Source organism: Streptomyces sp. SID13726 (assembly GCF_010548375.1).
Taxonomy (GTDB): Bacteria; Actinomycetota; Actinomycetes; order Streptomycetales; family Streptomycetaceae; genus Streptomyces.
Genome location: NZ_JAAGLY010000005.1, coordinates 450,294 through 507,964 on the forward strand (window position 1 = coordinate 450,294; position 57,671 = coordinate 507,964).

Here is a 57,671-nt window from a genome sequence, read left to right on the forward strand (position 1 = left end):
CCGTGGCCACCGCGGCGACCGCGGTCGGCTCGGCCGTCGCCACCGCCGCGGCCTGGGTGGGTGCCTGGGTCTCCATGGCCGCCACGGCGGTGGTGGACGCCGCCATCATGGCCGGCGCATGGCTGCTCTCGATCTGGCCGATCGCGCTGATCATCGCGGCTGTCGTCGGTCTGGCCGTGCTCATCATCAAGAACTGGGACTCGATCCGGACCTGGACCGTCAAGATCTTCGAGGCGGTCTGGAGCTGGCTCCAGGGCCTGTGGGACGACGTCGTCGCGCTGTTCAACTGGGCGGTCGCCACGGTGAAGATGATCTTCTTCAACTTCACCCCGCTGGGCATCATCATCAAGAACTGGGGCGCGATCACCGGCTGGGTCTCCCGTCAGTGGAGCGGTATCGCGGCAACGGTCAGCGGCTGGGTCGACAGGATCGGCGGGTTCTTCGATGGCATGTGGGACGGCGTCGTCGGCGGTCTGAAGTGGTCGCTCAACGGGATCATCAGCCTGCTCAACGACGGCATCTACGGCGTGAACAGGCTGATCAGCGGCGCCAACCGCATCCCCGGCGTCGACATCCCGTTCCTGCCCTACGTCCCCTACCTCGCCGAGGGAGGCGTCACCACCGGCCCCACCCTGGCCATGATCGGTGAGGGACGCGAGCAGGAGACCGTGCTTCCCCTGAGCAAGCTCCAGGGGCTGCTGGACATGAAGGGCGGCGGCCAGCCGCCCGTCGTGTTCGACGTGCGCGGCAACGACCCGGCGTTCCAGGAGTGGTTCCAGGGCATGGTCCGCAGCCGGGCCGGCGGCGACGTCGTTGTGTTCGCGGGAGGATGACATGGCACTGCCCCCGAGCCTGTGGGCCGAGCTGTTCTTCGACGGCTCCTGGAACGACATCACCCCGGACGTACGGCAGACCGCTGCCGTCACCGTGACCCGGGGGCAGACGTCCGAGTCCAGCAGCTCGGTGCCCCCTACGTCGTCCTCGCTCGTGCTGGACGACCGGAGCCGCCGGTACGCCCCGCGCAACCCCCGCAGCGAGCTGTACGACAAGATCGGCCGCAACACGCCCCTGCGCTGGGGGTACCGCGAGGGATCTCCGTGGGTGCAGTCGGACGGCACCGGCACCAGCGTGCTCACGACCCCCACCCAGACGGCCTTCAACGTGACCGACCTGGACGTCCGCCTCGACATCGCCCTGGAGTCCTGGGAGGAGCATCAGGGGCTGGCATCCCGGTTCACGGCCTCCGGCGACAACCGGAGCTGGGGCATCTACCTGGGAGGCTCAGGACAGCTCGCGCTCGCCTGGTCCGCCACGGGCTCCTCGACCATCATCACCCGGTTCTCCACCGACCCGGTGAATGCGTACAACGGCCAGCGCATCGCCATCCGGGTCACCCTCGACGTCGACAACGGGGCCTCCGGCTACACGCTGAAGTTCTTCACGGGGCGCACCGTGGACGACCAGGAGCACGAATGGACACAGCTCGGTGACGCGATCACGGGCGGAGCCACCACCGCGGTCTTCGCCGCCAGCTCGCAGATCGAGTTCGGCGACGTCTCCGGCCTGGTCCTGCCCTGCCTCACCGGCAAGGGCTACGCCATGAAGCTGATGACGTCCATCGGCGGCAGCACAGCCATGCGGATGACGACGCAGGACGCCTCCCCGGGCGTCACGTCGTTCACGTCCAACGGCCTGGTGTGGACCGTGACGGGTACGGGCGTCTCGCTGTCGAACCAGCACGTCCGCATGTCCGGCGAGGTGCCTGAATGGCCGTCCACCCGGGACCGCTCGGGCAACGACACCAGCGTCACCGTGGCTCCGACCGACGTCACGCGCCGGATGGACTCCGGCAACAAGCCCAGCGAGTCCTCTCTGCTGAGTTTCATCCGGAACAACAACCCGATCGAGTGCTGGCCTCTGACAGACGGAGTCCGAACGGACTACGCGGGGGGTGCTTCTCTTCTTTCCGGTGCTCGCATGACCTACCGGATGGACATCGGAACAGCGGTTCCTGAATGGCAGGGCACGACCCTTGCCCCCTGGATCGAGCCGGTCGCCGCGTTTCAGGCGGAGACTGCCGGCCGGTTGCAGGGGGTTGTCCCCGTAAGCACCGCTGCCGACAGTGCCTGGTCAGTCGACTTCTTCCTGTCCGGCGGCGGCGAGGGTGCCAACGGCGTCCTCGAAATAAACGACCGAGGCGCGGGCACCGACGCGGACAACAAGATCCGAATCCAGATCCTCATGGACGGATCCATCGACGAAATCACGGTCTTCCGTGCGCTTCTCGGAGAAACCTCGTCGTCTTCCACCTCACTGGGCAGCGTGAGCCCGACTGGAATCTTCAACGACAACCAGCCGCACCACATCCGCGTCAGCCTGGATCCCGGAACCACCAACACGACATATGCCATCTACCTGGATGGCGTCTCTGTGCTGTCCGGAACCATGTCCGCAATAGTGGCCAAGGCCGTGCGCGACGTCTCGGTGAACTGGGCCCTCGTCTCCGGCGGCGGAATCAACACTGCCGACATGGGGTGGGGATTCATCACCTACTGGGACGGGACAGGTCCGTCTGCGGCCGCAACGTACAACGCCTACCTGGGGTTCCAGGGCGAGCGCGCAGGAAGCCGTGTCGAACGGCTTGGGTCAGGAAAGGGCATCACGGCCACAGTCAGCGGCCAAATAGCGTCTCAGGAAAGGATGGGAATTCAAACAAGGGGCAAAACCCTTGCACTGATGAGTGACGCAGCCAAGACGGATTTCGGATACGTACTTGGTTGTCGTGACCGCCTGGAGATCATGTACCGGAGCCACAGCACCCTGTGGAATCAGCACCCGGCACTGACGCTGGACTTCTCGGCCGGTCTGCTGTCGGACTACAAATACCGTGACGATGATCTGCTGACCGAGAACGACGTCACCGTCACAAGGGATGGCGGTTCATTCTCACGTCAGGTCCTGGAAGACGGCCGGCTCTCGGTACAGGACTTTCCCGACGGCGTCGGCTTGTACGACGTCGCCTACACCTACAGCCTGTACGCGGACGAGCAGACCGCCCACACGGCGTACATGCTGCTGCACCTGGGAACCTTCGACGGCATCCGCTACACCCGGATCACCCTCGACCTGGCCAACGAGCGCGTGGCCCAGCTGCTCGACGACATCCTGCGCACCGACGTCGGCGACCTGATCCGGCTGACGAACCTCCCCCAGGAGCAGGGAGCGGACGCCGTCGACTCGCTGGTCGTGGGCTACCAGGAGGAGGCCGGCCCCACCTCGTGGAAGATCAATTTCATCTGCGTGCCCGCAGAACCCTGGAACGGCCTCCTCATCGAGGTCGCCCGGCGGGACCGCCTCGACACGGGCGGATGCCAGCTGAACGAGGCCCTCGACGAGACCGAGACCGGCGTGGACGTGCTGACCACGGGGCTGGCCCGGTGGATCGACTCGGCCACCTACGCCGGCGACTTCCCCTTCGACGTCATCACCGGTGGCGAGGTCATGCGGGTGACCGCCTGCACGGGCACCACGGCCACCCAGACCTTCACGGTGACCCGGGCCGTCAACGGCGTGCGGAAGACCCACGCCAGCGGGCAGCCCATCGCCCTGTTCGCCCCCGTCTACTTCCAGCTGTAGGAGGCCGCATTGACCACGCCGATCCTGGCCGGCATGCGGGCAACCGCGGACCGCATCAACGACGCGCACCCGCGGACCATCGCCTACCAGGCGATCACCGCCAACACGTCCAGCGCGACCGCCGAGACGGTGTGGGTGACCACGGGCGCCGTCACCTTCCGCGCCGGCCGCGCCTACCGGATGACCCTGAAGGCACTGATCCAGGGAAACAGCGCCGACAAGGCGACCCTGCGGGTGCGCAAGACGAACGCCTCCGGCTCCGTCTACCTGGACACGTTCCACCAGGGCATCCAGGTCACGAGCAGCAACACCCTCATCTACGTCTCGAACATCTGCGTCAACACCACGGGCGCCGACGTGACCGCGACGGCCCTGGTCGGCACCTTCCAGCGCAGCAGCGGCAGCGCCGCCAGCGTCCTCGTCGCCGCATCAGCCACTCACGTGGCGTACGTCCAGGTCGAGGACATCGGCATCGCGGCCGACTTCCCCAGCGCGACCGCCATCACCTGAGGAGCACCACATGGCAGACGTCCCCTACCCGTACACCCAGGTCAACGCCAGCTACGGCGATATGCAGACGGTCGCATTCGTGATCTACGGAGGCGGCGACGACAACGGACCGGCGGGGACCGACCTGAACTCAGTGGTGGCCGTCGTGCGGACCTATCTGGAGAGCCTGGAGGGCATCGGCGGAACCGTCGCCTCCCGCACGGACCTGCGGAACACGGAGATCACCTGACCGCAGAACCCAGCCGCTGTCACCACACGCCCCGCGCCACCCAGGCCGGGGCTTTACTCATGCCCTGGAGGCACCCATGTTCGACATCACTGTGGAGGCCTCCTGATGGCCGACCCGATGACCGCGACCACCTTCCTGGCCGCGCTGAAAGCCGAGGGCGTCACCGTCGTCGAGGTCGGCGCCTGGCGCACCCACAACCGCAACGCCAAGGGGCCGTGGGGCCCGGTGCACGGGGTGATGCTCCATCACACCGTCACCAAGGGCACCACGGCCACCGTGCGGATCTGCCGCGACGGGTACACGGATCTGCCCGGGCCGCTGTGCCACGGCGTGATCGCCAAGGACGGCCAGGTGCACCTGGTCGGGTACGGCCGCGCCAACCACGCCGGCCTGGGCGACGACGACGTGCTGCGGGCGGTCATCGCCGAGCAGGCCCTGCCCGTCGACGACGAGGCCAACACCGACGGCAACCGGGTCTTCTACGGCTTCGAGTGCGAGAACCTCGGCGACGGCGAGGACCCCTGGCCCGCCGAGCAGCTGCTCGCCATGGAGCGCGTCGCCGCGGCGATCTGCCGGCACCACGGGTGGACGTCCGCCTCGGTGATCCGCCATCTCGACTGGCAGCCCGGGAAGATCGACCCCAAGGGCGTCGACTGGAAGGCGATGCGGGCCAGGATCGCGAAGCGGCTCGGGAGCTCGGCGCCTCCGTCGACGTCGCCGGCGCCGTCGACCCCGACCGTCAGCCTGTCGCGGCTGATCGCCGCCGCCGAGAGCGACCCCGCGAAGTCGGGCACGCCGGTGTCGTACGCCGGCGTGCGGATCGTCGAGGCCGCGCTGGTCGACCTCGGCCTGCTCGCCAAGACGTACCTGGACGGCCACTACGGCAGCGTCACCGTGAAGGCGTACCGGAAGTGGCAGGAGTCCGCAGTCGGTGGCGGCTATCGCGGCGACGACGCCGACGGCATCCCCGGCCTCGACTCCCTCAAGCGGCTCGGCCTGAAGGCCGGATTCAAGGTGGTGGCCTGACATGACGAACTTGTTCGCGAGCTACATGCGCACCCTCGTGCCGTACGGCGTCGCCCTGGTCCTCACCGGTACCGGCTGGCTCGGCATCCCCGTCGACAGCACGACCGCGGCCGGGGCCGTGTCCCTCGGCCTGGGCGCCGCCTACTACGGCGTGTTCCGCGGCCTGGAGTGGGTGGGCGAGCGCCTGCGGTGGCGGCCCCTTCAGCTCGCTGCGGGGGCGCTCCTGGGCTGGGCGCGGCCGCCGGAGTACAAGCCGGCGGCCGCCGGGACGGCCGAGGGCCTGGCCGCCATGCAACGCGTCCTCGGCTCCGACCGGGACCGCAGATGACCGCGCCGGCGCGCCTGCTGGCCGAGAGCACCGGCGTCCCCATCGTCGACGCCGCGGTCATCTGGAGCGTCGCGGCCGTCGCTCTCGCCGGACTGATCGCCCTGGTCTGGCGCCTGGCCCGAGGAGTGCGCCGGATCGTCACCCGGATCGACGACTTCGCCGACGACTGGGCCGGCGTGCCCGCGCGCCCGGGCGTCCCCGAGCGACCCGGCGTCATGGTCCGCCTCGACCGGATCGAGGAGCGCATCAATCAGGTGGGGCACGAGCTCCAGCCCAACAGCGGCTCGACGCTCCGGGACGCTGTCGACCGCGTCGACGCCCGCACCGCCAGCCTCACCACCGACCCCGACACCGAGACATGAGAGCGCCCCCTGTACGGCCCCACACCGGGCCGTACAGGGGGCCTTTCGTCATGCCTCGACCAGGCGCCGGACGCCAGCCAGAGCCCTGTCCCACGGGTACGCCTTCGGGTTCCCCTGCTTCGGCGGATGCGACTGGTACCCGTCGGGCCCGTCGAGTACGAGGACACCCTGCTGCCGCAGCGCGGCGACGGACCGGGCGACAGCGGGCTGTGCGCCCTGGGCCTGATTGAAGTACGGCATCGCCACGACCGGCACACCCATGTTGGCGGCCTCGGAAGGGATGCCGATCGCCACAGTGTCCGAGATTCCTGCGCCCCACTTGTTCAGGGTCGTGCACGACATTGGCGCGACCAGCATCGCGGCCGCCTTCGGCAACTGGTCAGATTCCCAGGGGAGTTTGTACCGCGAACGCACCGGGTGCCCGGTGAGCTCCACCAGCTCCTGCATGCGCGGCTCCCACCAGGTGGCCGCGGCCGGGGTGAGGATGAGGCACACGTCCCAGCCGTCGGCCTGGGCGGTACGCACGCCGTCGTCGATGTGCTGGGTGGGTCCTGCGGCACAGGCGATGAGGTAGAGCACAGGAGTCATGTGCGCAGTCCACAGCGCTTGGCCAGAGCACGCAACTCGCCCCCTGGGTTGGGGACTGCGCCGACGATGTCCTGGACCAGGCGCACCGTGTCCGGGCGTCCTCTGACCTCCTCGGGCGCCAACTCCTCTGCCTTGAGGAGGGACTTCGTGGCCTCGTCCTTGTGCCGTGTCAAGAGCGAAGCGCGTGCCATGGTGACTCGATGGCCGGCCTGCCGCTCTCGGGTCATTTTGGAGAGCGCCTCTGTGTCGAGATCGTTGGCGGCATCGAGGGCCGACCAACCGTCCTCGAACCGGACGAGCATGTCGACCCGGTGCAACCCGACATTGGTGGGCCCGAACATCGTCCAGTCCTCGTTGAGATCCGCCCCCTGGCGGTCGGCGACGTCGGATGCCTCATCGACGTACCCACGGGCCGCCTGCACTCGCGCGGCCGTTCGCTCCTCGGACGACGCGGCGATCGTCGCGGACAGGTAGAGCATGCCCAGGGTGGACAGCCCGAGCGGCCCGCGCTCGGCAAGGTCGGCGGACAAACGGCGCGCGGCCGCCGTCGCGAACTCGACGGCCGCCGCTGGCCGGTTCTGGTAGACGAGGCTCTTCGCCACCCGTCGTGCAGCGGCCCCGATCTGGACTGGATCGCCGGATCGCTCCGCGGCCGCGAGTGCCCGGTCCGCGGCGAGGGCGGCCTGGATAGCCGTTGCCTCCCCGTACTTATGCAGGTACGACGTGACGAGCTGGTACACCCGCGACAGCAGCGCCTGCGCATCGGACTGGTGGCCCACAGACGCCGCGTGCGCAGCCTGGCCTGCCCCGGTGACCAACGCGGGCAACTCGCGGGCGAGGGTGGCGTAGTGGCAGGCCTGGAATGCCTCGCAGCAGTAGTTGAGCTGTCGAGCCAGGGCCGCTGGCGGGAGCGGCTCAGCGTCGGAGGCAGGCGAGTACAGGGCGTCGATAACGCCGAGGGCATAGGCGGGCGGGGCACTGCCCGCGGGTGGTGCGGGCGGGTCGTCGGTCAACAGTTGCTCCAGGGGGACGCGCAGGACGTCGGCCGCGCGCATCAAGACGGAGAGGCGCGGATCCTGCTGGCGCTTCCCGCCCTCGACGTCCTGTACCCAGCGTTTCGTCTGGCCCATGAGCCGGCCGAACTCGGTCTGGGTGAAGGCGCGCCGGTCGCGCCAGTACGCGATGCGGCGGCCGATGCCTGAAGTGTCCACACATGCCCCCGGAACAAGGCACGCACTTTGCGTGCCTACCTCAGTTGTACCGCGCCCTACGGTCCCGGTGTGAGACAGATCACCAAATGTGGAGGGCTGATGGACAGCGACCAGACACCGCGCCTCAGCCTCGTCGAGACCGGACCCGAAGTGCCCGTAGTGACCAGCGCTGAACGGCGTTTGGCCGTCGAGCACTGGCTGTTGTCGACCCTTCCAGGTCCGGGCCGGGACCGGGCGCGTATGGAGTGGCAGGAGCAGGAGTGGGCGTTGCTGCCGCTCGGGACCCTCTTTGCTGCCGTCCGGCTGCCTGAGCGTGTAGTGCATGCGGTCGCCCGCACCGATAATCCGCTGATGGTCGACGAGTTCCTCGCGGCCGCCCTCGACGACAATCCAGTCATCCATGATCCGCTCGGGCACCGCTTCTACGCCCTTGTGCCGGCGAGCATGCCCAGAAGGTACGGTCCGGCCGCGCAGGAGTGGCGGGACTACGGCGTGGAAATCCTCGGGAGCGACGCCTTTCTGGGCGTGCCGAGGGTGGACGCCGAGGTGCTGGACACCCGGACACAGGCGTCGTACTGGGCCGTGCCGATGCCCTCTGCTGCGATGCTGTGCGAGCCGCTCGCCGTCGCCAGGCTGCTCGCCGCGGCTGCACGTCGGCTCGGCGCGGAGCCGGACGCGTGACCTGCTGTCACTGCGAGAACAGCATCGAACCCGGCGAGTGCTTCCAGCGGGTGGCGTCGTACATCAGTCCGTCGGGTGGCCGCGTTGATCCAATCCGCCACATCCACAGCGCTTGCATCGCGCCCGCCCTCATGAAGGCGACCCGTCGCCGTCTGGGGGCAGGCCGTCGCGGCTGACGCTGGTGAGTCCGTGCACGAGCTCGCCGAGGTCGATGCCGAGCACGTGCGCCAGTTTCAGCAGCGTGCCCAGAGTTGGGTTGCCGTTACCCGATTCGACGGTCTGTAAGGTGCGCCGATCGAGGCCCGCCGCGAGGAAGACGTCTTCCTGGGTGAGGTTCTGCCGCAGGCGCTCGACCTGGAAGCGCCGCCCCACTTCTTGATGGCGAGCGGTGATCCAGTCGTCGTCTCCGGGCAGGTCACGAGGCACTCGACAAACGCTCTGGCCTGATTGACCATGAGTCAGCGGAATATAGTCCGCTTTTTGTGATCTTGAAATTTGGCCACGCGGCCGCACACCGCCAAACGGACTGCGAGGTTTGTTTCAGGCCAACCTCGTAGACGCTCACACGTGCCAATGGCACAATCGGTGACTGTGTGAAATCGCCTAGTAAGCGATTCAGGGGGAGAGGTACATGGAGAGCCTGAGACGGCTTGGCGACCGCCTCGACGTCATAGAAACCGCATTGTCGGTCGCTTTGGGGGAGCCTGAGCCAGAGCATCGAGGACGGCTACTCACCGCGATCAGTGCCGCGACAGAGGCGGTCAGAGCCGAGCATGACGAGGCTGAAACTGTCGAGGAGAAACGTTCCTCTTTGCGACTGGTCCCTGGCTCAATCCCGCGCCCTGCACGGCAGCCGGACCACCCGCCTACAGGGGGCGCCGCTCCAAGCGCACACTCGACGTATCGAAGCCAGGCCCGCGCAGCTCGGTAGGCAAGATGACCACGCGGAACAAGTCCTTCACGACCGCTGACCGCACGTCGATAGGCCTCGCCAGCCAGTCCTCGCGCCCGATGCCCACCAGCTTCGTCAGCCGATTCAACTTCGCCGGCACCGCCAGGCGGGCACGCAGCGCCACGATCTTCCGGTCGAACGACGCGATCGCCAGTACCACCAGTGAGCCGTCGACGTCTGGATGATCGGCCAGAGATTCGAGCCGGGCTTTTTCCTGCTCTCGCCGCTTCTCGAGAGCGGTGATCTCCGTCAGCAGCGAAGACGCATCTCCGCCCTCCGGAGCCATCGCCTTCCGCAACTCGCGTAGGAAGTCCTCGCTCGACAACAGCCGCAGGACACGGCCGTCGATGTACGCGTCCAGGAGTGCCATGTTGCGGCCCACGCCCCGGCACGACGGGCAGTAGTAGATTCGCGAAGTCTTCCGGTTGCGCCCGCCCGAGGGCTTCGACCGGACAGCCTGGTGCGGGCCCTTGCACTTCGGGGAGCCGCACTTACCTCCCCGCGGCGCGGGGTGGCACTGGAAGCACTCCGCAACTCCGGTGAGGAGGTGGACGCGCTCACGGCCGCAGTAGGGAGACTCAGCGGCACTGGCGGCGTACAACGCCTTAATGGCCGCCCAGACCTCGACGGACACCGCTCCGTCCCAGGCCGCCTTGTGCAGCTTCCCTCCGTGCTCGATGAGGCCAGCCACACGAGGCCTCAGGACCACGTTCCGCCACGACTTCGTCGTCCACGGATTTCCTTCAGTCGTACGCGACCCCGATTCGTTCAGCCACCGCACGACGGCGCCATGGTTCATCCCAGCCAGCTGCCGCTCGATAGCTCGCTGAGTGAAGCGAATCTCCTCGGCCACAGGCAGCGTCATGTCGAAGACGGGAACCCGCTTTTCCTTGCCCGTCTCGGGGTCGACCTTCACCTTCGAGCCGATCTGCACGCCCCACCCGTACGGACGCTTCCCTCCGGCGGTCGGTGGCAGCCCCTTCTCCACCCGCCCTTTGACTCCGCGGCTGACACGACGTGACGTGTCATCGGACGCCCTGCACGCCTGCGCTGCCTCGATCCGCAGGATGAACCGGTCATCCGCGCTGTCGAGGTCGCGAGTTCCCGACGGTGACGAGATCCTCAGGCCCTTGCCCTCGGCCAAGCTGATCATGCGTTCGAGGTCGAAAGGCTGCCGGATCATCCGGTCGCCGTGATACACGACGATCCCGTCGATGTCGTCCGCCTCGACCGCCTTCAGGAGGCTGTCCCAACCCGGACGCTTCCGCTTGCGCTGCCACGCCGAGCGCGAGTTGTCCACGAAGACGTGGGATTCGGAGATCTCCCAGCCGAGCCGTGCCGCCAGTTCCCGACAGTCCGCCTCCTGGCGCTCCACCTTCTCGACGGACCCGTCGGGTGCGTACGACAGACGGCAGTACACGGCGGCTCGCTTCGGCGTCTGACTCATGGTCGTGAGTATAGGTGCGTATTAGACATTGATTCATCTGCTCGCCGCGTTGAACACCGGCCACGAGGGCGGCTGCGGGACCGTGCACGCGAACGCCGCCGCCGACGTACCGGCCCGGCTGGAGGCGCTGGGGACGGCCGCGGGGCTGGACCGGGCCGCGCTGCACAGCCAGTTGGCGGCCGCGCTGTCGGTCGTACTGCATCTCGTGCGCGACCGGACCGGGCGGCGCCGGATCGCCGAGGTGCGGGTGCTGGAGCGGGACTCCTCGGGGCTGGTGCGGACGGTGCCGGCGTTGCGGTGGGGCGCGGAGGCGTTCGTGTACGAGCGGGGGTGGGAGCGGTTGCGGGGGTTGCTCGGGGGTGAGGGGGCGTGGTGATCGGGATGGAGGAGATGGCGGTGGGACCAGTGGGATCGATGGGATCTGTGGGATCGATGGGATCGATGGGTGCGGCTGTGGTGTGTGTCGGGGTGGCTGTGTGGCTGTTGGCCGGGCGGCGGGTCGGGGCGCGGCGGACGCGGTTGGTGTGTGCGGGCGGTGCGGTGGTGGGGGATGCCGGGTCTCCGCCGTGGCGGCGGCTGGGGGAGGAAGTGCGGCGGGTGCGCGGGCGGTTGGGGTTCGAGTGGTGGGCCGCCGTAGCCGGGCTGGTGCTCGCCGTACTGGGGGCCTCGGTGCTGCCGGTCGTCGCGGGGGCGGTCGGGGTGCCGTTACTGAGGAGGGTGCGGCTGGCGCGGGAGGCGCGTCGGGTGCGGGAGCGGCGGGGCGATGCGGTGATCGCGTTGTGCTCGACGGTCGCGGGGGAGGTGCGGGCGGGGCGGCAGCCGGGGGAGGCGTTGGTCCTGGCGGTGCGGGAGTTCGAGGTGGCGGAGGCCGGAGGGGTGGACTCGGGTGGGCCGGGTTCTGGAGGGGCGAAGGCCGGTGGCGGCGGAGTCGCCGGAGATGGTGGGCCCGGTTTCCGGGGGCCGGAGTTCGGAGGGCTCGGGGACGCTCAGGCCGCTGTGCTGGCGGCGGCTCGGTTCGGTGGGGATGTTCCGGGGGCGCTCGCCGTGGCGGCCCGGCGGCCGGGGGCCGAGGGGTTGTCGGGGCTTGCCGCGTGTTGGCGGGTGGCCGTGGACCAGGGGGCGGGGCTCGCGGCCGGGCTGGGGCGGCTCGAAGGGGCGTTGCGGGCCGAGCGGGATCAACGGGCCGATCTGAGGGCTCAGTTGGCGGGGGCGCGGTCCACGGCTTGGATGCTCGCCGCGTTGCCCGTACTGGGGTTGGGACTTGGGGCGGCCCTCGGTGCCGATCCTCTGCACGTTCTGCTGCACACCGGGGCCGGGCTGGGTTGTCTGCTGGTCGGCGGTCTGCTGGAGGGCGTCGGGATGTGGTGGGCGATGCGGATCGTACGGGGAGCTGAGGCGGCGTGAGCGCGGAAGTTGTCCACAGGCTGGGGGTGGTCGTGGGGACGGCGCTGGTCGTCGCCTGGTTCGCCCGATGGGCCGTGGCGGTGCGGCGGGAGCGAAGACTGCGGCGACGGCTCGGGGAGTTGCTGGCCGTGGTGGAGGCGACCGACGACCGTCCGCGGGCCGAGGTACGGGATGTCGTGCGGCGGTGGCTGCCGTTGGCCGGCGTCGGGTGTGCCGGGTGGGTGCTGGTCGGCGGGGTCGTCGGTGTGCTGGTCGGGCTGGTCGTCGCGGCGGGGCTGTGGAAGTGGCGGCTTCGGCAGACGGCCGGTGCGGGGGTGCGGGAGGCCGACGCACGTGAGGCGGCCCGGCAACTTCCGCTCGCCGCCGATCTGCTGGCCGCCTGTATCGCGGCCGGTGCCGGTCCGGTGATCGCGGCTCAGGCCGTCGGGGAGGCGTTGGGCGGGCCGGTGGGAGAGGGGCTGGCGCGTGGGGCGGCGGAGGTGCGGCTCGGCGGTGAACCGGGGGAGGCCTGGCGACGGCTCGCCTCGACACCGGGCGCCGGAGCGTTGGCGAGGCTGCTGGAACGGGCCGGTGTGTCCGGACTGCCCGCGGCCGGGCCCGTCGCCGGACTCGCGGCGGACGCCCGCGCCGACTGGGGACGCGCCGCGACGGAACGGGCCCGGCGGGCCGCCGTGCTGGTCACCGCGCCGGTCGGGCTGTGTTTCCTGCCCGCCTTCATCGCCGTCGGTGTGCTGCCGATCGTGATCGGGCTCGCGGGCGGAGTGCTGGGAGGAGGTGGGCGATGACGGACGGGGACCGGTGATCCACCGGACGAGCCAGCAGACGTTTGACCAACAGGACCGAACCTCACGGGGGTTGAGATGTACAAGACGGTACGGGCGCGGGTGCGTGCCCTGGTGTGCGGAGCGATGGACAGGGCGCGGTCGGCGCGCGAGGACGCCGGAATGGTGACGTCCGAATATGCGATGGGGATTGTCGCGGCAGTGGCGTTCGCGGTGGTGCTCTACAACGTGGTGACGAGCGGGGCCGTCAGTGCGGAACTCCAGGCCATCGTGAAGCGGGCGCTCGATGCGAAGGCGTGAACGGGCGGCGGCGGACGAGGGGTTCGTGACGGCGGAGTCGGCCATGGTGCTGCCCGTGCTGGTGTTGTTCGCGATGGCGCTGGTCTGGGGGCTGCTCGTGGTGGCCGCGCAGATCCAGTGCGTGGACGCGGCCAGGACGGGCGCCCGGGCGGCGGCCCGCCAGGACCCGGCCGACGCGGTCGTCCGGGTGGCCCGGGACACGGCACCGCGCGACGCGGAGGTGACGGTCGCGCGCGAGGGCGATCGGGTGCGGGTGGTGGTCGTGGCGAAGCCGCCGGCGTTGGGCGCCCTGCCGTTCGAGGTGCGGGAGGAGGCCGTGGCGCTGGTGGAGGAGACGGTGGAGGGAGGAGGGTGAGGTGGGTTGGGGGCGTCCGCTTCCGTAATGCCCGCCCCTGCCCCTGCCTCCGCCCCCGTCTCCGCCTTCGCCTTTGCCTTCGCTCCAGTCTCCGCAGCGCTCGCCTCTCCGTCGCCCGCTTCACCGACGCGCGTGTCGCCGAGGCCCGTTCCGATCGAGGTTCCGCCACCGTCTGGAGCGTGGGTGCCATCGCGGTGCTGTGCGTGGTCTTCGGGGTCGTACTCGCGCTCGGGCAGGCCGTGGTCGTACGGCATCGTGCGGCCGGGGGTGCGGATCTCGCGGCGCTCGCGGCGGCGGACCACTGGGCCGACGGTCCGGCGGTGGCCTGTGCCCGGGCGGAGGGGATCGCGCGGGCGCAGGGCACGCGGTTGGTGCGGTGCGCGATGGTCGGCGAGATCTCGGACGTGACGGCGGCGTCGGGACGGGGGCCGTTCTCGGCGGAGATCAGGGCACGGGCGGGACCTGCGGAGCCGGTTCCGCCGCAGGCTCCGCTGCCGCCGGCCTCCGGCGGGTCTGCGACGGCGGCTCCGGGAGACCGGTTTCCGGGAGACTAGCTTTCGGGAAACCGGCTTCCGGGGGCCTGGGGTCCGGGGTCCCGGGATCCGGCCGCCGCTGGGTTCCCGGCTCTGCCGCCTCCTGGGGACCCAACCGCTCCTTGAGCCCCGGCACCTCCGCCTCCGGCAGCCGTTCCTCCGTGTCCCCGTCCAGCCGTCTCTCCGCGTCCCCGTCCAGCCGTTCCTCCGCGTTCCCGCCGAGCCGTCCCTCCGCCGCTCCCCGCAGCAACACCGTGAGCAACCGCACCGCCCCCCGCTTGTGCAACGGGTCGTTCCCGTTGCCGCACTTGGGGGACTGGATGCAGGACGGGCAGCCGGCGTCGCACTCGCAGGCGGCGATGGCTTCGCGGGTGGCCGTGAGCCAGGCGCGGGCCGTGTGGAAGGCGCGCTCCGCGAAGCCGGCGCCGCCCGGGTGGCCGTCGTAGACGAAGACCGTGGGCAGGAGGGTGTCGGGGTGGAGGGGGACGGAGACCCCGCCGATGTCCCAGCGGTCGCAGGTCGCGAAGAGGGGGAGGAGGCCGATCGAGGCGTGCTCGGCGGCGTGCAGGGCGCCGCCGAGGATCTCGGGGTTGATGCGGGCCTCGTCCAGCTGGTCCTCGGTGACCGTCCACCACACCGCGCGGGTGCGCAACGTACGCGGAGGGAGGTCGAGTTTCGTCTCGCCCAGCACTTCACCGGTGATCAGGCGTCTGCGGAGGAAGGAGACCACCTGGTTGGTGACCTCGACGGAGCCGTAGCACAACCTGCCCTCGCCCCAGGGGACTTCGACGTCCGTCTCCAGGACGGCGATGGACGTCGTGTCGCGGGCGACCGTCGAGTACGACGGGTTCGCCTCCTGGACCAGGGCCACCGAGTCCTCCAGGTCCAGGGAGCGGACCAGATAGGTGCGGCCCTGGTGGAGATGGACCGCGCCCTCGTGGACCGTGGTGTGGGCGGCGCCCGCGTCGACCGTGCCGAGGAGGCGGCCCGTGCCGTCCTCGACGATCTGGACCGGGTTGCCGCCCCCGCCGCGGATGTCGGTGAGGTCGGCGGCCCGTTCCCGGCGGGTCCAGTGCCAGGCCTTGGTGCGGCGGCGCAGGAGCTTCGCGGCCTCCAGCTGCGGCAGCAGGTCCGTGCACGCCGGGCCGAACAGGTCCATGTCCTCGTCCGTCAACGGCAGTTCCGCCGCCGCCGCGCACAGGTGCGGGGCGAGGACGTACGGGTTGTCGGGGTCGAGGACCGTGGACTCCACCGGCTGGTCGAAGAGGGCCTCGGGGTGGTGGACGAGGAAGGTGTCCAGGGGGTCGTCGCGGGCCACCAGGACGGCCAGTGCCCCTTGTCCGGAGCGGCCTGCGCGGCCCGCCTGCTGCCACAGGGACGCGCGGGTGCCGGGGTAGCCGGAGATCAGGACGGCGTCGAGCCCGGAGACGTCGATGCCGAGTTCCAGGGCGGTCGTGGCGGCGAGGCCCAGCAGCTCGCCGGAGTGGAGGGCCTGTTCCAGGGCCCGGCGTTCCTCGGGGAGGTAGCCGCCGCGATAGGCGGCCACGCGGCGGGACAGGGAGCGGTCGACCTCGGCGAGGCGCTCCTGGGCGATCACGGAGATGAGTTCGGCGCCGCGCCGGGAGCGGACGAAGGCGACCGAGCGCACGCCCTGCACGGCGAGGTCGGTGAGGAGGTCGGCGGTCTCGGCGGTGGCCGTGCGGCGGACCGGGGCGCCCTTCTCGCCCTGCATCTCCGTCAGGGGCGGCTCCCAGAGGGCGAAGACCAGTTCGCCGCGCGGGGAGGCGTCGTCGGCGACCTCGACCACCGGGAGGCCGGTGAGGCGGCGGGCGGCCACCGAGGGCTCGGCGGCGGTCGCGGAGGCCAGCAGGAAGACGGGGGAGGCGCCGTAGCGGGCGCAGAGGCGGCGCAGGCGGCGCAGGACCTGGGCGACGTGGGAGCCGAAGACACCCCGGTAGGTGTGGCACTCGTCGATGACGACGTACTTGAGGGCCTTGAGGAAGGAGGACCAGCGGGCGTGGGACGGGAGTATCCCGCGGTGCAGCATGTCCGGGTTGGTCAGCACGTAGTTGGCGTACTGGCGGACCCACTCGCGTTCCTCGAACGGCGTGTCGCCGTCGTAGACCGCGGGGCGCACGGAATTGGCCAGCGGTTGTGAAAATTCCTTCACCGAGCGGCACTGGTCGGCCGCGAGCGCCTTCGTGGGCGAGAGGTAGAGGGCGGTGGCGCCACGGCCGTTGGGGGCCTCGGAGCCGTCCAGGAGCGTCGAGAGGACCGGCACGAGGTAGGCCAGGGACTTGCCGGAGGCGGTGCCGGTGGCGACGACGACCGACTCGCCGTCCAGCGCGTGCTCGGCGGCCTGTGCCTGGTGGGCCCAGGGATGTTCGATGCCGTACGCCTGGACGGCCGCCACGACCTCCGGGCGAATCCGGTCAGGCCAGACGGCATGGCGGCCCTCGCGCGGGGGCAAGTGCTCCGTATGAGTGATGCGCGCAGCCCGGCTCGGCCCGGCGGCGAGCCGGTCCAGGACCGTGCTCGGCGTGGGGCGGGACCCCGGGTCCGCCGAGGGTCGATCGGATCGGAGATTCTTGGCCATCGGCACCGAGTGTGTCACTGGCGTGACGGACAATGGGACCAAGGCGTCGTGCACGCCTGCCGGTAAGTGATTGAATGCCATCGCGGCTGGCGAACCGTCCCGGGGGCTCTGCCGAGGTGTCCCGAGGGGCGACCGCTCGATAGCAAGGTGCTGGAGGATCCGTGGACCTGTCCCTGTCGACCGAGACCGTCGGCGATCGCACGATCGTCAGGGTCGGTGGCGAAATCGACGTATATACCGCGCCCAAGCTGCGCGAGCAGCTGGTCGAGCTGGTGAACGACGGCAGTTTCCACCTTGTCGTCGACATGGAGGGCGTGGACTTCCTCGACTCCACCGGTCTCGGCGTGCTGGTCGGCGGCCTGAAGCGGGTGCGTGCCCATGAGGGCTCGCTGCGCCTGGTCTGCAACCAGGAGCGCATTCTCAAGATCTTCCGTATCACCGGCCTCACCAAGGTGTTCCCGATCCACACCTCGGTCGAGGAAGCGGTGGCGGCGACCGACTGACCCGTTTCCCGGGCCCGTCCCGGGGCGGCAGAAGGACGTCGACAAGAAGTACAAGGAGGGGGTCCGGGCTTTCGGCGGCCCGGTCCCTCGACAGCACGCCCGTAGTTCCGAGGGGGACGCATGGCCACCGTTGAACTCCGTTTCAGCGCGCTGCCCGAGCACGTCAGGACCGCCCGACTGGTGGCGGCAGCGGTGGCGCGCAGGGCCGGGGTGGACGAGGCCGTCCTGGACGAGGTCAGACTCGCTGTCGGCGAGGCCTGCACCCGTGCCGTCGGACTGCACCAGAGCGGCGGCATCACCGCGCCGGTCAAGGTGCTGCTGATCGAGGAGGAGAAGCAGTTCTCCATCGAGGTCGGCGACGAGGCGCCGCGTTCGGCCCCGGGCGACCGGGCTCCGGGCGCGCTGGGTGCGGACCCCGACGTGGAGACCGAGGAGGACGAGATGGGCCTCGCGGTCATCAGCGGCCTCGTCGACGACGTCGAGGTCACCGCAGGGGAGCACGGCGGACAGATCCGTATGACCTGGCCGACCACGCCGCCGGCCGCAGTGCTTCCCTGATTGCTCAATCTGTTCGACATGCGGAAGGGCCCTACCGATCGGTAGGGCCCTTCCGCATGTCGGCGTGGGCTTTCTGTGCCTACAGTGGTCTGGTGCGATGTATTTCGTGAATTGGTTCACGATCTAGATTTCGGTCATGAATGCCCCGGGGGCATTACTGCTTTCAGGTTCTGTAAAGGCCAATTCCGTTTACCGCGCCCTGTTTTGATCAGGACGGGGTACCTACAATCCGTCCACATCTTGAGCTCAGCCCAAGCGTCAAGGAGGACGAATGGCGGGGCTTTCTACCCCTGATCAGTTTGACCACCCCACAACCCTCGCGGCCGCGGTGCTCACCGACGGCAACCGGGTGCTGATCGCGATCATCGCGGTCGTCGCCCTGGCGGCGCTCGTGGTGGCCGGAGTCCTGGTGCGCCAGGTGCTCGCGGCCGGCGAGGGCACCGACAGCATGAAAAAGATCGCGGCCGCGGTCCAGGAAGGCGCGAACGCCTATCTGGCACGCCAGTTGCGCACCCTCGGCGTATTCGCCGTCGTCGTGTTCTTCCTGCTCATGCTGCTGCCCGCGGACGACTGGAATCAACGCGCAGGCCGATCGGTGTTCTTCTTGATCGGCGCGGCGTTCTCGGCTGCCACCGGCTATATCGGCATGTGGCTCGCCGTGCGCAGCAATGTGCGTGTGGCAGCGGCGGCGCGAGAGGCCACTCCGGCGGAAGGTGAACCGGAAAAGGATCTCACCGCCGTCTCCCACAAAGCCATGAAGATCGCTTTCCGTACGGGCGGCGTCGTCGGCATGTTCACGGTGGGGCTCGGTCTGCTGGGCGCCTCCTGCGTGGTGCTGGTGTACGCGGCCGACGCGCCGAAGGTCCTGGAGGGCTTCGGTCTCGGCGCGGCGCTCATCGCGATGTTCATGAGGGTCGGCGGCGGCATCTTCACCAAGGCCGCCGACGTCGGCGCCGACCTGGTCGGCAAGGTCGAGCAGGGCATTCCGGAGGACGATCCGCGCAATGCCGCGACCATCGCCGACAACGTGGGCGACAACGTCGGCGACTGCGCGGGCATGGCGGCCGACCTCTTCGAGTCGTACGCCGTGACCCTGGTCGCCGCGCTGATCCTCGGCAAGGCGGCCTTCGGCGACTCCGGACTGGCCTTCCCGCTGCTCGTCCCGGCGATCGGCGTGCTCACCGCGATGATCGGCATCTTCGCGGTCGCCCCGCGCCGCTCCGACCGCAGCGGCATGTCCGCGATCAACCGCGGGTTCTTCATCTCCGCGGTGATCTCGCTCGTGCTGGTGGCGATCGCGGTCTTCGTCTACCTCCCCGGCACGTACGCCGACCTCGACGGCATCACCGACGCGGCGATCGCGGGCAAGGACGGCGATCCGAGGATCCTCGCCCTGGTCGCCGTAGCCATCGGCATCCTGCTCGCCGCCGTCATCCAGCAGCTGACCGGCTACTTCACCGAGACCACCCGCCGCCCGGTCCAGGACATCGGCAAGACCTCGCTCACGGGGCCCGCCACCGTCGTCCTCGCCGGTATCTCCATCGGCCTGGAGTCGGCCGTCTACACCGCCCTGCTGATCGGTCTCGGTGTCTACGGCGCCTTCCTGCTCGGCGGTACGTCGATCATGCTGGCGCTGTTCGCGGTGGCGCTGGCCGGCACCGGCCTGCTCACCACGGTCGGTGTGATCGTCGCCATGGACACCTTCGGGCCGGTCTCCGACAACGCGCAGGGCATCGCCGAGATGTCCGGTGACGTCGAGGGCGCGGGCGCGCAGGTGCTCACCAACCTGGACGCCGTCGGCAACACCACCAAGGCCATCACCAAGGGCATCGCCATCGCCACCGCGGTCCTCGCGGCCTCGGCGCTCTTCGGGTCGTACCGTGACGCGATCACGACCGGCGCGCAGGACGTCGGCGAGAAGCTCAGCGGGGACGGCGCGCCGATGAGCCTGATGATGGACATCTCGCAGCCCAACAACCTCGTCGGTCTGATCGCGGGCGCGGCGGTCGTCTTCCTCTTCTCGGGGCTGGCGATCAACGCGGTGTCGCGGTCGGCGGGGTCCGTGGTCTACGAGGTGCGGCGGCAGTTCCGCCAGCATCCCGGGATCATGGACTACAGCGAGGAGCCGGAGTACGGCAAGGTCGTCGACATCTGCACCCGGGACGCCCTGCGCGAGCTCACCACGCCAGGGCTGCTCGCCGTGATGGCGCCGATCTTCATCGGGTTCACGCTCGGCGTCGGCGCGCTCGGCTCGTTCCTGGCGGGCGCGATCGGCGCGGGCACCCTGATGGCGGTCTTCCTGGCCAACTCCGGCGGCGCCTGGGACAACGCCAAGAAGCTCGTCGAGGACGGTCATCACGGTGGCAAGGGCAGCGAGGCCCATGCGGCGACGGTGATCGGCGACACCGTCGGCGACCCCTTCAAGGACACCGCGGGCCCCGCGATCAACCCGCTGCTGAAGGTCATGAACCTGGTGGCGCTGTTGATCGCACCGGCGGTGATCAAGTTCAGCTACGGCGACGACAAGAGCATCGGGGTGCGGATCTTCATCGCCGTCCTCGCGTTCCTCGTGATCGCCGGCGCGGTCTTCGTCTCCAAGCGGCGCGGAATCGCCGTGGGCGACGAGGACAACGAGAAGAAGACGGCCAAGTCGGCGGACCCCGCGGTGGTTTCGTAGGCCCTCCGACCAGTGCCGGCCCAAGGGGCGGGCGGACGGCGCGTGTTCGGCGCCGTACGCCCGCCCCTTGTGTGCGCTCTTGCGCGCTCCCTGCGCCGTGAGCCTTCTCTCGCTTGGTGCGAACAACCGCAAAAGGTGCCATTGACGGCATTTGCTGTGAGGCTGCGATGCCTGTGCCGTGTAGGGTCCGTGGGCCGAGAGCCATGGAAGGGACCGATCCGGTGAACAAGAAGCTCGCGGCCGCGCTGTCCGGCGGTGCGGTACTGGTACTGGCACTGACGGGATGCAGTGGCAGCGAGGACAACAAGGAGCTCGACGCCTGGGCCAAGAAGGTCTGCGATCAGGTGCCGGCTCAGAACAAGAAGATCACGGCGGCCTACGACGCGATCACCAAGGCGGCCGAGGACACCACCAGCACGCCGACGGAGCTCCAGAAGGCCGACTCCCAGGCCTTCCAGGACCTGTCCGACGGCTACAAGGCGCGCGCCACGGTCATCAGCCAGGCCGGCGCGCCTCCCGGTGTCGACGACGGCGCGAAGAAGCTCCAGGCCGCCGTCACCCAGCTCACGGCCCTGTCCGGCGCCTACGCCGACATGAAGACGCAGGTCGACGGGCTCAACACCAAGGACCAGGCGAAGTTCGCGTCCGGTCTGAAGGACGTCTCGGCCCAGATGAAGAAGGTGGAGACCCAGCGCCAGGGCGCGCTCGCCGCGCTGAAGGAGCTGGAGTCGGGCGACACCAAGCAGGCGCTGGCCGAGCAGACGGGCTGCAAGCAGGCGTCCACCTCGGCGTCGGCCCCGGCGACCAACAGCTGACCGGGAGTCGTACGCACGGCGTTCCGCGGGGGCGGGCGCGGGCCACAATGGGGGCGTGAGTACCTCCAGCCTGCCCACGCCGCCCACCGCCCCCGGCTCCGGCCGTCCCGACGTCACCGCCGCGCTGCGGGACGCCCTGCTCGGCGCGTCCTTCACCGCCGACGGACTGCTCGAACTGCTCGGCGCGCCCGCGTACGCGGCGCTCGCCCGCAGCGAGACCGTGCCCGCGCTCCGGGCGACCCGCGGGGACACCCCGCTGGAAGTGCTCGTACGGCTGTTCCTGCTCCAGCGACCGGTGCCCCACGCGCGCGTGGCGGACGTACTGCCCCTCGACGCGTGCCTGGAGAGCGGCTGGCTGGTGCGCGCCGGGGCCGACGAGGTGGCCGCGACGGTGGACGTACGGCCGTACGGCGGGCCCGACGGCGAGGACTGGTTCATCGTGTCCGACCTGGGCTGTGCCGTCGGCGGCGCCGGTGGCATCGGCAGCCGCGACGAGGGGGTCGTCCTCGGGGTCGGCGGTGCCTCCACGACCCTGGCGGCCATCACGGTGCGTACGGCCGTCTCGTCCGCCCTCGACCTCGGGACCGGGTCCGGCATCCAGGCCCTGCACGCCGCGCAGCACGCCACACGCGTGTGCGCGACCGATCTCAACCCCCGCGCGCTGCACATCACCGCGCTCACGCTGGCGCTGTCCGGCGCCCCGGCGGCCGACCTGCGGGAGGGCTCGCTGTTCGAGCCCGTCAAGCAGGGCGAGACGTACGACCTGATCGTGTCGAACCCGCCCTTCGTGATCTCGCCGGGTGCGCGGCTGACGTACCGGGACGGCGGGATGGGCGGGGACGATCTGTGCCGCTCGGTCGTTCAGGGGGCGGGGGAGCTGCTGAACGAGGGCGGGTTCGCGCAGTTCCTCGCCAACTGGCAGCACGTGGCGGGGGAGGACTGGCAGGACAGGCTCAGGTCGTGGGTGCCGCGCGGCTGCGACGCGTGGATCGTGCAGCGCGAGGTCCAGGACGTCACGCAGTACGCCGAGCTGTGGCTCAGGGACGCCGGTGACCACCGGGGCGACCCGGCCGAGTACCAGGCGCGCTACGACGCCTGGCTGGACGAGTTCGAGGCGCGCAAGGTGAAGGCGGTCGGCTTCGGCTGGATCACCCTGCGCAGGACGGGCTCCGCCGTGCCCTCGATCACCGTCGAGGAGTGGCCGCACCCGGTCGAGCAGCCGCTCGGGGACACCGTCCGCGCGCACTTCGAGCGCCTCGACTACCTGCGGGTCAACGACGACGCGGCCCTGCTGGAGGCCCACTTCAGGCTCGTGCCCGAGGTCGTCCAGGAGCAGGTCGGGCTGCCCGGCGCCGAGGACCCGGAGCACGTGGTGCTGCGCCAGCACCGCGGGATGCGCCGGGCCACCAAGGTGGACACGGTCGGCGCGGGCTTCGCCGGCGTGTGCGACGGCTCGCTGAGCGCCGGGCGCATCCTGGACGCGATCGCCCAGCTGATGGGCGAGGACCCGGTCGGACTGCGCGACCGTACGCCCGCGCAGATCCGGTTGCTGGTGGAGCAGGGGTTCCTCGAACCGGTGTGACGGGCTCCGCCGGCCCTCGCTGCACCGTCGCTGCTGAGGCGGGCGCGCACTCCTGAGGCTCCTGTGTCCGCTCTGACGGGATTGCTCATGAAAAGGGCTCCTGTCAGTGGCGGGTGCGAAGCTACCTTCGAGGGACGGAACCGACGCGTTCTCGGGGGAGGCGTGATGGCGGGGGAGACGCCGGATCACGGTGAGGGCAGGGTCGTGGGCGGCCGCTACCGGCTGCTGCGGTCGCTCGGCGCGGGCGGCATGGGCCGCGTCTGGCTGGCGTACGACGACGAGCTGGCCTGCGAGGTCGCGATGAAGGAGATCGCGCTTCCGGACGTGCCGACGGACGCGGGCGAGCCCGCCCAGCGCATCGCGCGCGCCCGCAGCGAGGCCCGGCACGCGGCCCGGCTGCGCGGGCATCTGCACGTGGCCACGGTGCACGACGTGGTGGTGCACGAGGGGCTGCCGTGGATCGTCATGGAGTACGTGCCGGACGCGGTGGACCTCCAGGCCGTCGTACGGCGCTCGGGGCCGCTGTCGCCCGAGCAGACGGCCCGGATCGGCCTCGCCGTCCTCGACGCGCTCACCGCCGGACACCGGATCGGCATCCTCCACAGGGATGTGAAACCGGCCAACATCCTTCTGGCCCCGGACTCCTCGGGCGACCCCTACGCGCGCGTGCTGCTCACCGACTACGGCATCGCCCTGCGACCCGAGTCGCCCGAACCCCGGCTCACCGCGACCGCCGGCATCCTCGGCACCCCGGGCTACCTCGCCCCGGAGCGGGCGCGGGGCGAACCGCCGACCCCGGCCGCCGACCTGTTCTCCCTGGGCGCCACGCTCTACGCCGCCGTCGAGGGCCGCGGCCCCTTCGACCGGCACGGCGAGTACGCCACACTGACGGCCCTGCTCGGCGAGGAGGCCACCCCGCCGGTGCGGTCCGGCGAACTGACGCCGGTGCTGCTGGGGTTGCTGGTCAAGGACCCTGTGCGGAGGTTCTCGCCGGAGGCGGTGAAGCGGGGGCTGGAGCGGGTTGTGCAGGGGGTGCCGGGGGCTTGGGACGCGGGGCCCGCGGGGGCGGGGTACGGGGTCTCGGCGGGGGGTTTCGGGCTGCCGGGCGGGGAGTGGGGGTCCGGTCCTGGGGCTCCTGCGACTCCCGGGACACCGAGCACGCCTGGCTGGGGGCCTCCCGGGCCTCCAGGGCCGCCGACTCCGCACACTCCGGCCGGGGCGTCCGGCGCGGAGAGTGCGGCCACGCCGGGTTCCGCGCCGCCTTCACCGCCGTACGGTGCTTGGCCGCCGCCTGTCGGGCAGACACCGGAGCCGGGCAATCCGTATGCGCGGGGAGCGAGTTCGCCGTACCCGAGTAGACAGGGTGGGCCGGGTGGACCCAACACCCCTGGTGGGTCCGGGAGTCCCGGTATGGCCACCGTCGCCGGGGCGCCCACGGCGTTCGGCGGGGTGTACGGCTCCGGCGGCTCGTACGGGCCCGGCGGTCCGGCCTACCTCCCCCCGCCCCCACCGCGCCCCGCCTCCAGGAAACGCCTCGCGCTCGTCGCGCTGGTCGTCGGGATCGTGCTCGTGGTCGCCGGTGGGGTGTGGGCGGCCGTGTCGCTGACCGGGGACGACGGCGGTGACAAGCCCCTCGCGGCCAAGTCCTCGGCCGCGCCGGGCCCGAGCGGGTCGCGGGGGACCGCGTCGGCGACCGGGGCCGCGCTGCCGTACGGCGAGGTGGTCGGGCTCGACGAGCCGTTGGAGGCCGGCGACTGCGTGCAGGCGGTGTGGTCCGGGACGGCGTTCAGGTCGGCGCCGAACCTGGGTGTCGTGGACTGCGCGGACGACTGGCCCGACGGCCAGGTCGTGGCGGTCGACACGGCCGCCGACTTCGCGGATGCCAAGGCGCGGGGCGCGAAACGCTGTGCGGACCAGAGCCGGGCGGTCGTGGCCGCGCTGCCGGACGCGGCCGGGTACGCCGTCGTACCGACGCGGGAGGGCTTCGACGCGGCCGGTGGCGGTACGGCGTGTCTCGTACTCGGCCGCCATGCCGCGATAGGCGGTGAGGTGGGCCGCTTCCGGGACGCGGGCACGGATCTGTGGGTCGGTCAGATGAGCGTCGGCGACTGCTGGCTCTACCAGGAACTCAGCGACGGCTACAAGGCACCGCTCACCGACTGCTCGAAACCCCACACCGACCAAGTGATCGGAACCGTTCAGGCCCCGGCCGAAATGAGCCACAAGAACGGCAGCGACAACGCGACCAAGTTGTGCGGCAACAAATTCGAGTCGGCCTGGGCTTCCGGCCGGGAGCGTCTCGTGTACGGCTGGGTGGCCGACGAGGACGACTGGGACAAAGGATTTACCAAGATCGTGTGCACGGTGAGCCTGACCGACAACAAGAAATCGACCGGGAAGGTGCCTCCGCCCGGGTCGGTGTGACACCTCTCCGAGGGACGGTCGCGCGGCGGTCGAGGGGGTCCGCAGCCGTGTCGGCTCCGCGTTCACCCGGGGTTCGCCCGGGCGCCGTCCGCGCGTGCCAGTCTCCACCGGAGGGGCACGTCCGGGCGGGAGAAAAGGGGCACGGGGAGTCATGGAGAGCGGACCGGTGATCTTCGCGGGAGTGGTGTTCGCCCTGTTCGGGGGAGGGCTGCTGGTCTGGACCGCGGCCCGGGTGCGGCACCGCCTGCCCGTCGCCCACGGTGTGAGCCCTGTCGCATCCGCGGGCATCGCGACCGTCGCCGCGCTGATCTCCCTGGCGCTCGGCGCGTGGTGCTTCACCAGCCTGTAGGACGCCTTCGGGAGCCGCTTCGCGAGCGGGCTGACCAGTAATGGGGAGATCACCCTCCGGATAGGCTCGAAAAGGCAGGTGGGCACTCCGGGCGGCAGGAATGGCGGTAGTCGGGTTACCGTTCGAGTGGCCGTTGCGGGCTTTTCCCGTTTGACACGGGGGCGGGATGTACCGTCACACTCCGCAGCGTCAGCATGACCCGACCCCGGGACCAAGGCCTGGGGAGCGCCCAGCGTCGACCGGAGAGAAGAGCGAAGTTGTCCCCGACCAGCGAGACCGCACAGGGCGGCCGCCGACTCGTCATCGTCGAGTCGCCTGCCAAGGCGAAGACGATCAAGGGCTATCTCGGCCCCGGATACGTCGTCGAGGCGAGCGTCGGGCACATCCGCGACCTCCCCAACGGTGCCGCGGAGGTGCCGGAGAAGTACACCGGCGAGGTCCGCCGGCTCGGCGTGGACGTCGAGCACGACTTCGCGCCCATCTATGTCGTCAACGCCGACAAGCGGGCCCAGGTCAAGAAGCTCAAGGACCTGCTGAAGGACTCCGACGAACTCTTCCTGGCCACCGATGAGGACCGCGAGGGCGAGGCCATCGCGTGGCACCTCCAGGAGGTCCTGAAGCCCAAGGTCCCGGTCAAGCGGATGGTCTTCCACGAGATCACCAAGGCCGCGATCCAGGCCGCCGTCGCCAACCCGCGCGAGCTGAACCAGAAGCTGGTCGACGCCCAGGAGACCCGCCGTATCCTCGACCGCCTCTACGGCTACGAGGTCTCGCCGGTCCTGTGGAAGAAGGTCATGCCGCGGCTGTCGGCGGGCCGTGTCCAGTCGGTCGCCACCCGGCTCGTCGTCGAGCGGGAGCGCGAGCGCATCGCCTTCCGCTCCGCCGAGTACTGGGACCTGACGGGCACCTTCTCGACCGGCCGCGCGGGAGACCCGTCGGACCCGTCGTCGCTGGTCGCCCGTCTTCAGAGCGTCGACGGCAGGCGGGTCGCGCAGGGCCGCGACTTCGACTCCCTGGGACAGCTCAAGAGCGCGAACACCCTGCACCTCGACGAGGCGAACGCCCGCGCGCTCGCCGCCGCCCTGGAGCAGACGCGGTTCGCCGTCCGCTCGGTCGAGTCGAAGCCGTACCGCCGCTCGCCGTACGCCCCGTTCCGTACGACGACCCTCCAGCAGGAGGCCTCGCGCAAGCTCGGCTTCGGCGCGAAGGCGACCATGCAGGTGGCCCAGAAGCTGTACGAGAACGGCTTCATCACCTATATGCGTACGGACTCCACGACCCTGTCGGACACGGCGATCACCGCCGCCCGCGCCCAGGTCACCCAGCTCTACGGCGCCGACTACCTGCCGTCGAGCCCGCGGACGTACGCCGGGAAGGTCAAGAACGCCCAGGAGGCGCACGAGGCGATCCGCCCCTCGGGTGATCGTTTCCGCACACCCGCCGAGACCGGCCTGACCGGCGACCAGTTCCGGCTCTACGAGCTGATCTGGAAGCGCACGGTCGCCTCCCAGATGAAGGACGCGACCGGCAACTCCGTCACGGTCAAGATCGGTGGCACCGCCGCCGACGGCCGGGACGTCGAGTTCAGCGCCTCCGGCAAGACGATCACCTTCCACGGCTTCCTGAAGGCCTACGTCGAAGGCGCGGACGACCCCAACGCCGAGCTGGACGACCGCGAGCGCCGGCTGCCCCAGGTCGCCGAGGGCGACGCCCTGAGCGCCGAGGAGATCACGGTCGACGGGCACGCCACCAAGCCCCCGGCCCGCTACACCGAGGCCAGCCTGGTCAAGGAGCTCGAAGAGCGCGAGATCGGCCGCCCGTCGACGTACGCCTCGATCATCGGCACCATCCTCGACCGCGGCTACGTCTTCAAGAAGGGCACGGCACTCGTCCCCTCCTTCCTGTCCTTCGCCGTGGTCAACCTCCTGGAGAAGCACTTCGGGCGGCTCGTCGACTACGACTTCACCGCCCGCATGGAGGACGACCTCGACCGCATCGCGGCCGGCCAGGCGCAGTCCGTGCCGTGGCTGAGGCGCTTCTACTTCGGCGAGGGCACGGTCGAGGGCGCCGCGGCCGACGCCGGCAACGGCGACGGGGACCACCTCGGCGGCCTCAAGGAACTGGTCACCGACCTGGGCGCGATCGACGCCCGCGAGGTGTCGTCGTTCCCGGTGGGCAACGACATCGTGCTCAGGGTCGGTCGCTACGGCCCGTACATCGAGCGCGGCGAGAAGGACTCCGAGAACCACCAGCGGGCCGACGTCCCCGAGGACCTGGCGCCGGACGAGCTGTCGATCGAGCTCGCCGAGGAGCTGCTCGCCAAGCCGAGCGGCGACTTCGAGCTCGGCGCCGACCCCGAGTCGGGCCACCAGATCATCGCCCGCGACGGCCGCTACGGCCCGTACGTCACCGAGGTGCTCCCCGAGGGCACCCCGAAGACCGGCAAGAACGCCGTGAAGCCGCGTACGGCCTCGCTGTTCAAGTCGATGTCCCTGGACACGGTGACGCTCGCGGACGCCCTCAAGCTGATGTCGCTGCCGCGCGTCGTCGGCGCGGACGCCGAGGGCCAGGAGATCACCGCGCAGAACGGCCGCTACGGCCCGTACCTGAAGAAGGGCACGGACTCGCGCTCGCTCCAGACCGAGGACCAGCTCTTCACCATCACCCTCGAAGAGGCGCTGGCGATCTACGCCCAGCCCAAGCAGCGCGGGCGCGCCGCCGCCAAGCCGCCGCTGAAGGAGCTGGGCGAGGACCCGGTCAGCGGGAAGCCGGTCGTGGTGAAGGACGGCCGCTTCGGGCCGTACGTCACCGACGGGGAGACCAACGCGACCCTGCGCTCCGGCGACAGCGTCGAGGAGATCACCCCGGAGCGCGGCTTCGAACTGCTCGCCGAGAAGCGGGCCAAGGGCCCCGCCAAGAAGACGGCGAAGAAGGCGCCCGCGAAGAAGGCGGCCCCGGCCAAGAAGACGGCCGCCAAGAAGACCGCGGCGAAGAAGACGACCACGGCCGCCAAGAAGACCACGACGGCCGCGAAGAAGACGACGGCGAAGACCACCGCCACCGCGAAGAAGGCGGCGGCCTCGAAGGCGTCCGAGGACTGAGCCCGGTTCCGTTCAGGGCCGCGTTCCTCCCCCGAGGCTTCGCAAAGCGAACGTCCCGGCATCACTTTGGTGTCGGGACGTGCGCACGTCAGGACGGGCACCCCGGGCTGTCGGTGGCTGCCGATAGGCTGAAAGCATGACCCGTGCCGAGCAGCCAACGGCCCTTCACCCGGCCCCCGACGACGCCCTGGTCGCGGACTCCCGCGAGCGCGCCGTCCAAGCCCTGCTGCGCAGGCCCCAGCTCAAACGCCTGTGGAGCGCCCAGCTAGTCGGCGGGGTGGGTGACACCCTCGCCCTTCTGGTGCTGGTCCTGCTGGCCCTTCAGGCGGCGATCGCCGAGGGCTCGTTCGGCGGCGGCTACCGGGGCGTGGCGTTCGCAGTGGCGACCGTCTTCGGCACCCGCGTCCTGGCGACGCTGCTGTTCGGGGCGGTGCTGCTCGGCCCGTTGACTTCGCTCACTTCGCAGGAGGGGCCGCTCGACCGCCGCTGGACCATGGTCGGCGCCGACGGACTGCGGGTCGCCCTGCTCATCGTCGCCCCGCTGTGGATCGACTGGACGCCGGAGAACGCACTGGCCGTGCTCCTGGTGACCGCCTTCGTCACCGGAGTCGCCGAGCGCTTCTGGACGGTGTGCCGCGAGAGCGCGGCCCCGGCCCTGCTGCCGGCTCCGCCCCCGGAGGGCGCGACGGTACGACCGCTGCCGGACCACCTGGACGCGCTGCGCCGCCTGTCGCTGCGGACCACCTTCGTGGCGATCCCGCTGGCCGCCGCCACGCTCGTCGCCGCCGGTCTGCTCAACAACCTGCTGGGCGCCGGCATCGACTGGTTCGGCCAGCACCAGGCGGCCCTCGGCTCCTATGTCGCGGCCGGCCTGTTCGCCGCGTCCCTGTCCGTGCTGACCTTCCTGGAACTGCCCGACACCCGCACCCCGCGCGCGCGTTCGCCGCTGGAGGGGCTGCGCCGGCCCAAGACGGGCACCGGCGTCGACAAGGGCCGCACCGGCGCGATCCCGCTGCTGGTGCCCGCCTGCGCGGCCGTCGCCGGGTCCGTCGCGGCCGCCGTCGCCGTCGCCGTGCTGCACGCCAAGGACCTGGGCGGCGGTCCGGTGACGTACGGCCTGCTGGTGCTCGGACTGACCGGCGGGGTCGTCATCGGTGTCCGCACGGCGCCCTCCGTGCTGCCGACCCTGTCGCGGCGCCGGCTGCTCGCGCTGGCGATCGCCTTCACCGGCATCGCGCTGCTCGCCGCCGGACTGGTCCCGGACGTCACCACCGTGCTGCTGATCGTCGCGCTGGCCGGTGCCGGCGCGGGCGTGGCCGCCAACACCGGGCACACCCTGCTCGACCAGGAGACCGAGGAATACCGCCGGGCGCGGACCACCGAGCACCTCCACGCGGTCGTACGCGTGAGCGTGGCGCTCGGCGCGCTGGTCGCGCCCCTGGTGGCGGCTCTGATCGGACCGCACCGCCTGGAGAACGGCAAGTTCGTGTTCGCGCACGGCGGCGCCGCGTTCACCCTGATGCTGGTCGGCGCGCTGCTGCTGCCGGTGGCCGCGCTGGTCCTCGCCAAGGTCGACGACCGCTCCGGCGTACCGCTCAGGCACGACCTGCGGGACGCGCTGCTCGGCGGCGACGACCCGGTGACGGTGCCAGCCGACTCCGGCTTCTTCATCGCCCTCGAAGGCGGCGACGGCGCCGGGAAGTCCACCCAGGCCGAGGCGCTCGCCGAGTGGATAAGGGCCAAGGGACACGAGGTCGTCGTGACCCGCGAGCCGGGGGCGACTCCGGTGGGCAAGCGGCTCAGGTCGATCCTGCTGGACGTGTCGAGCGCCGGGCTCTCGCACCGGGCCGAGGCGCTGCTGTACGCGGCGGACCGCGCGGAGCACGTGGACACCGTGGTCCGGCCCGCCCTGGAGCGCGGCGCGGTCGTCGTCTCCGACCGGTACATCGACTCCTCGGTCGCCTACCAGGGGGCCGGGCGGGACCTGTCCCCGACGGAGATCGCCCGCATCAACCGCTGGGCGACGGACGGACTCGTGCCGCATCTGACCGTCCTGCTGGACGTCTCGCCCGAGATCGCCCGCGAGCGGTTCACCGAGGCGCCGGACCGGCTGGAGTCGGAGCCCGCGGAGTTCCACGCGCGCGTGCGGTCCGGGTTCCTGACGCTGGCCGCGGCCGACCCCGGGCGGTACCTGGTCGTGGACGCGGGGCAGGAGCCCGAGGCGGTCACCACCGTCGTACGCCATCGGCTCGACCAGATGCTGCCGCTCTCCGAGCAGGAGATCCGGGAGCAGGAGGAGGCCCGCCGCAAGGCCGAAGAGGAAGCCCGGCGCAAGGCCGAGGAAGAGGCCGCGCGCAAGGCCGAGGAGGAGCGCCTGGAGCGGGAGCGCCAGGAGCAGCTCGCCCGGCTGAAGGCCGAGGAGGAGGAGCGCAAGCGGCGCGAGCTGGAGGAGGCTCAGCGGCGCGAGGCCGAGCGGCAGGCGGAGGAGGCCCGGGTGCGGGCCGAGGAAGCGCGCAAGCGGGCCGAGGAGGAGCGGGTGCGGCTCCTCGCCGAGGAGAAGGCGCGCGCCGAGGAAGCGGCCCGCCGCAAGGCCCAGGAGGACGCCGCCCGCAGGCAGGCCGAGGAGGAGGCACGGCTGCGTGCCGAGGCCGAGGAGCGGCGCCTCGAGAAGCAGCGGAAGGCCGAGGAGGCGTTGCTGCGGGCCGAGGAGGCGCGCCGGCTCGCCGAGTGCGCGGCCGGCGCGGCGGAGGCGGGGCCGAAGCAGGCCGCGACTCCTTCGGCAGGGCTGGACGCGGCGACCGTGCCGACGCCGGTGGTGACGCCGACGAACGCGTCGGGTGGGCCGGTGGACGAGACGGCCGTGCTGCCGCGGGTGTCTATGGAGAAGGCCGACGAGGGGTCTCCTGCCGACTCCTCTGGTGAGGACTCCTCCGGTGGGGGCTCTGCCGGTGGGGACTCTTCCGGTGGTGCTTCCGCGTCGGAGGTGACGGCGGAGCTGCCGCAGCCGCCGGTGCCTCCGGTTCCGCCGGGTTCCGCTGATGAGACGGCTGTGCTGCCGCCGGTGCGGCCGGAGCCGCCGGGTGCTGCCGACGAGACGGCTGTGCTGCCGCCGGTGTCGGGTGACGGGCCCGCGGATCGGGTGCCTCCGGGGTACTTCCGGGAGGAGGAGCGGACCCGGGAGATGCCTCAGGTCGACGCGGAGGGGAGGCCTCGGCGCAGGCCCCGGTCGGACTGGGCGGAGGAGACTCCGCTGGACGATCTGCCTTCGTTGGCGGACGAGTTGCTGGGTCCGCATGACGACGAGTACGGGGACGGGCGGGGCCGACGCCGGGGGCGGTAGGGGGAGTGGCTGGCGGGTGCGGGTGCGGGTGCGGGTGCGCTGTGCCCGCTTGCTCTTAGGGGCGCGGCTGGGCCCACTTGCCCTGAGGGTCGGCCCGCAGCCGACAGCCGACCGTCGGCCCGTTGTCAGTGCTCGCCCGCACAATGGACTCAACGCACGAAGCATGACGAAAGGGCGGCGTGACCCATGACCGTATGGGACGACCTGGTCGGCCAGGAGAGGGTGAGCGAGCAGCTGGGCGCTGCCGCTCGGGACGCCGACGCCCTGGTCACCGCCGCCGCCGGCAACACCCCGCCGCCCGAGGCGTCGAAGATGACTCATGCCTGGCTGTTCACGGGCCCGCCCGGCGCGGGGCGGAACCAGGCGGCGAGGGCCTTCGCCGCAGCGCTCCAGTGCGTGAGTCCCGACCGGGCCCTCGGTGGAGTCCCCGGCTGCGGGTTCTGCGACGGGTGTCATACGGCCCTCATCGGCACCCACGCCGACATCACCTCCGTGGCCGCCGTCGGCACCCAGATCCTCGCGGACGACATGCGGGACACGGTCAGGAAGTCGTTCACCTCACCGGCGAACGGCCGTTGGCAGGTCATCCTCGTCGAGGACGCCGAGCGGCTGAACGAGAAATCGGCCAACGCGGTGCTGAAGGCCGTAGAGGAGCCCGCTCCCCGGACCGTGTGGCTGCTGTGCGCGCCGTCCATCGAGGACGTCCTGCCGACGATCCGCTCCCGCTGCCGCCACCTGAACCTGTCCACCCCCTCCGTGGACGCCGTGGCCGACATGCTCGTACGCCGGGAGGGCGTCGAGCCCGCCGCCGCGATGGCCGCCGCCCGTGCCACGCAGGGCCATGTCGACCGGGCCCGTCGGCTCGCCACCGACCCGGCCGCGCGCGAGCGCCGCGCCGCTGTGCTGAAACTGCCGTTGCGGGTCGAGGACGTCGGCGGCTGCCTCAAGGCCGCGCAGGAACTCGTCGACGCGGCGGCCGACGACGCGAAGCAGCTCGCCGAGGAGATGGACGGCAAGGAGACCGAGGAGCTGAAGGCGGCGATGGGCGCGGTGCAGGGCGGCCGGATGCCGCGTGGCACGGCGGGGGTGATGAAGGACCTGGAGGACAAGCAGAAGCGCCGGCGCACCCGGACCCAGCGCGACAGCCTCGACCTCGCGCTCACCGACCTCACCGCCTTCTACCGCGATGTGCTCGCCCTCCAGCTCGGCTCACGGATCGCGATCGCCAACGCGGACGCGGAGGACGCCCTGGAGCGGCTGGCCCGCGGCAGCTCTCCGGAGACCACGCTCCGCCGGATCGAGGCGATCGCCGCCTGCCGTGAGGCCCTCGACCGCAATGTGGCTCCGCTGCTCGCGGTGGAGGCGATGACGATGGCGCTCAGAGCGGGCTGAGGGCGGGAGGGTTGGGAACGGGCTGTGGGCAGGCTGCGGTAGGGCTGGAACGGGCTGAGGGCGGGCTCGGAACGGGCTGAGGGCAAGGCTGGGAACGGGCTGTGGGCGGGCCGCGGGCGGCGGGTGATCACAGGTTGACGATGTCACTCGTACGGGCCGGATCGACCACGGAGGGCATGTGATCCAACGCGGAGAGTTACGCTCGCTCGATGCACCTCAGGCGAAACCCCCGCCATGTCGGCCTTGCCGTCGCCGCACTGCTCGTCTCCGCCTGCTCCGCCGGCGCCTCCACGAGCTCCGCCACCTCGGCCGCCCACGTGGCGCTGGCCGCGCTGCCCCGGTCGACACCGGCCGCGCTCACGCCGTACTACGAGCAGAAGGCGCGCTGGCGCAGCTGCGGGGTCCCCGGATTCGAGTGCGCCACCCTGAAGGCGCCGCTCGACTACGACAAGCCGGCGGGCGAGGAGGTCCGGCTGGCCGTCGCTCGGAAGAAGGCCACCGGGCCGGGCGAGCGGCTCGGATCGCTGTTCGTGAACCCGGGCGGACCGGGCGGTTCGGCGATCGGCTACCTCCAGGCGTACGCCGGGATCGGCTACCCCGCCGCGGTCCGGGCCCGGTACGACATGGTCGCGGTGGACCCGCGCGGGGTGGCCCGCAGCGAGCCGGTCGAATGTCTCGACGGGCGGGACATGGACACGTACACCCAGACGGACACCACCCCCGACGACGCGCGCGAGAGAAGCGAACTCGTCGACGCCTACAAGAAGTTCGCGGAGGGCTGCGGCGCGCACTCGCCCCAGCTGCTGCGTCATGTGTCGACGGTCGAGACGGCCCGGGACATGGACATCGTGCGGGCGGCGCTGGGTGACGCGAAGCTGAACTACGTGGGGGCGTCGTACGGGACGTTCCTCGGGGCGACGTACGCGGGGCTGTTCCCCGGGCGTTCGGGCCGGCTGGTGCTGGACGGCGCGATGGACCCCTCGCTGCCCGCGCGCCGACTGAACCTCGACCAGACGGCGGGCTTCGAGACGGCGTTCCAGTCGTTCGCGAAGGACTGCGTGCAGCAGTCGGACTGCCCGCTCGGCAGGAAGGGCACGTCGACGGCCCAGGTCGGCCAGAACCTGAAGGCCTTCTTCCGCAAGCTGGACGCGCACCCCATCCCGGCCGGCGACGCGGACGGCCGCAGGCTCGGCGAGGCGCTCGCCACGACGGGCGTGATCGCGGCGATGTACGACGAGGGGGCGTGGGCGCAGTTGCGCGAGGCGCTGAACTCCGCGATGAAGGAGAACGACGGCGCCGGGCTGCTCGTCCTGTCCGACAGTTACTACGAGCGCGACGCCGACGGCCGCTACAGCAACCTGATGTCGGCCAACGCGGCCGTGAACTGCCTCGACCTGCCACCCGCCTACGACACCCCCGAGGAGGTCGAGAAGGCCGTCCCGACCTTCGAGAAGGCGTCGCCGGTCTTCGGCGAGGGCCTCGCCTGGGCGTCCCTCAACTGCGCGTACTGGCCGGTCGGCGCGACGGGCGAACCCCACCGCATCGAGGCCCGCGGCGCCGCCCCGATCGTCGTGGTCGGCACCACCCGCGACCCGGCCACCCCCTACCGCTGGGCCCGCTCCCTGGCCGCCCAGCTCACCTCCGCCCGCCTCCTCACCTACGAGGGCGACGGCCACACCGCGTACGGCCGCGGCAGCGCGTGCATCGACTCGGCGATCGACACGTACCTGCTCCGCGGAACCCCGCCGACCGACGGAAAACGCTGCTCGTAGCCCCGCCGGCAGAGCCGCCCGGGGTGCCCCGAGGGCTGGTGCGGAGCACCCCCGGAAACTGTGTAGACTTACCGACGTTGCTGATCGCACCATGGTGTGGACGGCGCGCCGCCTTAGCTCAGATGGCCAGAGCAACGCACTCGTAATGCGTAGGTCTCGGGTTCGAATCCCGAAGGCGGCTCAAGAAAGTGCAGGTCAGAGGCATGTGGGCCCTCCGTGGAGATCATGGGGGGCCTTTTCTGTGTCCGGATGGGAACATTCTGGGAACGAAGGATTACCTAAAAGTCCCCTATGTGCCAGTCGGTTTTCCTGTTGGGTATCCGGCATGGCGCGAGAGCAGGGCCGTGCGCGTGGGGTGAGTCGCCTTGCGCTCGTATGGGCTGCGAACGCGAGCGAGGAGACGGGTAGCGTGCGCTGTCTCCAGGTGTGGAGAACGGTCCGGTGCTTCTGGTCCCCATGGGGTCATGCCGCGCGTAATGTCTGCGGACATGAACGGGGCGAGCGGCATGGGCGAGGTTGGGGAGGACGGGGGTCGGTACCCCTGGATCCGCCGTGTGCATGCGGTTGGCTCGGCGCCCCAAGTTGACCGCTTTGGCTGGCTGGTAGACCTGCCGTGGGCGCGAGTAGAGGTCCCGCTTGCCGGTCGACGCGAGGACAAGCTGCTTGTGGTATTGGGCGAGCGTGGGTGCGGCAAGAGTGACTTGATCATTGAGGAAGCCGCGGCGCTGCAGTCCGAGGGGCACGTCGTGGAGCTGGTCGACCTGAGTGCGCGGGGACGGTTCTACGAGGCGGTCAACGCGCGGAGGGATTTGGGCGCAGTCCTGGAGCGGGCTTCTGGGCGTGATCCGGGGTACGTCCTGTTGGACAGCCTTGACGAGGGGCTGGGCCGACTCGGGGTTCTGGATGACATTCTGGTCGGCTGTCTGGAAGAGCTCGGCCGTGAGCGGAGAAGTCGACTACGGCTGCGTATCGCCTGCCGTTCGGGCCGGTGGCCCCGCGGTCTGGAACGGCATCTCCAGTCGCTGTGGGCGCCTGAGGAGGTCTCGGTAGTTGGTGTGACGCCGCTGACCCGGTCCGACGTGGAGACGGCTGCCGCCTGGGAAGGTCTCGACGGCCGTAGAGTCACTCGGCGGCTGGAGGAGAAGGGTGCGGTGGCTCTGGCCTGGTCTCCGATCACCTTGAAACCCTTGCTGGAAGCCGAGCGGGAAGGATGGGGCCTGCCTTCGACGGTGGCTGACGCCTACCGGCTTGCCTGTCGGCAGTTGAGCTCCCACGGCCACCGCGACGGAAGTCCGCTGGCCCCCGATCACCTGACAGCACTCGCGAGCCGAGTGGCCGCCGCCATGCAGTTCGGCCACTATGCGGCGGTCCATGACACCCCGAGTGCCATTGAGGCTGACGTGGCACTGGCTGATCTTGACGGCGGTGACGAGCCAGGCGCGGCGGGGGATTCCTACCACTGCGGGATGAAGGAATTGCTGGCGTTGGTGGATTCCGGGCTGATGGTCGAGGTCGGGCTGCGTCGCTGGGCCTTCGCCCATGACAGTTACCAGCAGTACCTGGCTGCCCAGTTCCTGGCACGGCACCACATGCACGACGCTGCGCAGGGGCAGTTGCTGTGGATTGGTGACGGAACGTCCCGTCATGTTGTGGCACGGCACCGTGAGGTGGCTGCGTGGCGGGTGGTGGACGATACGGAGCTGTTCGCCGAAGTCCTGCGGTACGACCCCGAAGTGCTGTTGCTGGCTGACCTCACGGCACTCCGCGATCATCAGCGCGAGGCCGTGGTGGACCGGCTCCTCGCTCTAGTGTCCAGCGATGACACGGTCCAGCTGGACCGAGGGCTGCTGCACCGCCTGAAGCACCCAGGGCTGTCCTCTCAGCTGCGTCCTCACCTGTCTCTCCCAGCTGCACCTCCGCTGCTCTCCACAGTGCTCCGCATCGCGCGAGCCTGCCAACTGCCTGAGCTCAACGACCAGTTGCTGACAGTGGCCGAGACGCAGGGGACCGATCCGAAACTGCGCCGTCTAGCCGTCCAAGCACTCGGCGACGAACTGGACGTGGGCCATGTGGCCCGCCTCAGGGCATTGGCCGAGCACAACGATGCGGACCTGGGCCGACTGCCGGTTCTCGAACAAGACCCGGCGCGGCTGGCCTTGCTGAGGGCGCTAGCCTGGCGCGGCGACGCGGACCTAGCGGCGGCCGCACTGGAGCGGTTGTGGCCGCAGCATCTGCGCCTGCCCGAATTCCTGGACCTGGTCCCGCCTGCCGATGACCCCGCACACGTCCGCTCCGCATGGCTCCTGATCCATAAGGTTCCGAACCTGCTGAGACCGGAAGACGTCAACGAAGCCGTAGCGTGGGTGACACGGATTCTGGGTTCGAGGCACCCCCGGGCCGGCCTGACTCAATCCGGCGAGTCGCAGTTGTCTGTGCGGCTGCCGGTTCGCATCCTCGCCCAGGCGATCGCGCTCTTCGACGAAGACGACGCCAACAACGACTCTGCACAACGGAACAGACGGCTCGACCAAGTCGCCGATGCCCTGCTCACCCTGGCGGGACGTGCCGATTTCGACGACCGGCACCAGCTTGCGCAACCGGTGGGCGAGGTGCTGCTGACCCGGCCGGGCATCCGCCGAGAGCTGGGCCAGCGTGTCCTGGAACGCGGTGATGACCACCAGGTCACTCGGCTCCTATCCTGGTCAGGCAGCCCTGCCTTGTTCTCCAACGACGACTCGGTGTACTGGACTCTGCAGTGGCCCACACTGAGTCCTGACGCGCGCCGGCACGCTGAGTGGCTGGTGACAGCGTGGCCCGATCCAGCGGATCCGTACCTGCCGTCCGCTCTTGAACTGCGCGAGCGCCACCCGGACCTGAAGGCTGCCACCGCGCGGTGGGATACCCGCGCGGAAGAAGAAGCCCGGCAACAGCGCGAACAGGAAGAACAGCGCCACCGCCTGGCATTCGATGAAGCCCGCCTACGGCTTGCTCTCTCCGAGCTCAGCACCGGAGAGGGACCCCCCGAGCCGCTGTGGCAACACATCACCACCGAGCTGTACCGCACTGCGGCTGGCAGCCAACCGCCGCAGGACAGGTTGGGCGTCGTGGCTGCTGCACCGTCTTTCCCACATGAACGCAGTGAACTGCACCGTCTGCTGCTGGACGCGGCTGTCACCGTCGCCCGCCGCTCAGCAGCCCTCAATGGCGCAGCGGCCACTCCAGCCACAGCAGACTGGAACCGGGCAGCAACTGCTCTGACCGCGCTGGCCCTGCTTGATGCTTCGCACCTGGCCGAGGCATTCGACCACCAGCCCCGTCGAGCGGCTGTGGCTGCCGTGGCGCTGGCGGCCCACGATTGCCACGACTCCGACGACACCGCACTACGGCGCAGCCTCATCACACAGTGCGCCCGACTGGCCGGCCACGAACTGCCGACCCTGCTGCACCAGGCGCTAGACGGTTGCAGCGAGCCAGAACTGAACAGTCTGGCAACCGCGTTCGCCCGCACCGCCGTTCCTGATGCCGTTCAGACCTTGCGCGACTGGGCCAACGATCCGGGCCGCACCGACGTGCAGTGGGCCGGCGTCCTGACCTCACTCGCGTTGGCGGGAGACCAACCAGCCCAAGAAATCCTGTCCGCCGCGGTGACCGACGCCGACGTTCAACGAGACGCCGCGCGGAGCAGCTCGCGATGGACCCGCGCCGCCGCGGCGCTAGTGGGACAACCACAACTGCCCGAGATCTGGCCCGTCATCAAGGCAACCCTGGATACCTCCGGCGTTCTGGCTGCTTTCCTGGAACGCCTTATCGTCGCCGACCCCAAGGGAACCTGGCCGCCCGGGACCGGCCAACTGCCCGAGGCTGCCCTCGCTGACCTGTACGCCAAGGTTACCGATCACATCGGCATCACCCGGCTCCTGGACTACCAGTTCGAGGATGGCTTTTACACCGACGCTCGCAGCAACCTGCACCGAGGGCTGCTGGGCCTGCTGACCTCCAAGACCAGCCCAGAAGCGGTCCGAGAGCTGACCGGTCTCGCGACTCGGTATCCCGAACTTGCAGACCTACGTCGGCACGTTAAGGCCACGGCCCGCGAGGTCGCCGAACTTCGGGCGCAACCTCTGGTACCGGAGCAACTTCGACGCCTCGCCGCAGACACCAATCTGCGCACCATCACCGACGCACGCCATCTCCAGGACATCGTGGTGGCCAGCCTCGACCGTCTCCAGACGGTGCTTCAGGGGCCCAACGGACTCGTGGTCAACCTGTGGAACCGGGGCAACTGGACAGTGGATCACACCGATTGGTGGCCCTGCTGGGAAGAAGACTTCAGCGACATGATCGCCGCCCTCCTGCGCCAGGACATCGGCGGAAACCGCGTCGTCATCAACCGCGAAGTCCAAGTCGACCGCTCCGGGTTTCCCGGCAGACGCACCGATATCCAGGTCCAAGCCACGGCCCCGCCCACCAGCAGCAGCGACGGCACGCTGACCGTAGTCATCGAATGCAAAGGATGCTGGCACCGAGACCTGTCCACCGCCCTGGCCGACCAGCTTGTCCGCGACTACCTGCGCACCCCCGGTACCGCAGGCATCTACCTCATCGGCTACTTCGACTGCGACCGCTGGAACCGCGAAATGCGCAGGAAACGACACCACGCATCAGACGATCACACTATCCGCGACCTGCAGCACGGACAGGACGCACGCGCCCAGGAGCAACGCGACCAATACGGTGCCATTGTCGCGGCCAAAGTCCTCGACTGCCGCCTCCCCGGAGCCAACGACCCGTGGCGTGCCAAGCCCCGCAATCCTCCCGGGCAGACGATCTAATCCGGCGCGGGGAGTTGGATGGCTCTCATGTCTGACCACCGGTGTGAGGGAACAACACGACCTGCTGCTACGCCCTATGGGACAAGGGCTGGGTCCACGGCCCCAGCCAGGAACCCTGGGGGGCTACCTCGTCAAGGCCGACCCTTCATCTCACATGTCAACCAAAACTGCTCCGACTAAGCTGCCGACGTGAACAAGATGCCAGACCTTCCATGGGTTGAGGTAGAGCCGTTGCCTCACGTCAATGGCGACCTCTTGCCGGTGTTGGAGTCGGTCGACTCCCTGCAAAGAGCTTGGCAGGAGGTCGTCAAGGCAAACGATCCTGCCTTCCAGGAAGCCCGGCGGCGTTCTTTGCGACGCCACGCCATCGAGACCGGCATCATCGAGCGCCTCTATGAAGTCGACTGGGGAGTTACCGAAGCCCTCGTAGCAGAGGGCATCACTGCCGACGCTGTCGCTCGTGCTGACGACGGCACCGTGTCGGAAGACGTTCTCGCGCTGATTCGCTCTCAATACGAAGCTCTCCAGTTCCTTGCGGAGAGCGCCCGGGATGGCCGAGACGTATCCGTTTCGTTCATTCGCGAGCTGCACCAAGCACTCACACGCGAACAGAAGACGTACAGCGCCACCGACCCGCTTGGCCGCCGGTTCGAGGCCACGCTGCACCACGGCCAGTGGAAGACCGACAAGAACCACGTCACACGCCCGGACGGATCGAAGCTCGAGTACACGCCCCCGGAACATGTCGCAGCCCAGATGGATCAACTCATCGAGCTGTACCGAGAGACCGGCGGCGCGCATCCTATAGTGCGCGCAGCGTGGCTTCACCATCGGTTCGTTCGCATCCACCCCTTTGAGGACGGGAACGGGCGGGTGGCGCGATGCCTGACCCTGCTCAACCTATTGCGATGCGACCTTGCTCCGCTGGTAGTGGACCGCCGCGAACGAGACCGCTACCTGCGCAGCCTCGATCGTGCTAACGAAGGCGACTTGAGGCCACTGATCCGGTTCTTCGCCGAGTTGGAGATCGTTGCCCTCCGCAGCGAGTTGGAGCGACCGGTCGCGGCCACTTCAGAGGCTGTCGCCGGGGGCGCGCTGAGCGTTCTGGAAGCCGGAGTCGCACGGTTCCGTGCGCTCCAGGCCGAGACAGGTGCCCAAGAACGTGCCGAGCAGGTGGCGCGACTGGCAAATGACGTCCACGGACGTGTCGGCCTGTGGCTCACTGACATGTCGAAGAGGATCGAGAATCTCGTTGGTGAGATTTCTGCACATTCCATCGTCACCGTGCAAGGCGCAGCGCCGCCGGACTCCCGGTCTCGGTACTGGGGCCGCCAAGTGGTCCAGACGGCGAGGAGTGTGGACTTCTTCGTCAACAGACATGACGGTGTTTGGTGGCAGCGGTTGCGGATCCATGCCCTGGGGCAAGAACTTCGGTACCTGGTCTTCGTACAGAAGGTTGGCCGTGGAGAAACGGGCGTCCTGGCTCTGACCGTCTACGCCGAACTGATGGGTGACGAGGCTGGTGACGACACACGGCAGGAGGCCGAGACAGTGCTGATTTCGACGCCCACTGAATCGGTCACGTGGACCTACAGCGACACCGCCGAAGCAAGGTGGCAGGACGTGACGGAACTCCTTGATACAACCCTAGCCGCCGCCTTGCACAAGTTCGTTTCTGTGCTCGGATAGCAGTGATTGATGAGGGGAAGAGAAGTCCATCTACTCTTCCTCTCATCTGGAGCTGACCTGAGGGAACGGCTAACGGCACCGCCCCGGGTGAAGGGGGGCGGGATGCCTTTCTCATCCCAATGACGGTGTGTAGCTGCCCGCTTCGAAACTGCTCGGCTCGTCGACTGATCCGGCCACTCATCGGGCTGCTGCTCCGTCCCGGCCGGGTGCCCGGCCGTCGTTCCCAGGGGCAGATGGGAACGTGGTGGGAACATGAGGATTAAGAACGATCGAGAAAGGCTGAGAAAGGCCACGTACGAGCGCGCCCCCTGAGCTGCATGTATCACGAAGAGTGAGCAAGATTGCGACGGTCGGACAAGATCATGTGCCGACTCGTAATGCGTAGGTCTCGGGTTCGAATCCCGAAGGCGGCTCCATGATGAACCCCAGGTCGGGTATTTCACCTGGGGTTCTTTCGTTTCGTTGACCTTGGAATGTGTCTTCAGTGGGCTTCTCGGGCTGTGCATGAAATGCCAGCTTGACCTTGAGGCTTGGGGCGCAGGCCTTCATCGAGACGGGGCCGAGGCCGTGGGCCTTGAAGATACGGGTGCTGGGCGAGGTCCGGGGCCTGCCGCGAGGACGGAGTGCGGGAAGACGCGCCATGTGCCGTGGGTGCTGGCGGGCAGTCTCTCGAGGACCTTCTTCGCGGCCCGCTCGCCACGGTCAGGGAGGCGGGCCTGGTCGGCGGCGCGCTCGTACTTGCGGGCGGCGGCCTCGATCTGCTCGACCGGGAGGATCTCGTCGGCCTCGTACAGGCCGGCCGGGTTCGGGGCCTCGACGATCGCGGTCTCGGCTTGGTCGGCACCGAGGGCGGCAGGGCCGACGACGGAGCGGATCACGTCGGTGATGGTGCCGCGCGTGCTGCGCACCGGATGAACGGTGCGGGGGAGGGGGGACGGAGAAGAGCCTCTTCGCGTCACAGGGTCGGTGTGCTGGACGCCCTTTTGCCGCCGGGTCCTGAGCTGGAATCCCGCCCGACGAGGCCCCGCCGCCAGGCCTTCCTGGGGCCAGAACGGGTCGGGAAGGACAGGGAGACCCCGGGAGCGATCACCAAACCCCGGGCACCCCAGTGCGTGGAACTCTTCAGTCGCGGCTTCGATGATCGTGCCCTCGCCGACCGGCTGCCGGGCCTCTTCCTGCTTCGGTGCGCGTTTTCGCAGACTCAGTGAGTGTCGGGCGCCGGGTCCGGCAGGGGGAGTTCATCGAGGTCGAGGGTGAAGGTGCGGCCGTCGGCCAGGGGGATGGGGAGCTTGCCGGTGCCGTATGCGCGGGTGTGGGTGGTGCTGTAGCCGCTGGAGGTGGGCTCGGTGTGCAGGACGACTTCCCGGGCGTAGGGGTCCACGATCAAGTAGACGGGGATGCCGTACCGGCCGTACTTTGCGGTGCAGTCGTCGTAGTCCTTGCGGGCGGAGGACGTGGAGACGACCTCCGAGATCAGCAGGACGTCCTCGAAGCTGTAGCGCTTGCCCTCCTTGCGCGCGTCCTCGCGGAGGATGGCCAGGTCGGGGGCGGAGTTCTCGTCGGCGGGGAAGTCGATGTAGACGTCGGAGGTGACCTTCGCGTGACGGCCGAGGGCGAGAGAGTCGATCTGCATCGACCTGATCGTGCTGGAGTGCTCTTCGCTCTGCGGGGTCATGATGATCTTTCCGTCGGTGCCGAAGAACACCACGTATCCCGCGGGGAACTCGGTGTGCGTGATCACGTCGACACTCATGGACGGTGCTCCTTCCCGTGTGCCGTCATGATACGGCGGACAGCGCCGTTCCACGGCTGGACGTCCGCAGCGTGCGCGTACACCACAGCGGGAACCGTCCGTGTGAGCAGGCGCTGCGACGCGGGGCGTGAGCTGGGCCCGTGATTGTTCGGACCCAACAGGTGGCGCGGGTGACTGTCAGGGGCGCGGGGTGCCCTCCGAGGTGGCCATGGAGTGGCCGTACGCCTTTGGACGGTGCGGCACGAGGTACCGGCCCTCAGCGCGGCGCATGTGGTCTGATCAGGCACAACGGCATCCGCAGCATCAGTCGTCATGAGGCGACACGATCACTCGTGGTCTCGTGATGCGTAGGTCCCGGGTTCGAATCCCGAAGGCGGCTCAAATAGAACCCCAGGTCAGACTCGGTCTGACCTGGGGCTTTCTCGTTCGGTACGTGCTGGGGGGGGCGTCGCCTCTGATCTCGCTCGCGGTGATGCGCACCAACTGTGAAGGTCACTCAGTATCTACCGGCGCCGCAGGTGCCTGTAGTAATCCTGGGTGCGTGGGCGTGTGTGTGCGAGCGGCTGTCGGCTCATCGGTCTGACGTTTCCACGGCCCTGGTCCGCAACGTCAGCGGAGCCACCACCCCCGCCAGCCCGAACAGCCCGCCCAGCACCAACCACCCCACCCGGGGCTGGTCCCCCAGGCACAGCGTGGCGATCAGTACCGGTGCCACTGCCGTCGCCGCGCCTCGGCCCAGAGAGAAGAAGCCCTGGTACTGGCCGTGCATGCCGTCGGGGGCGAGGGAGAAGCTGAGGCCGAAGGAGCCTGCCGAGAGCCAGAGTTCGCCGAAGGTGAGGGCCGCCGCGAAGAGGAGGAGGAGCAGGGAGGCGGGCCAGGCCGACACCCCGGCCGTGCAGGCGGCGAGGGCGCAGGCGACGAACAGGGCCAGGCCCGAGTTGCGGCACATGCGGGCCGCGCGGGTGTCGTCCTCGGCGCCGCGGCTGAAGCGGATCTGGAGGCAGATCACCATCAGGGTGTTCACGGCGACCACGGCCGAGACCAGCATCCGGGGCGCCTCGGTGTGCTGGAGGACCCAGAGCGGGACGGCGAAGGACAGCACCTGGGCCTGGAGGGAGAGGACACCGCAGATCAGGGTGACGGCGGCGTAGCGCCGGTCGCGCAGGACCTGCCAGTTGGAGCCGGTCCGGGGCGCGGCGTTGGTCGGCGCGGTCTCGTGCGGGCGCAGCCACCACAGGGGTACGGCGGCCCCCGGGTACGTCAGTGCCGTGCAGCACAGCAGCGCCATGTAACCGGCCTTCGAGTCGGCCTGGATGACCAGGGCCGAGGCCGCCGCGCCGATCGTGATGCCGACGTTGGTCACCACCCGCAGATAGGCCCGCAGCCGGACCCGTTCCGCGCCCTCGCCGACCGTCGCGACCAGCGCCCCGCGCGCCGCCGTACTGCCCTGCTCGGCGAGGAGGAAGACCAGGATCAGCGACAGGAACGCCGGGAAGGTGCGGGCGAAGGCCAGCGCGGCCATCGTGGCGAACTGCACGCCGAGCAGGACGGTGTACGTCCGCCGGGGCCCGAACCGGTCCGCCAGTCCGCCCAGCGGCACCGCACCCGCCAGTGCCACGATCCCGGCGACGCTGAGACCGGTGGCGACCTGGTGCACGGGCAGCCCGACGACCCGGGTGAAGAACAGGGTGCTGGTCGTCAGGTAGAGACCGCTGCCGACCGTCTTGACCAGCCAGGACACGGCCAGCAGCCGGGGTTCGCCGGGGGCGGGCAGCGCGGTGCCGAGCAGGGCCCGGGTGCGGCCGGGGGCGGAGGTGGTCATGCGGCGGGCACCGTCATCCCGTGCAGCCGGGCGATGAACTCCTCCGCCGCCGCCTCGTCCGGTGCCGTGAAGTACGCCTCCAGACGGCCCGGGCTCGCGCACTCCTCGGGCGTCAGCACCTCCAGCACCCCGGGCAGGGCCAGCACCCGGCGCCGTAGACCCGGCAGGTCGGGCAGCCGGGTGCGGCCGACCGTGTCGGGGCGGGGCGGGTGGGCCGGGCGGGCCTGGGCCGAGCCGGTCGAGACGCGGGCGAACTCCTCCCACAGGTCCACCCCGAAGGCGTGCCACCACATCCGGGAGATGCCCATCCCGCCCGGCCGTACGGCCACTTCGCCGATGACCGGGCCCGTCCCGGTGCGGAAGACCTCCAGGTGGGTGACCCCGGCCGGCAGGCCGAGCGCGGCCACCACCCGGCGGTGCAGGTCCAGCACCTCCTGCGAGAAGGGGTCCCGCTGGTCGGCGACGTAACCGCTGTTGAGGTTGGGCGAGGTGCGCAGCGGTGGCAGGAAGTAGCGGGAGACGGCCGCGCGGGCCACCTCGCCGGCGTGGACGACACCGTCGCAGTGGTACTCGTGGGTGAAGTGGACCAGGCGCTCCACCTGGACCGGCAGCCGGGTCTCCACGAGGTCGGCGAACCCGCCCGCGCCGTGCCGTTCGGCGAACTCCTCGGGGGAGTCGACCCGGTGGGTGCACTTCGAGGCGGCGCCGAACACCGGCTTGATCATGACGGGCCAGCCGGTGGCCGCGGCCGCCCGGGGCACGTCGTCGACCGTGGCGGCCTGGGCGTAGTCCGTCACCGGGAGGCCCGCCGCGCGCAGGGTGTCCTTCATCGCCCGCTTGTGGGCGCCCCACAGCGACTGGTCGTAGCCCGGCCCGGCCACCCCGAGCAGCGCCCGGACCAGTCCGGCCGCCGGCACGCTCTTCTCGGTGGCCGCCACGACGTGGTCGACGGGGCCGAGCGCGGCGAGTTCGTAGGCCGCCCGCTCGACCTGGGTCAGGTCCGCGAAGCTGTCGACGTACGCCGTCTCGTGGTCGCGGTACAGGTCCGCGTACACCTTGCGGGTGAGGACCCGGACGGTGACGTCGGGGCGGCGGGCCAGGGCCTGGAGGACCTCGGGCTTGTCCGAGTTGAGCAGGAGTACCTGCCGGGTCACTGCTTCTCCTGTCATGCGTGATGGTGGGTGACGGTGGCGGCGGCCTCGTCGACGACCGCCCAGGCGGGGGAGGGACCGCGGTCCGGCGAACAGGCGGTGACGGAGCCGACGTTGACGACGTAGCGGCCGTCCGGCGCGAGCGGATACGGCTCCCCGAACCGTATGGGCAGCCGCTCCGCGCGTACCGGGCGCCCCGCGCCCTGCGGCCACAGCCGGTGCAGGGCGCTGCGGTGGTGGTGGCCGTGCACCAGCGCCCGGCCCGGGATCTCCGCGTCCGCCGGGCACCACAGGCCCGGCTCCGGTTCCCGCCAGGGCAGCGGATGGCCGTGGCAGTACCGGGCGAAGGCGGTCCGGTGCTCCAGCGGGGCGTCGAGCAACGGGCGGGTCCAGGCGGGCAGTTCGGCGTCCGGCACCAGGGCGCGGATCCGCTCCTCCTGGTTGCCCCGGACCAGTTCGACGCCCTCCAGCAGCCGGGCGAGTTCGGGGTCCGCGTCGAAGACGCCGGCGAGACCGTCGTACACGTGACCGGCGGCCTCCCGTTTCCCGATCCGGCACTCGAAGACGTCGCCGAGGCAGACCACCCGGTCCACGCCCTGCTCGCGGACGGCTGTGAGGACCGTGCGCAGCCGGGCGGTGTCTCCGTGGACGTCGGTCACGACGGCATGGCGCACCGCGCTCACCCGCCCGTGTCGATCCGGACCCGGGAGGCCACGTCCTCGCAGATCCGGGCGGCGTCGGCGGCGTCGGTGCCGTCGGCGATGACGTACCCGGCGCGGTCCTGGGAGCTGCGCACCGGGCGGACCACGTCCCCGGGGGACACGGCGAGGTGGATCTCCGCGGGGGTGTCGGGCAGGGTGATGCGGCGGACCGTGCCGGGCGCCGGGGTGAGGAAGCGGATGGCCGCTCCCCGGCGGGCCACCGGCGGTTCCGCGGGCGGCCTCAGCAGGCCGAACGGACAGCCCGCGGTGAGCGCCACCACGTCCAACGCGTAGGCCCGGCGCAGCAGTTCGCGGATCTTGTCGCCGCCGATCCGGTTGTGGGACTCCAGGACGCGCGGGCCCTTCGAGGTCACCTTGACCTCGGTGTGGGCGGGGCCCTCGGTGAGGCCGACGGCATCCAGGAAGGCGTGCACGAGGGCGGAGACCTCCGCCAGGATGGGCGCGGACAGGGCGCTCGGCTGGGTGTGGCCGGTCTCCACGAACGCGGGCCCGACCGACTTGTCGGTGACCGCGAGCACGGTGTGCTTCCCGTCGTGGGAGAAGCTCTCCACGCTGATCTCGGGCCCGTCGAGATACTCCTCGGCGATCGGCAGGGTGCCGCCCGCCGCCTCGAACGCCCGCCAGACGTCCGCCGCCTGCTCGGCTCCGGCCACCCGGAAGACGGCCTGACTGCCGGTGCCGGCCGACGGTTTGAGGATCACCGGCCCGCCCGTCGTACGGCAGAACGCGGCGAGCCCGGCCGGGCCGTCCGGGGCGGTGGTGCGGACCGGGCCGACGCCGCGGGAGTCGAGTAGCTCCCGCATCCGCCGTTTGTCCTGGAGCAACTCCACGGTGTGCAAGGCGTTTCCGGGCAGGCCGAGTCGCTCGGCGACCGCGGCCGTGGGCAGCAGGCCGTGCTCGGTGAGCGACAGCACCCGCCCGAAGGGGCGCTCGGCGTGCAGCGGCGCGAGGGCCGCGTGCAGCGCGTCGATGTCCGCCAGGTCCGCCGCGAGGGCCAGGTCGGCCTCCGCGGCCACCGGCGGCGCCGGCCGCCCCGCGTCGTGCACGAAGACGGTCTCGATGCCCAACGTGCGGGCCGCGCGCACCAGTTGGGGGGTGCCCGCGAGCACCGCGAGACGCGGTGCCGCGGACGCCTGCTGCCCGGAGGTCATGCCACGGGCTCCGGCTGCTCGGCCACGGGCGTCTCCGCGTCCGGTGCCACTGCCTCCGGGTCGCCGAACCTCTCCTTGAGGTAGGCGATGATGTCGGCGTTCTCCCGCAGCTTGCCCGGGATGACGGTCGCGCCGTCCACCAGAGCCGGGATGAACTTGCTGCCCGTGGTGCGGATCAGCTCGTGCCGTTCCTCGCGCGGCTTGGGCACGTTGATGTTGATGTAGGAGACCTGGAGCCGGGTGAGCAGTTCGCGCACCGGCTTGCAGTCGGGGCAGGTCTCCCGCTGGAACAGGACGAGCATCAGTTGCCTTCCTCGTGGAACGTACGGATGATCTCGCCGACACCGGAGCCCGGCGTGAACGTGTGGCCCAGGTCGAGCAGGGCCATCTCCAGGGCACCGAAGATCCCGCTCAGGTCGAGGGCGTCGGCCGCGCCCACGTGCCCGACCCGGATCAACTTGCCCTTGAGGTGCGCCTGTCCACCGGTCATCGTGACACCGTACGAGGTGGACAGCGTCTTCAGCAGCCGCCCGGTGTCGATGCCCTCGGGCGCCAGGGCCGAGGTGATGACGTGGCTGCGCCGGTGCGGGGCCTGCACGAAGGTGCTGAACCCGAGCTTCAGCAGGCCGCGTTCGGCCGCCTTGCCGAGGACCGCGTGCCGGCGGCGGAAGGCGTCCGTGCCCTCCTCGTCGAGCATCTTCAGCGACTCGTGCAGGGCCAGCAGCAGGGACACCGCGGGCGACGAGGACGACATCGGGTAGAAGTGCCGCAGCCGCTCGAACGACCAGTAGTAGTTGGGGCCGTTGGAGCGCTCGACCGCCTGCCACGCCTTGTCGGACAGGGCGACGAAGGCCAGGCCCGGCGGCAGCATGAAGCCCTTGTGGGAGGCGGCGAGGACCACGTCCAGGCCCCACGCGTCCATCTCCAGCGGGTGCACCAGCAGACCGCTGATGGCGTCCACGACCACGGTCACGTCGGTGTCGCGGAAGATCCGCCCGATCGCCTCGACGTCGTTGAGCGCACCGGTGGAGGTCTCGCTGTAGACGACGAACGCGCCCTTGACGTCCGGGTGTTCGCGGTAGGCGGCGGCCACCCGCTCGGGGTCGGCGCTGGTGCCCCAGTCGCTCTCGACGACGTGCACGACCAGGCCGTACTGCGTGCAGATCGCCTGGAAGCGCTCGCCGAAGTAGCCGTTGGAGACGACCAGGACCTCGTCGCCGGCCGAGAAGCAGTTGGCGACCGCGGCCTCCATCGCGCCGGTCCCGGAGGAGGCGATGGTGTACACGGGTGCCTCGGTGCCGAACAGCGGAGGCAGCCCGCCGCTGATCTCGTGGATCAGCTGCTCCATCTCGGTGGAGCGGTGGTGGATGATCTCGCGGGCCCCGGCCAGCAGCAGCCGCTGCGGGACTTCGGTGGGTCCGGGGGTGGCCAGCCGCAGCTTCACCGGCTCTTCTCCTTCTTCTCGGTCGTACGGGGTGCGTCGCTTCGGGGTGCGTCGCTTCGGGGTGCGTCGAGGAACACCCGGCGGGTCGCGGGCTTCAGGTCGAAGTCGAAGAGCACCACGCGGTGGCTCGCCGACATGCCGATCCGGCCGTCCCGGAACGGCACCAGGAGGCTGGTGCCGAGCAGGGAGGACTTCAGGTGCGAGAAGCCGTTCGGGTCGGCGGTCGTCAGCTCGTGCAGGTAACGGCCGCCGTCCGCGGGGGACTCGGGCGCGACCCGCTCCAGGGCCCGCAACAGGTCCTGTACGGCGCCGGGTTCGTAGCGCATGACGGTGAGCCCGACCGTGCTGCCGTGCGCGAACACCCCGGCGAGGCCGTCGCCCGCGTCCTGCTCGCCCAGTGCCTCGGCGATCCGGTCGGTGAGGTCGTAGTGCGAGTTGAGGCCGGTGCTCTCCACCGTCAGCTCGATCACCGGGCCACCTCCGCGGGCCCGCTGATCAGCGGCGGTGTGTTCGCGGCCGTCAGATCACCCGGCCCGGTCAGCGTCCAGGCGGGGACCCCGGCCAGCACCTCGGTGATACGGGTGAGCCGGGCGGCCTGGGCGGCGCGCTCGTCGTCCAGGTAGTGGTGCCAGCCGGAGTTGGCGCCGTCGAACGCGGACTCCACGTTCGCGCGCAGCACCTGGGCGTGCTCCTCGCGGCCACCGGTGAGTGGCTCGACGACGGTGTCCGCGCCGGGGCCGATCGCCGGGTGCAGGATCGCCGCGACCGGCACCCGCACGCCGACCGGGGCGCTCGGGAAGCGGTCTCGGAAGGGCAGCGGGTCCACCGCGAACTTCCCGACCGGCGAGAAGGCGTGGCCCGCGGCGGGCTCGTAGTCGTCGCCGATGCCCGCGATCTCCTTCAGGCCCGGGTACTTGGCGACGGTGCCGTAGCCGAGGTGCGGGTAGTCGGGCCAGCCGGCCGCGACGACCGAGCCGTCGGGCAGCTCGTGCAGGACCGTCTTGTCGCCGCTGAGCACCTGGTAGCCGAAGTGCTCCACCAGTTCCAGGAGCACGGTGCTCTTGCCCGCCCCCTTCGCGCCGGTGACCAGCACCACCTCGCCGTCCCGGTAGGCGGCGGTGGCGTGCAGCACCGCGGCACCGGTGTTCTCCTGGTGCTTCAGCACCAGGTCGCGCACCAGCTCGACCAGGTCCATGTGACCGCCCGCGCCGAGCGTCACGTCGACCACCCGGGCGGCCCGGTCGAAGACGAAGCGGCTGCCGGTCTTGGTGCACTCCAGGTACTCCAGGCCGTCGACGAGGGCCCGGCGGGCGGGCACCGTGAAGAACTCGCTGGCGCTCTTGCGCAGGTAGATGTCCTCCTGGACGGCCCCGGCCGGAGGCGCGAGGCGCTCGGGGTCGTAGGCGTGCACGCGCAGGGTCGCGACCGGCTCGCGGTCCGACTCGTCCGGCTTGGTCTCCTCGGCCGTCAGATGGGTGGCGAGGAAGGCGAGCGCGTCCCCGATCTCCGCGCCGGGCGCCACCTCCAGGTCGAGCGGGGTGCTGTGGAAGTCCAGTCGCAGGGTGGTCACTGGCCGGCCTCCGCGAGCTCGCGGCCCAGGGACTCGTAACGCTCCTGCTGCGCCAGCATCTGGGGCATGCGCTGGAGGTCGAAGATCTCCTTGAGCGGGGCGAGTTCGGGCTCCACGTTCAGCGTGGTGCCGTCCCGCATGATCCGGGTGAGGGTCTCCCGCATGGCCCGGATCGAGCTGCGCAGCGCCTGGTTGGCGTAGATCGCCATGGCGAAGCCGCGCTGCTCCAGCTCCTCGACGGTGACCTGGTTGTACGTCGTCGGTACGACGATCACCGGGAGGTCGCCGCGGTAGGACTCGCGGAAGGCGAAGACCTCGGCGGGGTCCTTGCGCTTGGAGTGGATGAGCAGGGCGTCGGCTCCGGCCCGCTCGTAGACGTCGGCCCGGCGCAGCGCCTCCGCCATGCCCTGGCCGGAGATCAGCGCCTCCAGCCGGGCGACCACGACCATGTCGGTACGGGTCTCGGTGGCGGCCCGGATCTTGCCCGCGAAGTCGTCCAGCGGGGCGAGGTCCTGGTTGCCCTCGATGAAGCTGTTGAGCTTGGGGAACTGCTTGTCCTCGATGCACACGCCGGCCACGCCGCGCGCCTCGTAGGAGCGCACCATGTGGATGACGTTGTTGACGTTGCCGAACCCGGAGTCGCAGTCCGCGAGGACCGGTACGTCCACCGCGGCGGCGAGGCCGGCCGCTGTGTCCAGGCACTCGCCGAGGGCGAGGATGTTGGCGTCGGGCACCCCGGCCGTGGCGGAGATCTCCAGTCCGCTGGACCAGACGACGTCGAAGCCGGCCTCCTCGGCGAGCCGCGCGCTGAGCGGGCTGTGCGAGCCCATGGCGCGGGCCAGCTGCGGGGCGGCGAGCGCGGCGCGCAGCCGCTGGGCCGCGTTGGTGGTCGGCTCCTGCCGTTCGAGCGGGGCAGGTCGGTTCTCGGTCATGCGTTCCCTCCGTTGTCCTGCGCGGTCTGTCCTGCCAGGTCCCGGCACACGTCCTCGACGGTCTCGTCGAGGACCTTGCGCGGCTGTGCCGCACCGATCCGGCGTCCGACCTCCCACGGGTCCAGGCCGTGGCGGGCGCTGATCTTCTCGATGCGGTCCTGGAAGTAGAAGTGGTGGTCGTTGATCCCGGCCGCGATCTCCGCCCGGCGCACCGTCATGGGGCGTGGCAGCACCTGCTCGGCCACGTACTCGGCGGCCTCGCAGACCAGCGGCAGATCGGCGTGGGTGTCGTACCTGGGCCAGGCGGTGAGGAAGGCCGCGGCCTGCTCGGTGGCGAGGTTGCCCGCGCCCCGGGCCATCGCGCACAGCGAGGCGTCCAGCCAGCTCACGCCCGCGTCCAGACCGGCGACCGCGTTGGCCGCGGCCAGGCCCAGGTTGTTGTGGGCGTGCAGTCCGAGCGGGACCGGCAGCCGTGCGGCCAGCAGCTCGATCCGGCGCCGTACGTCGTCCGGGGTGAGCGCGCCGAAGGAGTCGGCGATGTAGAAGACGTCCGGTGCCTCGGCCGCCACCACCGCGGCCACCTCGGCCAGTTGCTCCTCGGTCGTGTAGCTGACGGCCATCAGGTTGACGCCGACCTTGAGGCCGAGCGCCCGCACCGCGCGGACGTACTCGGGGACCCCGTCGATGTTCCACGGGTAGGCGGCGATCCGGACCATGGAGACCGGGCTGTCGGGCAGGTCGTCCAGGGCGCTGACCGGGCAGACGGTGGGTACGACCATCACGGCCAGCTCGGCGTGCGAGACGGCCGGGAGCGCGGCGAGGTACTCCGGCGTGCAGTGCGCCGAGGGGCCGGCGGTGGCGCTGGCCCGGCTCCCGGAGCCGCCGCGGTAGCCGACCTCGATGACGTCGACGCGGGCGGCGTCCAGGGTGCCGACGATGGTGCGGGCGTCGGTGGCGGTGAACTGCCAGTCGTTCTGGTTGCCGCCGTCGCGCAGGGTGCAGTCGAGCAGGGTGGGTTTCACACGGCTCCTTCCGGATGCGGCGCGGGCGCGCTCGCCAAGTGCGCCGACGGATCGGCCAGTTGGGCGCGGAAACGATTCACCAGTTGCTGTGGCGTCGGTTCCACGCGCTTGCCCGCGGGGTGGCTGCGCGGTGCGCAGCGGACCCTGACCAGCGTGGGGGTGCCGGTCAGGTCCAGGGCGGCCAGCTCGTCGAGGTCGGCCACGGTGTGCGCGGCGGCGTAACCGGCCGCGAGGGCCATGGCCGCCGGGTCGCCGAGGGCCACGGTGCGCTGGCCGCCGGTGCTCTCGTGGGCGCCGTTGTCCAGGACCACGTGGACCAGGTTCGGCCGGTGCTCGGCGATCATCGGCAGACAGCCCGGGTTCATGGCGAACGAGCCGTCGCCGTCCAGCACCAGCACCCGGCGGTCCGGGTGGGCCAGGGCGATGCCGAGCCCGATCGGGGCGGCCATGCCCATCGACCCCACCAGATAGAAGTGGCTGTCGCGGTCCCGGAGGTTGTACACGTCCCGGGTGATGTAGCCGCACGTGGTCACCGTCAGGGCGGTGGACTCGCGCTCCAGCAGGACGCCGAGGGCGTCACGGATGTCCAGCAACGCTCAGATCCCTTCCCGGACGATGAGTACGGCGGTGCTCCGGCCGGAGTCGTACTGCTTGAGGAACGCCTCCACGGAGTCCTCCGGGCGGTCGTTGTCCAGCACCGTCCAGGGCAGGCCGAACACGTCGAGGAGCCGGGTGAGTTCGCGTCCGATGACGTCGTGCTCCACCGCGTCGTTGCCGTCGTGGCCGCGCCAGCTGACCACCAGCGGCAGATGGACGTCGTAGATGAGGTTGAACGAGGTGAGGACGTTCAGCGAGTAGCCGAGCCCCGAGTTCTGCATCAGGACCACGGGGTGCGCGCCCGCCACGGCCAGTCCGGAGGCCACGCCCAGGGCGCTGTCCTCACGCGGCGCGGGGAGGTAGACGGCCGGGCTTCCGGGCTGCTCCAGCAGCCGGAAGAACCCCTTCAGCAGGGAGCACGGCACCCCGGTGAAGTGGGTGTGCCCGCGGGCCACGAAGGCGTCGAGCAGGGTTTTCGCGACATCGGTTCCGGATTTCGGAGTTGACGAAGGTTTATGTGCCACGCATGACCTTTCTTTTACAGAAAACACACAGCTGGGTCACCGGCGGGCAATGGCTCTGCGGCGCCGGAGGGAAGGATCTTGCATGACCTCCAGGGGGTTCGCAATGAGATTCCGGAATACGGACAGGTTAATTCCATGGAAATCGAAGTCGGTTGACCGAATTACGATGTTTGAATCCGCGAGGTGCGGGAGCGGGGTTCCGCGTTCCGGTGGTCGGGCCGGTCGTACCGCGTGGAACCGGGGGTCGTGACGGTCGGGCCGCCCGTTCCGGCGAGTGGCGAGAATTCGCCCCACCGTCGAGGTGTCGAAACAGGGATGCCGAGGTCGGACAGGGTGCGGGGATCGAATTCGAGCCAGGTAGGGGTGGGTCGGATTGATGTGGGTTGTTTGTGTTACGTCCCCTCCACGGAGCGTGGTTTGCCCAGGTGGGGCCGGGTGAGGGTGTGGCTGGATTGCGGTGGGCGGGCGCTGATCCATGGCGTGTACAGTCGGCGCCGTTGACGTGTGGACGGCCTCGGGAGGGAACCCCGGGCCGCTGGTGCGGGGGAGGCACGTAAGAGCGTCGACGGCCGCGTCCGGCATTTTCCGGCGTAGCGCTCCGCACAGTGCCGTGCTTGAGCGCCGCCCCTTTCGCCACTTAGCGCCGTCGTTTTCTTTTCATTTTCGGTTCTTTCCGACATGCAACGGGGGTTGAATCATGCGCGCGGCAGAACAGGACAGCGGAACAGTCCTTGTCGACGACGGAACGGTCCTGGTCGACGATGGAACGGTCCTTGTCGATGACGAGGCAAAAGCGGCGGTCGAGGCGGCCGAGGGAATTATCGAAGAGGCCTCGGGAAGTGACGACGGCACCTTCGGCGAGGCCGCCTGGGCGGACGACCGGGTGGCGCATCTGCTGGAGCGGCTCACCTCGGACTTCGTGCTCGACAACACCTACCGCGAACAGCATCTGAGCCTCACGGCCAGCGAGAACTACCCGAGCCGGCTGGTGCGGATGCTCGGCAGCGGACTCCAGGGCGGCTTCTACGAGTTCGCCCCGCCGTACCAGGCCGAGGCGGGCGAGTGGGCCTTCCCGGACTCCGGCGCCAACGCGTCCCTGGTGGGCAAGCTGACCGGGATCGGCCGGCAGCTCTTCGAGGCGGCCACCTTCGACTGGCGGCCCAACGGCGGCTCGGTCGCCGAACAGGCCGTACTGCTCGGCACCTGCGGTCGCGGCGACGGCTTCGTGCACTTCGCGCACAAGGACGGCGGTCACTTCGCCCTGGAGTCGCTGGCCGCCGCGGCCGGCGTCAACACCTACCACCTGCCGATGGTGGACCGGACCCTGCTCATCGACGTGGACCGGCTGGCCACGCTGTGCGCGGAGCACCCGGAGATCAAACTCGTCATCCTCGACCAGTCGTTCAAGCTGCGCTGGCAGCCGCTCGCGCAGATCAGGGCCGCGCTGCCCGAGGGGGTCTTCCTCGCGTACGACGCCAGTCACGACGGGGCGCTGATCGCGGGCGGGGCGCTGCCGCAGCCGACGCTGCTCGGCGCGGACGCCGTGCACGGCAACACGCACAAGACGATCGCCGGTCCGCAGAAGGCGTACATCGCCTTCCGGGACGCGGAACATCCCAAGCTCAAGGCCGTGTCGGACTGGGTCTGCCCGCAGATGCAGAGCAATTCGCACGCCGAGCTGATCGCGCCGATGTACGTGGCGCTCTCCGAGATCGCCCTCTACGGCCACGACTACGCACGGCAGATCCTCGCCAACGCCAAGGCGCTCGCGCACGGTCTGCACGAGGAGGGGGTGCGGGTCTCCGGGGAGTCCTTCGGGTTCACCGAGACCCATCAGGTGCACGTCGTCACCGGCTCCGCCGCCGACGCGCTGCGGCTGTCCCTGGGCGACCTGGCCCACGCCGGCATCCGCACCACCAACATCGAGGTGCCCGGCGCCAACGGCCTGCACGGCCTCAGGCTCGGCGTCCAGGCGATGACCCGGCGCGGGCTGCGTGAGGCGGAGATGCGTGAAGTGGCCCGCCTGGTGGCCAAGGTGGTCCTCCGCCGCGCCGAACCCACCGCGGTCCGCGCCGAGGTGGCCGACCTCCTCCAGCACCACACCCTGGACCAGCTGGCCTACTCCTTCGACGCGTACGTCGACTCCCCGGCGGCGGCACGGCTGTTGGGGGAGGTGTTCCGGTGAGCGGGACGATCCGGGAGGGGGCGGCGGGGGCGGGCGCGGGTGCGGGTGCGGGCCGCAAGGCGGACACGGGGAGCTCCGCGGGCTCCATGGTGCCGGGTACGCCGAGGGCCTCCGCGTCAGTGACGTCCGCGAGCGCCATGGCGCCGGGTACGCCGAGGGCCTCCGCCCCTGTGACCTCCGCGAACTCCATGGCGCCGGGCGCGCCGAAGGCCCCCACCCCAGTGACCTCCGCGAACTCCACGCCGCCCGGCACGCCGAAGGCCCCCGCACCCGGCACTCCCACCACCCCCCTCACCCGCCTCATCCCCGGCCCCCCGCTACCCCCCGGCGTGCTCCGCACCCCCGCCCGCCGCAGCCGTGCCGATCTCCCGCACGCGGTGATCAGCGCGGAGGTCTGGCACACCGGATGGGCGCGGGCGGCGCTGGAGCGGCTGGAGCTGCGGACGGTCATCGCCGACGAGCGGTTGCCGTGCGAGCGGGTGCTCGACACGCTGGCCGCGCAGTCGGTGGCGTTCGTGTGCGAGGAGCTGCCGGTCAGCGGGCTGGCGGCGATGGGGTGGGCGGCGCGGCGCACCGAGGCGCTGCGCAGGGACGACCCGCTGCTCGGCGTGGTCTTCCTGGTCGAGGACGACCGGGCCCTGGACCCACGGGCCCTCGGCCCGCTGGTGCGCACCCTGTCGCCCGGCGACACGGACCTGCCCGACTTCCTCGCCGAAGTGCAGCGCGTACGGCGGGAGTTCCACTGGGAGTTGCGCAACCGCCGTCCCGGCGCACTCCCGCCCGGCACCGCGACCCCGCCCCCGGCCCGATGGACCGGAACCGTG

Annotated in this window: 46 protein-coding genes, 1 tRNA gene and 2 pseudogenes (2 of these 49 cut by a window edge); 30 read left to right on the forward strand and 19 right to left on the reverse strand. The window is 70.4% G+C overall.

Annotation, left to right across the window (positions count from 1 at the left end; all coding sequences use genetic code 11):
• From G3I78_RS16415 to G3I78_RS16445, 7 genes are all read left to right on the forward strand, one after another.
• Positions 1-833: the 3' portion of a hypothetical protein gene (locus tag G3I78_RS16415; protein ID WP_164424981.1), read on the forward strand. Its footprint begins 754 nt before the window's first position; only the last 833 of its 1,587 coding nucleotides appear in the window; the start codon falls outside the window, past its left edge; it ends in the stop codon at positions 831-833.
• Position 834: 1 nt separating this feature from the next.
• Positions 835-3,636 (forward strand): hypothetical protein, encoded by a 2,802-nt coding sequence (locus G3I78_RS16420; protein WP_164424983.1) that lies wholly within the window; start codon positions 835-837, stop codon positions 3,634-3,636.
• Positions 3,637-3,645: 9 nt separating this feature from the next.
• A complete protein-coding gene (locus tag G3I78_RS16425) occupies positions 3,646-4,146 on the forward strand; it encodes a hypothetical protein (RefSeq protein ID WP_164424985.1) in 501 nt (166 codons plus the stop codon).
• A 10-nt stretch (positions 4,147-4,156) separates the two neighbouring features.
• Positions 4,157-4,375 carry a hypothetical protein gene (locus G3I78_RS16430; RefSeq protein WP_164424987.1) on the forward strand — a complete coding sequence of 73 codons (219 nt, stop codon included), beginning with the start codon at positions 4,157-4,159 and terminating at the stop codon, positions 4,373-4,375.
• Positions 4,376-4,480: 105 nt separating this feature from the next.
• Positions 4,481-5,401: an N-acetylmuramoyl-L-alanine amidase gene (locus G3I78_RS16435; RefSeq protein WP_203615007.1), complete on the forward strand. Its 921-nt coding sequence runs from the start codon at positions 4,481-4,483 to the stop codon at positions 5,399-5,401.
• A gap of 1 nt (position 5,402) precedes the next feature.
• On the forward strand, positions 5,403-5,729 hold the full coding sequence (locus G3I78_RS16440; RefSeq protein WP_164424989.1) for a hypothetical protein: 327 nt from the start codon (positions 5,403-5,405) through the stop codon (positions 5,727-5,729).
• Positions 5,726-6,091 carry a hypothetical protein gene (locus tag G3I78_RS16445; protein ID WP_164424991.1) on the forward strand — a complete coding sequence of 122 codons (366 nt, stop codon included), beginning with the start codon at positions 5,726-5,728 and terminating at the stop codon, positions 6,089-6,091. The genes G3I78_RS16440 and G3I78_RS16445 overlap by 4 nt, the downstream gene beginning before the upstream one ends.
• Before the next feature lie 48 nt (positions 6,092-6,139).
• Here the strand turns inward: G3I78_RS16445 and G3I78_RS16450 are convergent, their stop codons facing one another.
• Positions 6,140-6,679, reverse strand: a complete 540-nt coding sequence (locus G3I78_RS16450; RefSeq protein WP_164424993.1) for a flavoprotein — start codon at positions 6,677-6,679, stop codon at positions 6,140-6,142.
• Positions 6,676-7,890 carry a helix-turn-helix transcriptional regulator gene (locus G3I78_RS16455; RefSeq protein WP_164424995.1) on the reverse strand — a complete coding sequence of 405 codons (1,215 nt, stop codon included), beginning with the start codon at positions 7,888-7,890 and terminating at the stop codon, positions 6,676-6,678. The genes G3I78_RS16450 and G3I78_RS16455 overlap by 4 nt, the downstream gene beginning before the upstream one ends.
• A 99-nt stretch (positions 7,891-7,989) precedes the next feature.
• Here G3I78_RS16455 and G3I78_RS16460 point away from each other — a divergent pair, with 99 nt between their 5' ends.
• Positions 7,990-8,571: a hypothetical protein gene (locus G3I78_RS16460; protein ID WP_164424997.1), complete on the forward strand. Its 582-nt coding sequence runs from the start codon at positions 7,990-7,992 to the stop codon at positions 8,569-8,571.
• A gap of 129 nt (positions 8,572-8,700) precedes the next feature.
• Here G3I78_RS16460 and G3I78_RS51985 read toward each other — a convergent pair whose 3' ends face one another.
• Both G3I78_RS51985 and G3I78_RS16470 read right to left on the reverse strand, forming a co-directional pair.
• Positions 8,701-8,997 (reverse strand): helix-turn-helix transcriptional regulator, encoded by a 297-nt coding sequence (locus G3I78_RS51985; protein WP_164424999.1) that lies wholly within the window; start codon positions 8,995-8,997, stop codon positions 8,701-8,703.
• 440 nt (positions 8,998-9,437) lie between these two features.
• The gene (locus G3I78_RS16470; protein WP_164425001.1) at positions 9,438-10,970 is read right to left on the reverse strand and encodes a recombinase family protein; all 1,533 of its coding nucleotides are present in this window, start codon (positions 10,968-10,970) and stop codon (positions 9,438-9,440) included.
• Positions 10,971-10,998: 28 nt separating this feature from the next.
• Between G3I78_RS16470 and G3I78_RS16475 the strand changes: the two are divergent.
• The 6 genes and pseudogenes from G3I78_RS16475 to G3I78_RS51200 form a co-directional block, all read left to right on the forward strand.
• Positions 10,999-11,346: pseudogene (locus G3I78_RS16475) on the forward strand (ATPase, T2SS/T4P/T4SS family); the annotation flags it as partial.
• A 38-nt stretch (positions 11,347-11,384) separates the two neighbouring features.
• Complete coding sequence (locus G3I78_RS16480) at positions 11,385-12,374, forward strand: type II secretion system F family protein (RefSeq protein ID WP_164425003.1); 990 nt, start codon at positions 11,385-11,387, stop codon at positions 12,372-12,374.
• Positions 12,371-13,159: a type II secretion system F family protein gene (locus tag G3I78_RS16485; RefSeq protein WP_164425005.1), complete on the forward strand. Its 789-nt coding sequence runs from the start codon at positions 12,371-12,373 to the stop codon at positions 13,157-13,159. The genes G3I78_RS16480 and G3I78_RS16485 overlap by 4 nt, the downstream gene beginning before the upstream one ends.
• A gap of 75 nt (positions 13,160-13,234) precedes the next feature.
• Positions 13,235-13,456, forward strand: a complete 222-nt coding sequence (locus tag G3I78_RS16490; RefSeq protein ID WP_164425007.1) for a DUF4244 domain-containing protein — start codon at positions 13,235-13,237, stop codon at positions 13,454-13,456.
• Entirely contained in the window at positions 13,443-13,811 is a 369-nt protein-coding gene (locus G3I78_RS16495) for a TadE family type IV pilus minor pilin (RefSeq protein WP_164425009.1), read from the forward strand. Before G3I78_RS16490 ends, G3I78_RS16495 begins: the two co-directional genes overlap by 14 nt.
• Positions 13,812-13,960: 149 nt before the next feature.
• Positions 13,961-14,365 (forward strand): annotated as a pseudogene (locus G3I78_RS51200) (Rv3654c family TadE-like protein); the annotation flags it as partial.
• Here the strand turns inward: G3I78_RS51200 and G3I78_RS16505 are convergent.
• The gene (locus tag G3I78_RS16505; protein ID WP_239157840.1) at positions 14,256-17,021 is read right to left on the reverse strand and encodes a DEAD/DEAH box helicase; all 2,766 of its coding nucleotides are present in this window, start codon (positions 17,019-17,021) and stop codon (positions 14,256-14,258) included. The pseudogene G3I78_RS51200 and the gene G3I78_RS16505 sit on opposite strands and share 110 nt — an antisense overlap.
• Positions 17,022-17,101: 80 nt before the next feature.
• Between G3I78_RS16505 and bldG the strand changes: the two genes are divergently transcribed.
• From bldG to G3I78_RS16575, 14 genes are all read left to right on the forward strand, one after another.
• Positions 17,102-17,443 (forward strand): anti-sigma factor antagonist BldG, encoded by a 342-nt coding sequence (gene bldG, locus G3I78_RS16510; RefSeq protein ID WP_006132569.1) that lies wholly within the window; start codon positions 17,102-17,104, stop codon positions 17,441-17,443.
• A gap of 120 nt (positions 17,444-17,563) precedes the next feature.
• Positions 17,564-18,001 carry an ATP-binding protein gene (locus G3I78_RS16515; RefSeq protein WP_164425013.1) on the forward strand — a complete coding sequence of 146 codons (438 nt, stop codon included), beginning with the start codon at positions 17,564-17,566 and terminating at the stop codon, positions 17,999-18,001.
• Positions 18,002-18,272: 271 nt separating this feature from the next.
• Positions 18,273-20,678 carry a sodium-translocating pyrophosphatase gene (locus G3I78_RS16520; protein ID WP_164425015.1) on the forward strand — a complete coding sequence of 802 codons (2,406 nt, stop codon included), beginning with the start codon at positions 18,273-18,275 and terminating at the stop codon, positions 20,676-20,678.
• Between the two features lie 203 nt (positions 20,679-20,881).
• Positions 20,882-21,493 carry a small secreted protein gene (locus tag G3I78_RS16525; RefSeq protein WP_164425017.1) on the forward strand — a complete coding sequence of 204 codons (612 nt, stop codon included), beginning with the start codon at positions 20,882-20,884 and terminating at the stop codon, positions 21,491-21,493.
• A 55-nt stretch (positions 21,494-21,548) separates the two neighbouring features.
• A complete protein-coding gene (locus G3I78_RS16530; RefSeq protein WP_343243773.1) occupies positions 21,549-23,075 on the forward strand; it encodes a methyltransferase in 1,527 nt (508 codons plus the stop codon).
• Between the two features lie 165 nt (positions 23,076-23,240).
• Positions 23,241-25,499 carry a serine/threonine-protein kinase gene (locus G3I78_RS16535; RefSeq protein ID WP_164425019.1) on the forward strand — a complete coding sequence of 753 codons (2,259 nt, stop codon included), beginning with the start codon at positions 23,241-23,243 and terminating at the stop codon, positions 25,497-25,499.
• Positions 25,500-25,650: 151 nt separating this feature from the next.
• Complete coding sequence (locus G3I78_RS16540) at positions 25,651-25,848, forward strand: hypothetical protein (RefSeq protein WP_164425021.1); 198 nt, start codon at positions 25,651-25,653, stop codon at positions 25,846-25,848.
• Positions 25,849-26,105: 257 nt separating this feature from the next.
• Positions 26,106-28,949, forward strand: a complete 2,844-nt coding sequence (gene topA / locus G3I78_RS16545) for a type I DNA topoisomerase (RefSeq protein ID WP_164425023.1) — start codon at positions 26,106-26,108, stop codon at positions 28,947-28,949.
• 136 nt (positions 28,950-29,085) lie between these two features.
• Positions 29,086-32,289, forward strand: coding sequence for a dTMP kinase (gene tmk / locus G3I78_RS16550; protein WP_164425025.1), 3,204 nt, complete (start codon positions 29,086-29,088; stop codon positions 32,287-32,289).
• A 186-nt stretch (positions 32,290-32,475) separates the two neighbouring features.
• The gene (locus G3I78_RS16555) at positions 32,476-33,681 is read left to right on the forward strand and encodes a DNA polymerase III subunit delta' (protein ID WP_164425027.1); all 1,206 of its coding nucleotides are present in this window, start codon (positions 32,476-32,478) and stop codon (positions 33,679-33,681) included.
• Positions 33,682-33,890: 209 nt separating this feature from the next.
• The gene (locus G3I78_RS16560) at positions 33,891-35,453 is read left to right on the forward strand and encodes an alpha/beta hydrolase (protein WP_164425029.1); all 1,563 of its coding nucleotides are present in this window, start codon (positions 33,891-33,893) and stop codon (positions 35,451-35,453) included.
• 107 nt (positions 35,454-35,560) lie between these two features.
• Positions 35,561-35,634 (forward strand) — tRNA-Thr (locus G3I78_RS16565).
• Positions 35,635-35,941: 307 nt separating this feature from the next.
• Entirely contained in the window at positions 35,942-40,285 is a 4,344-nt protein-coding gene (locus tag G3I78_RS16570) for a hypothetical protein (RefSeq protein WP_164425031.1), read from the forward strand.
• Between the two features lie 198 nt (positions 40,286-40,483).
• Positions 40,484-41,974, forward strand: coding sequence for a Fic family protein (locus G3I78_RS16575; RefSeq protein ID WP_239157872.1), 1,491 nt, complete (start codon positions 40,484-40,486; stop codon positions 41,972-41,974).
• 545 nt (positions 41,975-42,519) lie between these two features.
• Here G3I78_RS16575 and G3I78_RS16580 read toward each other — a convergent pair.
• From G3I78_RS16580 to G3I78_RS16645, 14 genes are all read right to left on the reverse strand, one after another.
• Positions 42,520-42,882: a hypothetical protein gene (locus tag G3I78_RS16580; protein WP_164425035.1), complete on the reverse strand. Its 363-nt coding sequence runs from the start codon at positions 42,880-42,882 to the stop codon at positions 42,520-42,522.
• A 293-nt stretch (positions 42,883-43,175) separates the two neighbouring features.
• Positions 43,176-43,727: a Uma2 family endonuclease gene (locus G3I78_RS16585; protein ID WP_164425037.1), complete on the reverse strand. Its 552-nt coding sequence runs from the start codon at positions 43,725-43,727 to the stop codon at positions 43,176-43,178.
• Between the two features lie 571 nt (positions 43,728-44,298).
• Entirely contained in the window at positions 44,299-45,549 is a 1,251-nt protein-coding gene (locus G3I78_RS16590; RefSeq protein ID WP_164425039.1) for an MFS transporter, read from the reverse strand.
• Positions 45,546-46,703: an ATP-grasp domain-containing protein gene (locus G3I78_RS16595; protein WP_164425041.1), complete on the reverse strand. Its 1,158-nt coding sequence runs from the start codon at positions 46,701-46,703 to the stop codon at positions 45,546-45,548. The genes G3I78_RS16590 and G3I78_RS16595 overlap by 4 nt, the downstream gene beginning before the upstream one ends.
• 11 nt (positions 46,704-46,714) lie before the next feature.
• The gene (locus G3I78_RS16600) at positions 46,715-47,359 is read right to left on the reverse strand and encodes a metallophosphoesterase family protein (RefSeq protein ID WP_164425043.1); all 645 of its coding nucleotides are present in this window, start codon (positions 47,357-47,359) and stop codon (positions 46,715-46,717) included.
• Between the two features lie 20 nt (positions 47,360-47,379).
• Positions 47,380-48,573 (reverse strand): ATP-grasp domain-containing protein, encoded by a 1,194-nt coding sequence (locus G3I78_RS16605; protein ID WP_164425045.1) that lies wholly within the window; start codon positions 48,571-48,573, stop codon positions 47,380-47,382.
• Positions 48,570-48,875, reverse strand: a complete 306-nt coding sequence (locus G3I78_RS16610; protein WP_164425047.1) for a glutaredoxin domain-containing protein — start codon at positions 48,873-48,875, stop codon at positions 48,570-48,572. The genes G3I78_RS16605 and G3I78_RS16610 overlap by 4 nt, the downstream gene beginning before the upstream one ends.
• Entirely contained in the window at positions 48,875-50,017 is a 1,143-nt protein-coding gene (locus tag G3I78_RS16615; RefSeq protein ID WP_164425049.1) for an alanine--glyoxylate aminotransferase family protein, read from the reverse strand. Before G3I78_RS16615 ends, G3I78_RS16610 begins: the two co-directional genes overlap by 1 nt.
• The gene (locus G3I78_RS16620; protein ID WP_164425051.1) at positions 50,014-50,487 is read right to left on the reverse strand and encodes a YjbQ family protein; all 474 of its coding nucleotides are present in this window, start codon (positions 50,485-50,487) and stop codon (positions 50,014-50,016) included. The genes G3I78_RS16615 and G3I78_RS16620 overlap by 4 nt, the downstream gene beginning before the upstream one ends.
• Entirely contained in the window at positions 50,484-51,587 is a 1,104-nt protein-coding gene (locus G3I78_RS16625; protein WP_164425053.1) for a hypothetical protein, read from the reverse strand. The genes G3I78_RS16620 and G3I78_RS16625 overlap by 4 nt, the downstream gene beginning before the upstream one ends.
• Entirely contained in the window at positions 51,584-52,519 is a 936-nt protein-coding gene (locus tag G3I78_RS16630) for an isocitrate lyase/phosphoenolpyruvate mutase family protein (protein ID WP_164425055.1), read from the reverse strand. Before G3I78_RS16630 ends, G3I78_RS16625 begins: the two co-directional genes overlap by 4 nt.
• Positions 52,516-53,541 carry an aldolase gene (locus tag G3I78_RS16635; protein ID WP_164425057.1) on the reverse strand — a complete coding sequence of 342 codons (1,026 nt, stop codon included), beginning with the start codon at positions 53,539-53,541 and terminating at the stop codon, positions 52,516-52,518. The genes G3I78_RS16630 and G3I78_RS16635 overlap by 4 nt, the downstream gene beginning before the upstream one ends.
• Positions 53,538-54,134 (reverse strand): thiamine pyrophosphate-dependent enzyme, encoded by a 597-nt coding sequence (locus G3I78_RS16640; protein WP_164425059.1) that lies wholly within the window; start codon positions 54,132-54,134, stop codon positions 53,538-53,540. The genes G3I78_RS16635 and G3I78_RS16640 overlap by 4 nt, the downstream gene beginning before the upstream one ends.
• 3 nt (positions 54,135-54,137) lie before the next feature.
• Complete coding sequence (locus G3I78_RS16645) at positions 54,138-54,662, reverse strand: thiamine pyrophosphate-binding protein (protein WP_164425061.1); 525 nt, start codon at positions 54,660-54,662, stop codon at positions 54,138-54,140.
• Positions 54,663-55,359: 697 nt separating this feature from the next.
• On the opposite strand from G3I78_RS16645, the gene G3I78_RS16650 reads away from it, so the two are divergent.
• The gene (locus G3I78_RS16650; protein WP_239157841.1) at positions 55,360-56,847 is read left to right on the forward strand and encodes a hypothetical protein; all 1,488 of its coding nucleotides are present in this window, start codon (positions 55,360-55,362) and stop codon (positions 56,845-56,847) included.
• Positions 56,844-57,671: the beginning of a class II fructose-bisphosphate aldolase gene (locus G3I78_RS51995; protein WP_164425063.1), read on the forward strand. Its footprint extends 1,314 nt past the window's final position; the window shows 828 of its 2,142 coding nt (coding positions 1-828); it begins with the start codon at positions 56,844-56,846; the stop codon falls past the right edge of the window. The genes G3I78_RS16650 and G3I78_RS51995 overlap by 4 nt, the downstream gene beginning before the upstream one ends.

Excerpts from the sequence above, each read along its gene's own strand:
- G3I78_RS16420 (WP_164424983.1), top strand. The coding sequence starts at position 835 with ATGGCACTGCCCCCGAGCCTGTGGGCCGAGCTGTTCTTCGACGGCTCC.
- G3I78_RS16430 (WP_164424987.1), top strand. The coding sequence starts at position 4,157 with ATGGCAGACGTCCCCTACCCGTACACCCAGGTCAACGCCAGCTACGGC.
- G3I78_RS16435 (WP_203615007.1), top strand. The coding sequence starts at position 4,481 with ATGGCCGACCCGATGACCGCGACCACCTTCCTGGCCGCGCTGAAAGCC.
- G3I78_RS16440 (WP_164424989.1), top strand. The coding sequence starts at position 5,403 with ATGACGAACTTGTTCGCGAGCTACATGCGCACCCTCGTGCCGTACGGC.
- G3I78_RS16445 (WP_164424991.1), top strand. The coding sequence starts at position 5,726 with ATGACCGCGCCGGCGCGCCTGCTGGCCGAGAGCACCGGCGTCCCCATC.
- G3I78_RS16450 (WP_164424993.1), bottom strand. The coding sequence starts at position 6,679 with ATGACTCCTGTGCTCTACCTCATCGCCTGTGCCGCAGGACCCACCCAG.
- G3I78_RS16460 (WP_164424997.1), top strand. The coding sequence starts at position 7,990 with ATGGACAGCGACCAGACACCGCGCCTCAGCCTCGTCGAGACCGGACCC.
- G3I78_RS16470 (WP_164425001.1), bottom strand. The coding sequence starts at position 10,970 with ATGAGTCAGACGCCGAAGCGAGCCGCCGTGTACTGCCGTCTGTCGTAC.
- G3I78_RS16480 (WP_164425003.1), top strand. The coding sequence starts at position 11,385 with ATGGGATCTGTGGGATCGATGGGATCGATGGGTGCGGCTGTGGTGTGT.
- G3I78_RS16490 (WP_164425007.1), top strand. The coding sequence starts at position 13,235 with ATGTACAAGACGGTACGGGCGCGGGTGCGTGCCCTGGTGTGCGGAGCG.
- G3I78_RS16495 (WP_164425009.1), top strand. The coding sequence starts at position 13,443 with ATGCGAAGGCGTGAACGGGCGGCGGCGGACGAGGGGTTCGTGACGGCG.
- G3I78_RS16505 (WP_239157840.1), bottom strand. The coding sequence starts at position 17,021 with ATGGCATTCAATCACTTACCGGCAGGCGTGCACGACGCCTTGGTCCCA.
- G3I78_RS16515 (WP_164425013.1), top strand. The coding sequence starts at position 17,564 with ATGGCCACCGTTGAACTCCGTTTCAGCGCGCTGCCCGAGCACGTCAGG.
- G3I78_RS16520 (WP_164425015.1), top strand. The coding sequence starts at position 18,273 with ATGGCGGGGCTTTCTACCCCTGATCAGTTTGACCACCCCACAACCCTC.
- G3I78_RS16525 (WP_164425017.1), top strand. The coding sequence starts at position 20,882 with ATGGAAGGGACCGATCCGGTGAACAAGAAGCTCGCGGCCGCGCTGTCC.
- G3I78_RS16535 (WP_164425019.1), top strand. The coding sequence starts at position 23,241 with ATGGCGGGGGAGACGCCGGATCACGGTGAGGGCAGGGTCGTGGGCGGC.
- G3I78_RS16540 (WP_164425021.1), top strand. The coding sequence starts at position 25,651 with ATGGAGAGCGGACCGGTGATCTTCGCGGGAGTGGTGTTCGCCCTGTTC.
- tmk (WP_164425025.1), top strand. The coding sequence starts at position 29,086 with ATGACCCGTGCCGAGCAGCCAACGGCCCTTCACCCGGCCCCCGACGAC.
- G3I78_RS16555 (WP_164425027.1), top strand. The coding sequence starts at position 32,476 with ATGACCGTATGGGACGACCTGGTCGGCCAGGAGAGGGTGAGCGAGCAG.
- G3I78_RS16560 (WP_164425029.1), top strand. The coding sequence starts at position 33,891 with ATGCACCTCAGGCGAAACCCCCGCCATGTCGGCCTTGCCGTCGCCGCA.
- G3I78_RS16570 (WP_164425031.1), top strand. The coding sequence starts at position 35,942 with ATGAACGGGGCGAGCGGCATGGGCGAGGTTGGGGAGGACGGGGGTCGG.
- G3I78_RS16575 (WP_239157872.1), top strand. The coding sequence starts at position 40,484 with ATGCCAGACCTTCCATGGGTTGAGGTAGAGCCGTTGCCTCACGTCAAT.
- G3I78_RS16585 (WP_164425037.1), bottom strand. The coding sequence starts at position 43,727 with ATGAGTGTCGACGTGATCACGCACACCGAGTTCCCCGCGGGATACGTG.
- G3I78_RS16590 (WP_164425039.1), bottom strand. The coding sequence starts at position 45,549 with ATGACCACCTCCGCCCCCGGCCGCACCCGGGCCCTGCTCGGCACCGCG.
- G3I78_RS16605 (WP_164425045.1), bottom strand. The coding sequence starts at position 48,573 with ATGACCTCCGGGCAGCAGGCGTCCGCGGCACCGCGTCTCGCGGTGCTC.
- G3I78_RS16610 (WP_164425047.1), bottom strand. The coding sequence starts at position 48,875 with ATGCTCGTCCTGTTCCAGCGGGAGACCTGCCCCGACTGCAAGCCGGTG.
- G3I78_RS16630 (WP_164425055.1), bottom strand. The coding sequence starts at position 52,519 with ATGACCGAGAACCGACCTGCCCCGCTCGAACGGCAGGAGCCGACCACC.
- G3I78_RS16650 (WP_239157841.1), top strand. The coding sequence starts at position 55,360 with ATGCGCGCGGCAGAACAGGACAGCGGAACAGTCCTTGTCGACGACGGA.